At 47.5% G+C, this 57671-nt stretch carries 56 protein-coding genes and 1 riboswitch (2 of these 57 running past the window's edge); of the genes, 43 read left to right on the plus strand and 13 right to left on the minus strand.

Annotated elements, in window-relative coordinates; genetic code table 11:
* From MHI12_RS03240 to MHI12_RS03255, 4 genes are all read left to right on the plus strand, one after another.
* Nucleotides 1-205 carry the 3' portion of an NAD(P)H-dependent oxidoreductase gene (locus MHI12_RS03240; protein ID WP_405171508.1) on the plus strand. The gene continues 377 nt to the left of window position 1, outside the view, so only the last 205 of its 582 coding nucleotides appear in the window; its start codon lies off the left edge, out of view; its stop codon occupies nucleotides 203-205.
* 114 nt (nucleotides 206-319) lie between these two features.
* Complete coding sequence (locus MHI12_RS03245) at nucleotides 320-631, plus strand: ArsR/SmtB family transcription factor (protein WP_405171509.1); 312 nt, start codon at nucleotides 320-322, stop codon at nucleotides 629-631.
* 159 nt (nucleotides 632-790) lie between these two features.
* Entirely contained in the window at nucleotides 791-1825 is a 1035-nt protein-coding gene (locus MHI12_RS03250; protein WP_051449565.1) for an LLM class flavin-dependent oxidoreductase, read from the plus strand.
* Nucleotides 1826-2142: 317 nt separating this feature from the next.
* On the plus strand, nucleotides 2143-3303 hold the full coding sequence (locus MHI12_RS03255) for an AI-2E family transporter (RefSeq protein WP_036614215.1): 1161 nt from the start codon (nucleotides 2143-2145) through the stop codon (nucleotides 3301-3303).
* A gap of 150 nt (nucleotides 3304-3453) precedes the next feature.
* Here the strand turns inward: MHI12_RS03255 and MHI12_RS03260 are convergent, their stop codons facing one another.
* The gene (locus tag MHI12_RS03260; RefSeq protein ID WP_405171510.1) at nucleotides 3454-3825 is read right to left on the minus strand and encodes an ArsR/SmtB family transcription factor; all 372 of its coding nucleotides are present in this window, start codon (nucleotides 3823-3825) and stop codon (nucleotides 3454-3456) included.
* A gap of 227 nt (nucleotides 3826-4052) precedes the next feature.
* Here MHI12_RS03260 and MHI12_RS03265 point away from each other — a divergent pair, with 227 nt between their 5' ends.
* From MHI12_RS03265 to MHI12_RS03295, 7 genes are all read left to right on the plus strand, one after another.
* Complete coding sequence (locus MHI12_RS03265) at nucleotides 4053-6416, plus strand: heavy metal translocating P-type ATPase (protein ID WP_405171511.1); 2364 nt, start codon at nucleotides 4053-4055, stop codon at nucleotides 6414-6416.
* A gap of 205 nt (nucleotides 6417-6621) precedes the next feature.
* Nucleotides 6622-6984 carry an SdpI family protein gene (locus MHI12_RS03270; protein WP_405171512.1) on the plus strand — a complete coding sequence of 121 codons (363 nt, stop codon included), beginning with the start codon at nucleotides 6622-6624 and terminating at the stop codon, nucleotides 6982-6984.
* Between the two features lie 190 nt (nucleotides 6985-7174).
* On the plus strand, nucleotides 7175-7627 hold the full coding sequence (locus MHI12_RS03275) for a MerR family transcriptional regulator (RefSeq protein WP_405171513.1): 453 nt from the start codon (nucleotides 7175-7177) through the stop codon (nucleotides 7625-7627).
* A 229-nt stretch (nucleotides 7628-7856) separates the two neighbouring features.
* Nucleotides 7857-9077 (plus strand): MFS transporter, encoded by a 1221-nt coding sequence (locus MHI12_RS03280; RefSeq protein ID WP_062837652.1) that lies wholly within the window; start codon nucleotides 7857-7859, stop codon nucleotides 9075-9077.
* Between the two features lie 18 nt (nucleotides 9078-9095).
* The gene (locus tag MHI12_RS03285; RefSeq protein ID WP_405171514.1) at nucleotides 9096-9518 is read left to right on the plus strand and encodes a universal stress protein; all 423 of its coding nucleotides are present in this window, start codon (nucleotides 9096-9098) and stop codon (nucleotides 9516-9518) included.
* 243 nt (nucleotides 9519-9761) lie between these two features.
* Nucleotides 9762-11186 carry an aldehyde dehydrogenase family protein gene (locus tag MHI12_RS03290; RefSeq protein WP_405171515.1) on the plus strand — a complete coding sequence of 475 codons (1425 nt, stop codon included), beginning with the start codon at nucleotides 9762-9764 and terminating at the stop codon, nucleotides 11184-11186.
* Between the two features lie 559 nt (nucleotides 11187-11745).
* The gene (locus MHI12_RS03295; protein WP_405171516.1) at nucleotides 11746-12558 is read left to right on the plus strand and encodes a TipAS antibiotic-recognition domain-containing protein; all 813 of its coding nucleotides are present in this window, start codon (nucleotides 11746-11748) and stop codon (nucleotides 12556-12558) included.
* A gap of 151 nt (nucleotides 12559-12709) precedes the next feature.
* Here the strand turns inward: MHI12_RS03295 and MHI12_RS03300 are convergent, their stop codons facing one another.
* On the minus strand, nucleotides 12710-13207 hold the full coding sequence (locus MHI12_RS03300; RefSeq protein ID WP_036614172.1) for a GAF domain-containing protein: 498 nt from the start codon (nucleotides 13205-13207) through the stop codon (nucleotides 12710-12712).
* 185 nt (nucleotides 13208-13392) lie between these two features.
* On the opposite strand from MHI12_RS03300, the gene MHI12_RS03305 reads away from it, so the two are divergent.
* The 3 genes from MHI12_RS03305 to MHI12_RS03315 all read left to right on the plus strand — a co-directional run bounded on the left by MHI12_RS03305 (nucleotide 13393) and on the right by MHI12_RS03315 (nucleotide 16148).
* Nucleotides 13393-13689 carry a hypothetical protein gene (locus MHI12_RS03305; RefSeq protein ID WP_036614170.1) on the plus strand — a complete coding sequence of 99 codons (297 nt, stop codon included), beginning with the start codon at nucleotides 13393-13395 and terminating at the stop codon, nucleotides 13687-13689.
* A 199-nt stretch (nucleotides 13690-13888) separates the two neighbouring features.
* Complete coding sequence (locus tag MHI12_RS03310; protein WP_074093373.1) at nucleotides 13889-14461, plus strand: GNAT family N-acetyltransferase; 573 nt, start codon at nucleotides 13889-13891, stop codon at nucleotides 14459-14461.
* A 181-nt stretch (nucleotides 14462-14642) separates the two neighbouring features.
* Nucleotides 14643-16148, plus strand: a complete 1506-nt coding sequence (locus MHI12_RS03315) for an MDR family MFS transporter (protein ID WP_340032986.1) — start codon at nucleotides 14643-14645, stop codon at nucleotides 16146-16148.
* A gap of 473 nt (nucleotides 16149-16621) precedes the next feature.
* Here the strand turns inward: MHI12_RS03315 and MHI12_RS03320 are convergent, their stop codons facing one another.
* On the minus strand, nucleotides 16622-17083 hold the full coding sequence (locus MHI12_RS03320; RefSeq protein ID WP_017690799.1) for a MarR family winged helix-turn-helix transcriptional regulator: 462 nt from the start codon (nucleotides 17081-17083) through the stop codon (nucleotides 16622-16624).
* A gap of 346 nt (nucleotides 17084-17429) precedes the next feature.
* Between MHI12_RS03320 and MHI12_RS03325 the strand changes: the two genes are divergently transcribed.
* From MHI12_RS03325 to MHI12_RS03360, 8 genes are all read left to right on the plus strand, one after another.
* A complete protein-coding gene (locus MHI12_RS03325; RefSeq protein WP_405171517.1) occupies nucleotides 17430-18761 on the plus strand; it encodes an MFS transporter in 1332 nt (443 codons plus the stop codon).
* Between the two features lie 207 nt (nucleotides 18762-18968).
* On the plus strand, nucleotides 18969-20321 hold the full coding sequence (locus MHI12_RS03330) for a hypothetical protein (RefSeq protein ID WP_405171518.1): 1353 nt from the start codon (nucleotides 18969-18971) through the stop codon (nucleotides 20319-20321).
* Nucleotides 20322-20366: 45 nt separating this feature from the next.
* Entirely contained in the window at nucleotides 20367-21668 is a 1302-nt protein-coding gene (locus MHI12_RS03335) for a hypothetical protein (protein WP_405171519.1), read from the plus strand.
* A gap of 148 nt (nucleotides 21669-21816) precedes the next feature.
* Nucleotides 21817-22080 (plus strand): AbrB family transcriptional regulator, encoded by a 264-nt coding sequence (locus MHI12_RS03340; protein ID WP_405171520.1) that lies wholly within the window; start codon nucleotides 21817-21819, stop codon nucleotides 22078-22080.
* Nucleotides 22077-22484: a type II toxin-antitoxin system death-on-curing family toxin gene (locus MHI12_RS03345; protein ID WP_405171521.1), complete on the plus strand. Its 408-nt coding sequence runs from the start codon at nucleotides 22077-22079 to the stop codon at nucleotides 22482-22484. Before MHI12_RS03340 ends, MHI12_RS03345 begins: the two co-directional genes overlap by 4 nt.
* A gap of 153 nt (nucleotides 22485-22637) precedes the next feature.
* Nucleotides 22638-23369: an ABC transporter ATP-binding protein gene (locus tag MHI12_RS03350; protein WP_253505498.1), complete on the plus strand. Its 732-nt coding sequence runs from the start codon at nucleotides 22638-22640 to the stop codon at nucleotides 23367-23369.
* 21 nt (nucleotides 23370-23390) lie between these two features.
* Nucleotides 23391-24638, plus strand: a complete 1248-nt coding sequence (locus MHI12_RS03355) for an ABC transporter permease (RefSeq protein WP_405171522.1) — start codon at nucleotides 23391-23393, stop codon at nucleotides 24636-24638.
* Nucleotides 24639-24913: 275 nt separating this feature from the next.
* Nucleotides 24914-25297, plus strand: a complete 384-nt coding sequence (locus MHI12_RS03360) for a hypothetical protein (protein WP_341006028.1) — start codon at nucleotides 24914-24916, stop codon at nucleotides 25295-25297.
* Between the two features lie 142 nt (nucleotides 25298-25439).
* On the opposite strand, the gene MHI12_RS03365 is transcribed toward MHI12_RS03360, so the two are convergent.
* Nucleotides 25440-26708: an NAD(P)/FAD-dependent oxidoreductase gene (locus tag MHI12_RS03365; protein ID WP_405171523.1), complete on the minus strand. Its 1269-nt coding sequence runs from the start codon at nucleotides 26706-26708 to the stop codon at nucleotides 25440-25442.
* A 195-nt stretch (nucleotides 26709-26903) separates the two neighbouring features.
* Between MHI12_RS03365 and MHI12_RS03370 the strand changes: the two genes are divergently transcribed.
* The 3 genes from MHI12_RS03370 to nadE all read left to right on the plus strand — a co-directional run bounded on the left by MHI12_RS03370 (nucleotide 26904) and on the right by nadE (nucleotide 30204).
* Nucleotides 26904-28598, plus strand: a complete 1695-nt coding sequence (locus tag MHI12_RS03370; protein ID WP_405171524.1) for a nitrogen regulation protein NR(II) — start codon at nucleotides 26904-26906, stop codon at nucleotides 28596-28598.
* 222 nt (nucleotides 28599-28820) lie between these two features.
* Entirely contained in the window at nucleotides 28821-29255 is a 435-nt protein-coding gene (locus tag MHI12_RS03375; RefSeq protein WP_017690788.1) for a BrxA/BrxB family bacilliredoxin, read from the plus strand.
* Nucleotides 29256-29394: 139 nt separating this feature from the next.
* Nucleotides 29395-30204, plus strand: a complete 810-nt coding sequence (nadE, locus tag MHI12_RS03380) for an ammonia-dependent NAD(+) synthetase (protein ID WP_047841401.1) — start codon at nucleotides 29395-29397, stop codon at nucleotides 30202-30204.
* Nucleotides 30205-30330: 126 nt separating this feature from the next.
* Here the strand turns inward: nadE and MHI12_RS03385 are convergent, their stop codons facing one another.
* Nucleotides 30331-31146 (minus strand): alpha/beta hydrolase family protein, encoded by an 816-nt coding sequence (locus tag MHI12_RS03385; protein ID WP_405171525.1) that lies wholly within the window; start codon nucleotides 31144-31146, stop codon nucleotides 30331-30333.
* 249 nt (nucleotides 31147-31395) lie between these two features.
* On the opposite strand from MHI12_RS03385, the gene acpS reads away from it, so the two are divergent.
* Together acpS and mutY are read left to right on the plus strand one after the other, a co-directional pair.
* Nucleotides 31396-31794, plus strand: coding sequence for a holo-ACP synthase (gene acpS / locus MHI12_RS03390; RefSeq protein ID WP_405171526.1), 399 nt, complete (start codon nucleotides 31396-31398; stop codon nucleotides 31792-31794).
* A 29-nt stretch (nucleotides 31795-31823) separates the two neighbouring features.
* Nucleotides 31824-33191, plus strand: coding sequence for an A/G-specific adenine glycosylase (mutY, locus tag MHI12_RS03395; RefSeq protein WP_405171527.1), 1368 nt, complete (start codon nucleotides 31824-31826; stop codon nucleotides 33189-33191).
* Nucleotides 33192-33507: 316 nt separating this feature from the next.
* Here mutY and MHI12_RS03400 read toward each other — a convergent pair whose 3' ends face one another.
* Nucleotides 33508-34119: a superoxide dismutase gene (locus tag MHI12_RS03400; protein WP_036614138.1), complete on the minus strand. Its 612-nt coding sequence runs from the start codon at nucleotides 34117-34119 to the stop codon at nucleotides 33508-33510.
* 420 nt (nucleotides 34120-34539) lie between these two features.
* On the opposite strand from MHI12_RS03400, the gene MHI12_RS03405 reads away from it, so the two are divergent.
* From MHI12_RS03405 to MHI12_RS03440, 8 genes are all read left to right on the plus strand, one after another.
* On the plus strand, nucleotides 34540-34965 hold the full coding sequence (locus tag MHI12_RS03405; protein WP_017690782.1) for a GNAT family N-acetyltransferase: 426 nt from the start codon (nucleotides 34540-34542) through the stop codon (nucleotides 34963-34965).
* A 346-nt stretch (nucleotides 34966-35311) separates the two neighbouring features.
* Entirely contained in the window at nucleotides 35312-35896 is a 585-nt protein-coding gene (lepB, locus tag MHI12_RS03410) for a signal peptidase I (protein ID WP_211085211.1), read from the plus strand.
* Between the two features lie 171 nt (nucleotides 35897-36067).
* Entirely contained in the window at nucleotides 36068-37948 is a 1881-nt protein-coding gene (gene queG, locus MHI12_RS03415; RefSeq protein WP_405171528.1) for a tRNA epoxyqueuosine(34) reductase QueG, read from the plus strand.
* A 15-nt stretch (nucleotides 37949-37963) separates the two neighbouring features.
* The gene (locus MHI12_RS03420; protein WP_405171529.1) at nucleotides 37964-38995 is read left to right on the plus strand and encodes an HD domain-containing phosphohydrolase; all 1032 of its coding nucleotides are present in this window, start codon (nucleotides 37964-37966) and stop codon (nucleotides 38993-38995) included.
* A 165-nt stretch (nucleotides 38996-39160) separates the two neighbouring features.
* Nucleotides 39161-39424, plus strand: coding sequence for a YneF family protein (locus tag MHI12_RS03425; protein WP_017690778.1), 264 nt, complete (start codon nucleotides 39161-39163; stop codon nucleotides 39422-39424).
* A 57-nt stretch (nucleotides 39425-39481) separates the two neighbouring features.
* Nucleotides 39482-40075, plus strand: coding sequence for a GTP cyclohydrolase I FolE (folE, locus tag MHI12_RS03430; RefSeq protein WP_036668229.1), 594 nt, complete (start codon nucleotides 39482-39484; stop codon nucleotides 40073-40075).
* A gap of 189 nt (nucleotides 40076-40264) precedes the next feature.
* Nucleotides 40265-41119: a biotin/lipoate A/B protein ligase family protein gene (locus tag MHI12_RS03435; RefSeq protein ID WP_405171530.1), complete on the plus strand. Its 855-nt coding sequence runs from the start codon at nucleotides 40265-40267 to the stop codon at nucleotides 41117-41119.
* Between the two features lie 70 nt (nucleotides 41120-41189).
* Nucleotides 41190-41414 (plus strand): hypothetical protein, encoded by a 225-nt coding sequence (locus tag MHI12_RS03440; RefSeq protein ID WP_036614132.1) that lies wholly within the window; start codon nucleotides 41190-41192, stop codon nucleotides 41412-41414.
* A gap of 146 nt (nucleotides 41415-41560) precedes the next feature.
* Here MHI12_RS03440 and MHI12_RS03445 read toward each other — a convergent pair whose 3' ends face one another.
* Both MHI12_RS03445 and MHI12_RS03450 read right to left on the minus strand, forming a co-directional pair.
* The gene (locus MHI12_RS03445) at nucleotides 41561-42841 is read right to left on the minus strand and encodes a Fe-Mn family superoxide dismutase (protein WP_405171531.1); all 1281 of its coding nucleotides are present in this window, start codon (nucleotides 42839-42841) and stop codon (nucleotides 41561-41563) included.
* Between the two features lie 197 nt (nucleotides 42842-43038).
* Entirely contained in the window at nucleotides 43039-44064 is a 1026-nt protein-coding gene (locus tag MHI12_RS03450) for an alpha/beta hydrolase (protein WP_036614129.1), read from the minus strand.
* Between the two features lie 359 nt (nucleotides 44065-44423).
* Here MHI12_RS03450 and MHI12_RS03455 point away from each other — a divergent pair, with 359 nt between their 5' ends.
* Nucleotides 44424-45167 carry an IclR family transcriptional regulator gene (locus MHI12_RS03455; RefSeq protein ID WP_017690772.1) on the plus strand — a complete coding sequence of 248 codons (744 nt, stop codon included), beginning with the start codon at nucleotides 44424-44426 and terminating at the stop codon, nucleotides 45165-45167.
* 148 nt (nucleotides 45168-45315) lie between these two features.
* A riboswitch (TPP riboswitch) is annotated at nucleotides 45316-45429 on the plus strand.
* 417 nt (nucleotides 45430-45846) lie between these two features.
* Entirely contained in the window at nucleotides 45847-47631 is a 1785-nt protein-coding gene (thiC, locus tag MHI12_RS03460; RefSeq protein WP_405172925.1) for a phosphomethylpyrimidine synthase ThiC, read from the plus strand.
* 534 nt (nucleotides 47632-48165) lie between these two features.
* Here thiC and MHI12_RS03465 read toward each other — a convergent pair.
* The 4 genes from MHI12_RS03465 to MHI12_RS03480 all read right to left on the minus strand — a co-directional run bounded on the left by MHI12_RS03465 (nucleotide 48166) and on the right by MHI12_RS03480 (nucleotide 51510).
* Nucleotides 48166-48852, minus strand: coding sequence for a hypothetical protein (locus tag MHI12_RS03465; RefSeq protein WP_405171532.1), 687 nt, complete (start codon nucleotides 48850-48852; stop codon nucleotides 48166-48168).
* 182 nt (nucleotides 48853-49034) lie between these two features.
* A complete protein-coding gene (locus tag MHI12_RS03470) occupies nucleotides 49035-49202 on the minus strand; it encodes a hypothetical protein (RefSeq protein WP_017690769.1) in 168 nt (55 codons plus the stop codon).
* 465 nt (nucleotides 49203-49667) lie between these two features.
* Entirely contained in the window at nucleotides 49668-50486 is an 819-nt protein-coding gene (locus tag MHI12_RS03475; RefSeq protein WP_405171533.1) for a zinc ribbon domain-containing protein, read from the minus strand.
* 73 nt (nucleotides 50487-50559) lie between these two features.
* Nucleotides 50560-51510, minus strand: coding sequence for a helix-turn-helix transcriptional regulator (locus tag MHI12_RS03480; protein WP_405171534.1), 951 nt, complete (start codon nucleotides 51508-51510; stop codon nucleotides 50560-50562).
* An 84-nt stretch (nucleotides 51511-51594) separates the two neighbouring features.
* Between MHI12_RS03480 and MHI12_RS03485 the strand changes: the two genes are divergently transcribed.
* The 6 genes from MHI12_RS03485 to MHI12_RS03510 all read left to right on the plus strand — a co-directional run bounded on the left by MHI12_RS03485 (nucleotide 51595) and on the right by MHI12_RS03510 (nucleotide 55758).
* On the plus strand, nucleotides 51595-52290 hold the full coding sequence (locus tag MHI12_RS03485) for a response regulator transcription factor (RefSeq protein ID WP_211085189.1): 696 nt from the start codon (nucleotides 51595-51597) through the stop codon (nucleotides 52288-52290).
* Entirely contained in the window at nucleotides 52283-53371 is a 1089-nt protein-coding gene (locus tag MHI12_RS03490; RefSeq protein WP_307540032.1) for a HAMP domain-containing sensor histidine kinase, read from the plus strand. The genes MHI12_RS03485 and MHI12_RS03490 overlap by 8 nt, the downstream gene beginning before the upstream one ends.
* Before the next feature lie 99 nt (nucleotides 53372-53470).
* Nucleotides 53471-54334: a D-alanyl-D-alanine carboxypeptidase family protein gene (locus MHI12_RS03495; protein ID WP_405171535.1), complete on the plus strand. Its 864-nt coding sequence runs from the start codon at nucleotides 53471-53473 to the stop codon at nucleotides 54332-54334.
* A 28-nt stretch (nucleotides 54335-54362) separates the two neighbouring features.
* Complete coding sequence (locus tag MHI12_RS03500; protein ID WP_405171536.1) at nucleotides 54363-54923, plus strand: VanZ family protein; 561 nt, start codon at nucleotides 54363-54365, stop codon at nucleotides 54921-54923.
* Nucleotides 54924-54936: 13 nt separating this feature from the next.
* The gene (locus MHI12_RS03505; RefSeq protein WP_405171537.1) at nucleotides 54937-55146 is read left to right on the plus strand and encodes a hypothetical protein; all 210 of its coding nucleotides are present in this window, start codon (nucleotides 54937-54939) and stop codon (nucleotides 55144-55146) included.
* A gap of 213 nt (nucleotides 55147-55359) precedes the next feature.
* Nucleotides 55360-55758: a hypothetical protein gene (locus tag MHI12_RS03510; RefSeq protein WP_405171538.1), complete on the plus strand. Its 399-nt coding sequence runs from the start codon at nucleotides 55360-55362 to the stop codon at nucleotides 55756-55758.
* Nucleotides 55759-56237: 479 nt separating this feature from the next.
* On the opposite strand, the gene acnA is transcribed toward MHI12_RS03510, so the two are convergent.
* A protein-coding gene (acnA, locus tag MHI12_RS03515) for an aconitate hydratase AcnA (protein ID WP_036614112.1) crosses the window boundary here: on the minus strand, nucleotides 56238-57671 show its 3' portion. 1281 nt of this gene lie beyond the right edge of the window; only the last 1434 of its 2715 coding nucleotides appear in the window; its start codon lies beyond the right edge, outside the window; its stop codon occupies nucleotides 56238-56240.

Raw genomic sequence — 57671 nt, forward strand, 5'->3', positions numbered from 1 at the left:
CAATACACATGGTACACCAAGTGAAATTTATGATCAGATTGGTATGACAGCTGGACTGAAATTAACTTCAGACGTAGGTATCTTCGATTTTGTAGGCATTGAAGCCGTAGATCATCTGCTTTTTGGAAGTATTGGATACCTGGATGCACCCGCATATCAAGCCATGTTGGATCAGGTTAAACAGACGATTACAACCAATTTCTAATATGGATGTTGAATCCAGATACGGATTCCATATGATACCAGACCGACTCGATCATGAGTCGGTTTGTTTGTTCATGTGTTTGCAAAATGGATGAAAGGGGGTATAATCGTACCCATGGAACCTATACTTATATTCAAAGCATTATCGAACGAGACACGTAGACAAATCTTGTTGTGGCTCAAAAACCCGGAGCAACACTTTTCACCGCTGGAACTATCTCAGCATCCGGATGGTGGCAAGAACGGAATCTGTGTTGGCACGATTCAACTGAAGGCTGGACTGGCTCAGTCGGTTATATCAAGTTATCTGCTGACCATGCTCAAGGCAGGGTTGCTGCTCTCCGAGCGCAGAGGACAATGGACGTATTATCGGCGCAACGAGGAGACGATCCGTCAGTTTGCCGAGTACGTACAGAACGAGTTATAAGCCGGATGCCGGAACGGAAGCTAGGATGCATATGCAGGCAGGGATTCCGTCCGGATGTAAACGGCTAGTTTATCATCACATTACCATATCCAGTTGCGATATAATTAATCTATATATCTGGATATACAAAAATATAATCATCGAGGAGATTAAACGATAATGACTACTGAAAATACGGCTTCATCCCATAAAGAACATATTAATGACGTTAAGCTTTCCATCCTGGATCTGGCTCCCGTCGTTGTAGGTGCAACACCCGCTGATGCACTGCGCAACAGTCTCGATCTGGCACAGCATGCAGAGCGTTGGGGATATCACCGTTACTGGGTAGCTGAACATCACAACATGCCGGGTATTGCTTCATCCGCAACTTCGGTTGTTATTGGATATCTGGCTGGTGGAACCAAAACGATTCGTCTAGGTTCAGGAGGCATCATGTTGCCTAACCATGCACCGCTTGTCATCGCTGAGCAGTTCGGCACACTGGAATCCTTGTATCCTGGCAGAATTGACCTGGGACTGGGTCGCGCACCAGGTAGTGACCGCCGTACATCGCTTGCACTACGCAAAGATCTGAACAGTGGGGAAGATTTCCCTGAGCTTTTGGCAGAACTTAGAGCATACTTTGATGCTTCGGCGACATCTTATCATGCGCCTGTTCGCGCAGTTCCTGGAGAAGGATTGAATATTCCAATTTACCTCTTGGGGTCCAGTGATTTCAGTGCACGTCTGGCAGGTCAGCTGGGATTACCGTTTGCTTTTGCCAGCCACTTCTCGCCCGATTACACCCGGATTGCACTGGAAACGTATCGAAACAACTTCCAACCATCTGATAGCTTGAAGGAGCCACATGTGATTGTTGGTGTTAACGCAGTTGTTGCGGATACAGACGAGGAAGCCGCATGGCTGGGTACAACGATGCAACAGCAGTTCCTGAACATTATTCGCGGCACAACGGGATTGGTACAGCCTCCGGCAGAGATGGAAGGCAAATGGACGGATCGTGAGAAAGCTGGTGTGGAGCAGACGCTGAAGGCAGCTGTTAATGGTTCACCAGAAACCGTACGTGGACAGTTGGAGTCTTTCATTCGGCAGACGCAGGCAGATGAGCTGATTATTACGTCGATGATCTATGATCATAAGGCACGTCTGCATTCCTATGAGTTAATCGCACAATTGGCGGGAAAAGCTTAATCTTCATTTTTCAGCGTTAAAGCTGGCTTGATGGTAGGGTATAGCTATAAATTTACGGTTCGTCTCTCAGTGAGGCGAGCCGTTTTTGAATAGGGAGAATTTGCAAATGATTGGTGTGGGGCAGAAGACTCATTTTGGGGTAAAATGACTTTACCGGTTTAATTTGAAACGGTTAATCAGCACCATACGTATAAATCCAGAGTGTTATACATATGTTGGCTTGTACAAGGTATTTTATTTTTTTCAGATGCAAGGGGCATTTATCTAGCTTAATAGTTTAGTTTTGATTAAGGGTCATAAGAGAGGACGACACGCCTATGGAGCAACCTGAGCAACCCCGCGTTTGGCCGGAGCGGTTCAAGCGATTTTTTCTTAACAACAAGTTTGTGCTATTTCTGCTAATTTTGCTGTTGGTGGGACTGAACGTGATGGTTCTGACCAAAGTATCCTTTGTTCTTCATCCGCTCGCAGTACTCATCAAAACCATTGTGCTACCTATTATTCTGTCAGGCATACTCTATTATCTGCTAAATCCGATTGTGGATGTGATGGAAAGGTGGAAAATCAAGCGTGGCTGGTCCATTCTGATCCTGTATCTTGCAATTGGAGGCATTCTGACAGTCGTAGTATTGGCGGTCATTCCGGTTGTGCGTAACCAGATTGTAGGACTAATTGAAAACTTTCCAACGTACAGTGAGACGGTAAAACAGCAGTTTGAGGAGCTTACGGGCAGTAAATTGTTCGGTCAGTTCCAGGAGACGGTGAATCTGAATTCGCAGGACTGGTGGGGAACAATTTCCCAAAAGGCTACTGAAATTCTGAACTCGACCTGGACCAAATTGGGCGGATTCCTCGGAGCTTTCACTGAGACCGTGCTATCCATCGTAACGGTTCCGTTCATTCTGTTCTATCTGCTGAAAGACGGCAAGAAGCTGCCAGCGAAAATTTTGTCTTTCCTGCCGATCAAGAGCCGTACAGGTGCAATGCATGTGCTGGAAGACATCAATCACCAGATCAGTTCATTCATTCGTGGACAGATTATCGTCAGCTTCTGCATCGGTATTCTGCTCTACATCGGTTATATGGTCATTGGCCTGGATTATGCACTGATTCTTGCAATTATCGCATCGTTCACGAGTGTTGTTCCGTATCTGGGACCAGCAATTGCGATTACACCTGCGTTGATCGTGGCCCTGGTTACTTCGCCGGTGATGCTGCTGAAGATGGTTGCCGTATGGACAATCGTGCAGTTAATCGAGGGTAAATTCATCTCGCCACAGATCATGGGCAAAACGCTGAAGATTCATCCCATCACGATTATCTTTGTCATTCTGACTTCGGGTAATCTGTTTGGAGTCGTGGGCATTCTGCTCGCTGTTCCAGGGTACGCGGTGCTGAAAGTATGTGTATCACATATCTTCAACTGGTTTAAGGACAGATCGGGCCTGTACGACCCAAACAAGAACAATCTTTTATAACCGAAGTGGCAAGCTCCAAGAAATAGTTAATCAGAAGATTTAGTCACTTTGTATCCTGTATAAAACGGTACCCTTCCTAGAAGAACCCCCGTCCATCGGCATACAGCCGAGAGGCGGGGGTTCTTCTTCATGAACAAGCTTGGCTGCTGCCTAGCTGTGTTTAATATGTTGGAGCGTTTGCAGGAAAATCTGCTCAATATGAACATCATCCAGAGAGTAGTACACGGTCTTGCCTTCCTTGCGCCGCTTGACAATCCGCATGTTGCGGAGTGAACGCAACTGGTGTGAAATGGCCGACTGTCCCATGTCGAGCAGAACCGTCAGGTCATGAACACATAATTCCTTCTGTAACAGCGCATCAATAATACGTAGACGTGTGGGGTCGCTGAATGCCTTGAACCAATCTGCCATCTCGGAAGACGTCTCCCGATCTATGAGTGAAGTACGAATCGTCTGCACGTCGGCTTCAGTACCTGAGCAGGCTGCATCACATTCGCTTGGTGCTTTAACCGGTTGTTCCATTTCCTATCACCGCCTATGTTAACAACTATAGCTCTATTATATCCAAAACCCGCCTAAAGCGAAATGATTACTATTAGCATAATCTGTATGAAAAATCAACAACGATTGTTGACACTCATGTTTAGGCGTGCATATAATAGGGGTAACCAAACATATGAATGAGTGCTCATATATTGAATACAATTGAAATATAACATCGGTTTTGTACTGCAAAGGGGAGAATTCACATGGGAACCGGACAGGAACAGGTGAGAAGGGAACTGCTGCTTGATGGACTGGATTGTGCGAACTGCGCATTAAAGATTGAGAATGGCGTCAAAAAAATTAAGGGCATTAACGAATGCTCTGTCAATTTTGTTACCAAAACATTATCGCTACACACCACTTCCGACATGGATGAACAGGTAGTGGAAGAAGCAAAGCGCAAAGTGCTTCGGCTGGAGCCTCATATTCGCATTTCGGAAAAAGGAAAACACGTGAACGGACATGTGCACACCCATACAGGGAGTGCAGCTGGTGCGCATAACCACAGTCATGACCATGCCGGACATAATCATGGACATTCACATTCACATGGCAAACACTCGCATACTCATGATCATGGACATTCGCAGGGCCACGCACATGATCATACACATGAGCACGGGAGTCATGCTGGACATGATCACAGCCATACCGATCACAGCCATACCCATGATGATGCCCATGCAGGCCACTCGCATGAACATGGTGCAGGACAGACAAAAGTGTTGCTTGCTCGTCTTGCTGCAGGTTCTGTGTTGCTCGCAGCTGCAATCTGGTCGCCGCTGGAGGGCTGGGCACAGTTTACTCTCTATGCGCTCGCATATCTGATTGCCGGGGGAGATATCGTGCTCCAGGCGTCCAAAAACATCATCCGCGGTCAGGTATTCGATGAATACTTCCTGATGTCCGTCGCTACCTTGGGTGCTTTTGCCATTGGAGAGTATCCGGAAGGGGTAGCGGTCATGCTCTTTTATCAGCTCGGGGAGCTGTTTCAGGGCATGGCGGTTAATCGGTCACGCAAGTCGATTCAGTCACTGATGGACATTCGCCCGGACTACGCGAATATCCTGACGGGTTCGGGTGACGAGACCCGACGTGTATCTCCGGAAGATGTACGGATTGGTGATCGTATTGTCGTGAAAGCAGGAGAGAGAGTACCGCTGGATGGTATCGTTAGAGCTGGGCGTTCCATGGTGGACACTTCTGCTCTGACAGGTGAATCGGTACCTCGTGAGCTGGAGCCCGGAAGTGATGTACTGAGTGGATTTGTGAACAAAAATGGTATGTTGACGATTGAAGTGACTAAAACGTTTGGTGAATCAACGGTATCCAAAATTTTGGACCTGGTGCAGAACGCGAGCAGCCGAAAAGCGAAAACAGAGCATTTTATTAGTAAATTTGCTCGTTATTACACCCCGGTTGTTGTTATCCTTGCAGCCGTGATTGCATTTGTTCCGCCGTTGATACTTAGTGGTGCAACATTTGCCGATTGGATCTATCGTGCATTGGTCTTTCTGGTTATCTCATGTCCTTGTGCGCTGGTGGTCTCTATTCCACTTGGATTCTTTGGTGGTATCGGAGCGGCTTCACGTAACGGGATTCTCGTTAAAGGCAGTAACTACCTTGAAGCGTTGAACGATGTGAAAGTCGTTGTTTTTGATAAAACGGGTACACTAACCAAAGGTGTATTCAAAGTAACAGCCATTCGTCCCGAAGTTGGACGTACGGAAGATGAACTGATGAAGCTGGCAGCCATTGCGGAAGCCAATTCCAATCATCCGATTGCCGAATCCATTCGCGCAGCTTGGGCCAAAACCATTCCTACGCAAGGTGTGGAAGGTTATGATGAAGTTGCCGGACATGGGATCAAGGTGAGTGTAGATGGTCGGGAAGTGCTGGCAGGCAACGCCAAATTAATGGAGCAGGCAGGTATTTCGTATAGCACACCAGAGACGGTAGGAACGATAGTCCACGTTGCTGAGGCTGGGGGATATGTTGGTCATCTAATTATTGCTGATGAAGTGAAGGATGATGCAGCCGCGGCCATTCAGGCGCTGAAGAAGCTAGGCATCCGCAAAACGGTCATGCTGACAGGTGATGCCAAAGCCGTAGGTGATGCGGTGGGACGTGAGCTGGGTGTGGATGAGGTCTATGCTGAATTGCTGCCACAGGATAAAGTCGAACGACTGGAGCAACTGGAAGCTGGCAAATCTCCGAAGGAGAAAATGGTGTTTGTCGGTGACGGTATTAACGATACACCTGTGCTGGCACGCGCCGATGTGGGCGTGGCGATGGGTGGACTCGGTTCAGATGCCGCGATTGAAGCGGCAGATGTGGTCATCATGACAGATGAACCGTCAAAACTTGCGAGCGCAATCCGCATTGCAAAGCGCACTCGAATGATCGTGTGGCAAAATATCGCGTTTGCTTTGGGGGTTAAAGCGATCTTCCTGCTACTCGGTGTGTTCGGCATAGCTACCATGTGGGAAGCGGTATTCTCGGATGTCGGTGTCACGGTGCTGGCTGTCTTGAACGCCATGCGTGTACTTCGTGTGAAGAATATCTAAGTTTACGAAACGATCCAGGCGGCTCTTCGTATATACGTAGAGCCGTTTTTATATTTTTATGTAGATAAGTCTAACTAGACATTTACACGAGAACGGAGAGCACAGAGATAACCTGAAGAAGCGAAGCTACCATCGCAGGTTATTTTGTCACCGTAGTCTCAGTGTAAGCAGGTCTATGGAAGACAACAGTGAAGGAGAGAACGTTTTGGCAGGAGCAGTAGTTGGGATCATTATTGGAGTGTGTTATTTCATTCTGGGGTTCATGGTGTTCAAAAAACCACCGAAAATGATCAACGGAATATATGGGTATCGGACCCCGCGTGCAATGAGTAATCCCGAGTTGTGGGACGAAGCGCAAAGTTATAGTGCCAATCTGATGATGCAATTTGGTGTGATTATCACGATATTCGGCATTATCGGTTTCTGGCTTACAGATGTACGAGCTTTGGTGCTGAGTCTGGTTGCTACAGGGTTCTATACGTTTAGACTGTTTACCAGAGTGGAAGGCCGTCTGAAGCAAATGCAACGTGCTCAACAGCAACAGCAACAGAATGAGCAGAATGTTTAAGGTAAAATGATAAACAGTTTAGAGAGGAAGACTCGCGTGTGAAGCGGGTCTTTTTTTGTTGAAGATAGAGAATGGAAGTCGATGTTCAACTCGCTAAGACTTTATATATAAAATCTAACGTTGACGTTAACGTTAATATTATATATAATTATGTACATAACATTATAGACATATGGAAGAGGTGAGGGAAATGAGTTTATATAAAATCGACGACGTAGCCAAGGAATGTGGTTTGACCAAGCGAACCATTCGGTATTATGAAGAGATCGGTGTCATGCCTTCACCTCAGCGGACAGATGGCGGGACGCGGTTGTACACTCGGGAGGATATCGATTATCTGAAGAAGGTGGTTCGCGCCAAAGAGGTACTTGGATTCTCCCTTCAGGAGTTACATACCTATGTGGCAACGGCAGATGCCTTGAACGAACAACGTTTTGACTACCAGCAGACGACCGAAGTGAGAGAACGGATCGAGAAGCTTACCACGATGGAAACAACGCTGTATGGTCAGCTGCAACTGATTGAGCAGAAACTTCAGAGCATACATGCCGTACAGGCTGAACTGGAAGAGCTGCGTGAACGCGTTCGGAGTGGTATTCAGAAGTTACAGGCACATGATCCGCAGGGTGATGAAGACGGCTAACCCAATTAGCATCTAATATTTAATAAACAAAACTGTATACACATATCGCTACATGGAGTGAGCACGATAGTACCTGTGGCGATCCTGTACAAACACCGGATGTTCCGGTGTCATTTGTGCCGTTTTGTTACCTCTATTCATGAAAATGAACGCATTTTTTTCATCGTTTTCACGGTCGTTTTCAAATGTAAAGTTTCACCACATAAATTATTCACAGGAGGAATTACGTATGAAAAGAGAGCCATCATTACCGGACGAATTGCCGTCATCACGTGGGGGCTTACTGTCTCAACCCAGAGCGGTATGGGCGGTCGCCTTTGCATGTATCATATCCTTTATGGGTCTGGGTCTGGTTGACCCAATTCTGCCCGCGATTGCAGATCAGCTGCATGCTTCGAAAAGCCAAGTGTCACTGTTATTTACGAGTTATAACGCTGTAACCGGGGTAGCGATGCTGATTACAGGGGTCGTATCCAGCCGCATTGGTGTGAAGTGGACGTTGCTCAGCGGTATATTGCTGATTATTATCTTCTCATTCCTCGGCGGTACTTCAGACACGGTAGGTGCACTGGTTGGTTACCGTGGCGGTTGGGGGCTTGGTAATGCCTTGTTCATCGCAACGGCATTATCTGCCATTGTGGGACTGTCCACGTCAGGGACAGCCAAAGCGATTATTTTGTACGAAGCAGCGCTTGGTCTCGGGATTGCGGTTGGTCCGCTGCTTGGTGGTGAGCTAGGTTCCATCTCTTGGCGTGGCCCGTTCTATGGGGTGGCTGTTCTGATGGCGATTGCCTTTATCAGCATTACATTTATGCTGCCCAAAATGGCCAAACCGAAAACACGCAGTTCTTTGTCTGATCCGTTCAAAGCATTAAGTTATCCTTCATTGAAAACATTAGCGATTACCGCTTTCCTGTATAACTTTGGTTTCTTTACCTTGATGGCTTATTCACCATATGTCATGAATCTGGATGAGCACGGCCTGGGTTACGTATTCTTTGGCTGGGGACTGATGCTGGCGATTACGTCTGTATTCGTCGCACCAAGATTGCAACGCCGATTCGGATCGGTTCCGTCCATGAGTGTCATGCTTACATTGTTCGCGATTGATCTAGTTGTTATGGCAGTAGGTACGGTGATGGGTTCACCAACTACCGTTATTGTGGCGGTCATTGTAGCCGGGATTTTCCTTGGAATTAACAACACATTGATTACAACGGCTGTTATGGAAGCTGCACCTGTGGAGCGTTCTGTTGCTTCTGCTGCATACAGCTTCGTTCGTTTCCTAGGTGGTGCACTTGCTCCATGGCTTGCGGGTAAATTGTCCGAGTGGTTCCTGCCAGAAACACCGTTTTATTTTGGCGCATTAATGGTTCTGATTGGTGTCGTGGTACTGCTGGTACGCCGTCATCATCTGCGGGATATCGATTCCGCTATTACATCTCATTAATTCACAGGAGGAATTGCAATGCTGAAACATATACTGGTTGCTGTTGATGGTTCGGAACATGCGCATAAAGCTTTGGAGCAAGCACTGATCCTGGCTGAAGATATGAAACAACCCGCAAGTCTGTTGATCGTGCATGTTAATCCTGCCATCTCCATTAATGAACCTGCATTGGGTGTTGATCTGGAAGCTCGGATTGCCGAAGAAGGGCAACATATTATAGAACCAGTGACTAATCAGTTGTCCGGGCGTGACGTTGCATATGAAACGCTGTTGATTGCAGGTGATCCCGTTAATGAGATCTGCCGTGTGGTGCGTGAACGAGATTGTGGAATGATCGTGATGGGCGCGGCTGGGAAAGGTATGCTCGCAGAGATGATCGTGGGCAGCGTCAGTCATGGTGTGTTAAAACATGCAGAATGCCCCGTCCTGACGGTTAAATAGGTTGTGATGTCCTTTATAATGCAATAGCTCAAGATCGCCACTATGGCTTATCAGGTGCGTTACAAGCTATGATTGCCGAACACCGTAGTGGGTTGATGGCACGGAAATAGTGTATAAATAGATTATATAAATTGAACTGAACTTTTACATGAGACAGCGATTGGAAGATTATTCTGTCATTGAAAAGTGGCAGTGTAACATTCTTAAGTTCAATAGGCTCTAAAAGGATGGAGGATGCAGCATATGAAAAAACAACATCTGTTTATCGGTGGCAAACCGACCGAATCCGTAGATTATAAAACACTTCAAGCACCATACTCCGGGGAAATGCTGGCAGAAGTCTCTTCGGCTTCAGCCGAGGAAGCGGAGGCTGCTGTTGCAGCTGCGGTTCAAGCTGGGAAGGCAATGCGCCAGATGCCTGCACATCAGCGTGCAGATATTCTGTACAAGTTGTCCTCCATGCTCGAAGAACGCAAGGAAGAAGCAGCGCGAATCATAGCGCTTGAAGCGGCGAAGCCGATTACCGCAGCACTGGCCGAGGTCTACCGGACGGTGGAAACGTATCGTTTTGCCGCTGAAGAAGCCAAGCGACTGACCGGAGAGACGGTTCCGATGGATGCAGCCAAAGGTGGGGAAGGGCGTATCGGTTATACGATGCGGCAACCTCTAGGCGTCATTGGAGCCATAACGCCGTTTAATTTTCCAATGAATCTGGTAGCCCACAAGGTAGGTCCAGCGCTGGCAGCGGGCAATACGATTGTTCTCAAACCTGCGGAGCAGACGCCTCTGTCTTCCTATTACATTGCTAATCTGCTTCAGGAAGCCGGATTGCCGGATGGTGCACTGAATGTGGTGAGCGGTGATGGTAAAACGATTGGTGATGTGCTTGTGGAGCACCCTCATGTTGCTCATATTACGTTTACAGGCAGTCCAGCGGTAGGAACGAGCATTCGTAGCAAAGCAGGACTCAAACGCGTGACACTGGAGCTTGGGTCGAATGCAGCGGTAATCGTGGATAAGGACGCAGATCTGGACAAAGTGGTTCCTCGATGTGTGACGGGAGCTTTCACGTATCAGGGACAGGTATGTATCTCGCTACAGCGAATCTACGTACATCGTGACATCTCGGAAGAATTCATCCAGCGTTTCGCAGAAGCGGCTAAACAAGTAGTGGTCGGAGACCCGCTGAGCCCGGATACGGTGGTCTCTGCGCTAATTACCTCCAAGGATGTACAGCGTACACTCGACTGGATTGAAGAAGCCAAACAGGCCGGGGCTGAAGTAGCAGCAGGTGGTCAAGCTGAAGGAGGCGTTCTGCGTCCAACGGTACTGATTAACGTTCCGCGTGATGCCAAGGTATCCTGTCAGGAAGTGTTTGCACCCATCGTTGTGATCAATACGGTAGATTCCGTTGAAGAGGGTATTGAACATGTTAACGATTCGATATACGGGCTTCAGGCAGGCGTATTTACAAACGATATCCATACCGCCCTCCATGCTGTCGATCAGATCGAAGCAGGCGGAGTTATGATTAATGATATTCCGACGTTCCGAGTGGATCACATGCCCTATGGTGGGGTGAAACAGAGTGGTATCGGACGTGAAGGTGTAAAATATGCTGTAGAGGAAATGACGGAATTAAAGTTTGTCATGTTTAATAAAGGGTGATTCTCTTCCATTCTTTTACTCAATATACCGTATGCCAATGAAAACATAACCACACACGCCTGTGCCAGAATAATGGCACAGGTTTTTTTTATAGGAGATCATAGAAATTATATAAGTTCAACAAAATATTTACACTGATAAAGGAGAGGACAGAAATAACCAGAAGAAACGAAGTGTTCGCCTTTATCACCGGATTTTTCCCTTTAAAAAGGGAATCAAAAAAAACTGGGGATAACAGTGATCGGAAGGTTATTCTGTCATCGAGTGTCCAGTGTTAATATTATTTGGTTGAACTTATATATCAAAAAAATACATGCGAATTCTTCACTGACTGCGGGTTCACATCTGATGAGACGGGTATAACATAGTTAACATACCGCAACATAACTGACCAAATGCCGCTCATATCACCGAAGCATGATGTACCCATCCAGAGCACGAGCGGAATGAAGCGGTACAACATTGCCGAAAGTCTTATATTCTCTCATTATTCAAATACAATGCAGTATGAATTAAGCCTGAACTCTGGAGTTGCAGGACAGGCAGGAGGTGTATTCAAATGGCATATTCCATGGTTGACGTATCGGGAATGTCAGGCGTAAGTCTGAACGAACTGAGCCAGTATGCGGAGACAGGTCTTCTGAATCCGGCTTTTGGGGATATAGATGAGGACATCTATTATGAAAAGCAGGAATTGTTGAGACTCCAGCAAATCCTTTTCTGTAAGGAAGTAGGTATGAAGGAGAATGAGATTGCCCCGATGCTCCGGGATAATCCTCAGGATGTCATACGCATCATGAAGCAACATCGCATTGATATTCTGGAGAAGGCAATCCGTCTGCATGGATTGATTCAGACACTGGACAAAACGATCTCTCATTTGCAAGGTGAACAGGAAATTGATGAACATGATCTTTATATCGGTTTTGTAAATAAGGGGCGTCACCAGTTGCTGAATGAATCGGGTTCTGAAGCTGTAGTCACTAGTGATATGAACCATGTGCAGACAGACGATGCTCAGAGGTCCGACATCCAATCTTCCAATTCATCCAGATTACCTGAAAAGCAGGAGTTGAAGTCAAAAGAAGATTATCTGGATTCCCAGGCGAAAATTGATCAAGTTCATCTGGACTTGCAACAGGCCATTGAGGATGGATTGGAGCCCGGTAGTGCGAAAGTACAACAGATTATTGGCAGGCATCTTGAATGGATCAAAGGTTATTATACACCCACAGCTGAGATCTATCGGGATTTGGCCAATCTGTATGTAGAGCATAAAAATTTCCGTCAGATGTATGATGGTTACCACCCGAGGCTGGCTGAATTCCTGCGGGATGGGATGATGATTAAAGCGGAACATGATTTATCCTAGATGCATAAAGTAACATGGGCGAGCAAGAACATGGGTGTGAATCATAATGGATAACAAAGAGCGCAGACCTCTGAGAGGACTGCGCTCTTTGTTATTACGGGTTCTTCATCATCGTGTGTGATGAGACTCCGATCACCTTATTCGTCATTTCTTAAAGGGGTATGGTCGCTTCCAACTGCTCTGTGAGCAGGCTTACGGCTTTCTCCAGGAAGACGCGGTCTTCGTCGTCAAAACGGTTTTTGATCGGGCTGTCGATATCCAGCACCCCGTACAGTTCGCCGTTTTTGATAATAGGTACGACGATCTCGCTGTTCGATGCTGCATCACAGGCAATGTGGCCTGGGAAGGCATGAACATCGTCAACGACCAGGGTACGTTTTTCCGCAGCAGATGTGCCGCATACACCACGTCCCAGTGGAATTCGGATACAAGCAGGCAGTCCTTGGAATGGACCGAGGACCAGTTCTTTTCCATCATACAGATAGAAGCCGACCCAATTGGTGTCGGTCATAAATACATTGAGCAGCGCAGCAGCGTTCGCCAGATTGGCAATCGCACTAGGTTCATCGCGGATCAGAGCACTTAACTGTCCCAGGACGGCGGTGTGCTGCTCACTTCGTGTTCCTTCATAGGAAACAGCTTGAAACATGGTAAATCACCCTCCCGAGCAAAATGGTACTTATTTTCAAGATAGTGCAGAGGATGCGGTTAGTCAAGCGGAGGATTTCGGAAAGGGAAGGGAATACCTGAAGAATCCTCCTGTTTCTCAGCTTCTTGCGTGGGGTAATTACTTAGCAACCACGGAGGGCTACAACCCGGGAAGGAGCTTGGCTTATGCATGCAGAGGTACAGAATCTTTTTGTACGGATTCATCTACTATATTTCGCGCAAAATCAGGATTTGAACGTTAGCGAGGCACTGCCCCTATTGGAAGAACGGGGATATCGCGTTGGAGAGCGGGAGATCAAGCAGGAGCTTGAACACCTGACACAGGAGAACTTCCTGACCGCCCACGGGGACCAATGGAGCCTAACCGGGACTGGCATCGAAGAATTCAAGGAAATCACGGCTGTGTTTGGCCGGGTTAGCGATGAATTACTGGGGAAGGGCAAGAAAACGTCCAAAGCTTAAAATTCATTTGGACAAGCCATGATTCCGTAATTCACTCAAACTTGAATGGATCCATACGTACAACAAGACCGGGAGCGAAATTGGCCCGGTTTTTTGACGTGTGTGCATGACTGAATAGTTGCCATTCGGCGCAGGTTATGATTAGATGACTAGTGAATATTATGGTCTGCGGAGATAGATCGGATCGGAGTGTCTTTATATGTATAAATGCAAAGGAAGAATTCCCGAAATGGAGACTGCGCGGCTTCGTCTGCGTAAAATGCGTCGCCGGGATGCGGCTCAGATGTTCGCATGCTGGTCAGATCGCGAGGTGACCCGTTACATGAATCTTGCACCCATGATTGGGACAAGCGAAGCGGCGGACATGATTGGACTGCTCAACCAAATGGCAGGAGAAGAGGATGCGATCCGGTGGGGGATTGAACTCAAAGAGACAGGTAAGCTCATCGGCAGCTGTGGCTTTAACACATGGCAGCTTGAAGGCGCATTCCGGGGTGAGATCGGTTATGAGCTGGGACGTGATTATTGGCGCCACGGTTATATGACGGAGGCTTTCTCCGCATTGCTGCCCTTTGGATATGAGACCATGGGTCTTAATCGAATTGAAGCGCTGGTTGATCCGCGTAATCTGGCTTCCGGCGAGTTCCTGACAAACCGGGGCTTCACGCGGGAAGGGCTGCTGCGACAGGTGCAACATACGTCCACCGGTTATAAAGATATGGTGATGTATTCGATGTTGTATGATGAGTTCCTTCGCAAGAAAGCTAAATAAAAGAGACAAAGAAGCGAAGCGTTCGCCTTTATCACCGGATTTCTCGTTTAGAGAGGAGAAGAAAAAATCTGGGGATAACAGCGATTGGAAGCTTGTTCTGGTTCGTAGTAGATGTGTAAATTAACGTACCAATTATATAGAGAACAAAGAGAGAAGGGTTTGTGTGAATGCAACTGGAGGTTTGAAGCGCAGTTTCATTTTGACGGGGCTGTTGCTCGCGACATTTCTATCAGCGATTGAGGGCACCGTAATTGGTCCGGCAGGGCCGACCATTGTCAGTGAGCTGGGAAGTGTACAGCTGCTGAGCTGGATTTTCACCGCATACCTGTTGACGATGGCTGTGAGTACGCCCATTTTCGGTAAAATCAGTGACTTGTATGGACGAAAGCCTGTGTTTCTGATTGGCTGTGCCTTATTTTTACTGGGTTCACTCTTGTGCTGTCTGTCGCAGAATATGGAGCAGTTGATTATTTTCCGTGCTATACAGGGGATTGGTGCGGGTGCGGTAGTTCCTGTTACATTTACGATTATTGGGGACATCTACGCCATTGAAGAACGTGGCAAAATTCAGGGCTGGATCAGCTCCGTGTGGGGCATTTCCTCTCTGGCAGGACCGCTGCTTGGGGGTTATTTTGTAGATAATCTGGGCTGGCAGTGGATCTTTGGTTTTAATGTGCCGTTTGGTCTGCTTGCGATGTGGTTTGTATTTCGTTATCTGAAGGAAGATATCTCTCCACGTACGGCCAAAATTGACTATGTCGGTGCGTTGACCTTCACGGTGGGCATTACTGCATTGTTATTTGTCCTGTCGGCGGGTGGGCAGTATTATGCCTGGAGTTCTCCGTTAATTGTTGTGCTGAGTGTGGTCGCCGCTCTGTTTATTATTTTATTTTTCGTGGTGGAGAAAAGAGCTCAGGCCCCTATGGTTCCACTACATCTGTTCCGAATTCGGGACATCCGTGTAGCGAATATCGCAGGACTGCTGACCAGTACCCTGATGATCGGCCTAACCAGTTATTTGCCGCTCTGGGTGCAGGGGGTTCGGGGAGGTAATGCGACGGAATCCGGGCTGCTGCTCGCGCCGATGTCGGTGGGTTGGCTCATTGGTAGTGTGATGGCAGGCCGCCTGTTGATGAAAATTGGATCACGTATGACCGCATTGATTGGGTTAACCGGTATTGCGATTGGATCGGGTGGACTCTTTCTGGTGGGCGGGACATCCCCGCAGGCTGTGCTCTTTATATTGACCTTTATTTATGGTCTTGGTTTCGGTTTTGCTTTTACGATCTTCACCATTATTGCGCAGTCGTCTGTAGGGTATAAGGAACGTGGTTCCTCTACGGCACTGCATACGTTCATGCGTACGTTGGGACAGACGATTGGTGCAGCGGCTTTTGGTACCTGGTTGAACTATCGGATCTCCACGTTATCCAGTGAGCAGAATCTGGCGGAAGCCGGAATTTCGGAAAATGATCTGAATGAACTGCTCGCACCACATACGGATGCAGCGTTATCTGATGATAAATGGGCGCTGCTGCGTAACGTGCTGGAAGGAAGCTTGCATTCCTTGTTTGTCATTATGTTTGTCATTGCACTGGTCTCGTGGGTAACGACGCTGGCTCTACGCAAACGTTTAATTGTACCCGAAGATGCAGATGCTCCACCGCAGCCACAAGGCTCAAAGTAAAAAGAAGATATATATACGAAAAACATATGAAAAACCGGATTCGCCGATGTCAGGCAAATCCGGTTATTTTTGTTGATGGCACATGTGCAGTGGACTAGAGTGTATCTTCAAACTTAGGCAAGTGATGCGTTGGGGGATGTCCGGGCCTAAAGCATTTTGAATTACAGGCTGGCTGATCCTGGTGAATCGTCCAGACGAATTTCTAAGGAACGGAGGACGTCTTATTTGACCTTCTGCTCCTCTTTCTAAATTGTAAGGAACATGAGACACCTTATATCCCGAAATCACCTGAAAAACACGTTGTAAACGGCTGTTTCTTCAAAGATAGCGTGTGTCAGATTCCTTAAAATGCTGCGAGCGCTTCAAACCCCTGAATAAGACGTCACAGGTTCGTTAGCGTTAGCGCTCCCGCTCCATATCTGCTCCAGTACATTCTGTTACGCTCCGGCTTCCGACAGGTTTGAAAAGACGCTCTAGCTGCTTGCTGATAAACGGTCTGCGGAATGTGCAAGCCTTCCCAAAAGTTCGGACAGCAATTCCTTGTCTTCCTCACTTAGTCCACTTACCGCCCGATCAATCTTCAACGCATAGCCTGGATAGATGTCATCCATGGTGCGCTGTCCTTCTTCGGTCAGTTCCACAAAGATGATACGTCTGTCTTGCGGACAATGTTTGCGGTGTAACAATCCTTTTTGCTCCAGCTTATCGATCACATAGGTCACATTACCACTTTGTAGCAGAAGTTGTGCGCCAACCTGTTGAATCGGCTGAGCTCCTTTCATATATAACACTTCGAGCACCCCGTATGCGGTGGGGTTGAAGCCATGCACTTTGCTTCCGGATACAGCGTGTTCATTCACGCTCTTGAATGTCTGGGCCAAGGTGCGGTACAGATGAAGTGAACGTTCGGTTCCGATTTCTTGTAATTCCAGCATGCTGATCCCGCCTTTTCAGATTAGTTTATAAGTTGAAATGATGAAGAGGGGTCCTCTCCGTTATGCTGTTCATGTAAAAGAGTATTTCAACTTATATGAGTTGGTTAGTTATGTTTGACGATTCAGGTTGTCGCCATGGTTTAATTGTAAACTTCTATTTCTACGAAAAACATGCGATATGTCACAAGATTTGCATTTTTAGCATTTAAAATTTGATCATTCATCATGCTGAAAAATCATCCTTCAGATGTCGCTTTTTCTCCGCCTCTGGCAGGAGGTCGAGTCAAGGGCTGCTCTATATAATGAGTTCATACTGTGAATTGGAAGATAATGGGGGAGAAGAAGGATGACAAGTGATTTAACGTTTGAAGGACAACGACCGCTGAAGAATAACCGATCTTTTGTAACATTGATGGTGGCACAGGCCATTTCCAATCTGGGTGATTGGCTGCATCTGCTCGCAATCCTGACCCTCGTGGGTATCCGCTGGAATGCAACGCCATGGGAGATTACATTTGTCACACTTTCCGCAGCACTACCCATTCTGTTGACAGGGCCATTCGCAGGCACACTTGCAGATCGCCTGAACCGAAAATGGCTGATGATTGTAGCTGATGGTGCACGGATCATCATTGTGGGTGCGTTAATTTTTGCTGACCAGATCTGGCACGTTTACATACTGCTTATCCTCAAATCCCTGTTCGATGTAATCTTCTCTCCGGCCAAAAACGGAAAGCTGAAGGAAATTGTACCTCGCGAACAGCTTGCGCAAGCTGTATCCATCAGCTCGGTGATCGAACAGATGTCCAAAATTATCGGTCCAGCGCTTGGTGGACTGCTGGTAGCCGCTTTTGGCATTACCTGGTGTTTTGTTCTCGATTCAGCTTCTTTTCTGATCTCCGGCATCATTTTATTGTGGATTCCTGGAACTCGGGTGATCCAAACCGCAATTCATAACGTAACAGAAGTAGAGGAAGAGACAGCTGGGGATGTTCGCAACCGCTCAAAAGGCTCTTTTTGGAAAGAAACACTGGAGGGTATCCGCATGCTCGCATCTCTCCCTCATGTAGGAACGTCTCTGATTTTGCTTGCTTCAGCCATACTTTTTCTGCAATTTGCCGATTCACAGACTGTGGTGTTATTCAGACAACTTCCCGGAATTTCAAGTGATCTGCTGGGATGGTGCGTGGCAGCCAGTGGCGTAGGCACATTAATTGCAGCGATGAGTGTACGGAAGTGGAAGCATGCAGGGCATGTTTTGAAAATGGGTCTGGGTACCATACTCATGGGTCTGGTTATCGGCGGAGCCGGAGTTATTGTTGGGATTTGGCCGCACGCCGGGCTAGGTGCCAATCTGTTGTTAGTATCCCTTTTTGCCCTGGCAGGTGTCGGAATTGGGTTTGCGATTGTCCCCTTTCAGATCCTGTTGCAGGAACAGACACCTGAAGCGATGACAGGCAGGGTATTTGGAACGGTAGGCAGCGTGATGACAGCCAGTAATATTATGGGCCCGGTGGTAGGCGGATTTATGGTCACCTCATTTGGTGTAGTGCCGGCTTTTGTCTGTTCAGGCATCTTGCTGACCTTGCTTGGTTTGATTTATTTGATGAAACGTAGCGGGGAAAAAGCCGATCTGAATGGCTCCATTGAAGCCAAGACCATGATTGCAGGCGACTGAAAACAGGCCGGATCTGCTCAGGTTAGAACAGTTAAAATGAAGGTTTGAATTTACTTCAAATTTTAAGTTTATGATTAAAAAGCGTTTGAGTAAACGCCTTCACGTTTAATGAGGAACAGGCAGAAATCCCTGTATTCTAATTATTCCTAGGGGAAAACTCATATGCCTTGTCCCACCAACGCATTAGCGGAAAGGGGGTGAAGCAACTTGAATGTAAAGTTACCAAAATCCATAGTACGTCTTGGAAGCATACCACTGGCTATACTCGCCGGGACTTTGATGCTGGGGTTTGAATCGTCACATGTATACGCAGACGAGGTTCAGGTATCTTCTGAAAAACCTTCCAGCGGATTGTCGCTAAATTTGTTTTCACGTGATTCGGATGGCGGGTTGGACCTGACTCCGTCGGTATCGGTATCCACACCACTGCTAGATGTTGAAGTTCCGTCGATCAAAGCGAATGAATCCACAGGTAAGTTGAGTGTATCTGAGCTGAAAGTAGATACACCGCTTGGATCGGCCGGAACATCAGAGATTGGGATTGATGCGAAGAAGGGAACCGTTGAACTGCCGTCTGTACAGGCGGATACACCGGTGATCAAAGCCGATGTATCAAGCAGTCAGGTGAACCTGAACGAAGGGACAGCTTCCTTGCCTGGCGTTACCGCAGAGGTACCGCAGGTCATCAAGGCAGAGACGTCTGCTGTGAAAACAGACCTTCGGCAGGGCAAGGTTGAATTACCTTCCGTTAAGGTGGATGTGCCTGAGGTTACTTCCGTCAATATCTCTTCATCCCGTGTGGATCTGAGTAAGGGAAATGTCCAGCTTCCTTCTGTGAGAGCAGAGGTTCCAGTTGTAGACGTATCCGCTGAACTCAATCCTAATCAGGAAAAGGTGGAGATTCCCAGTGTGAAGCCGGAACCGCCTGTAGTCACTCCGGAAAAGCCGACGGTTGTCAAAACACCGAATGTTGAAACTTCCAATACGAGTGCGCTCGCAAATCCTGTCTCATCTCAGAACAACGAGGAAGGACAAGACGCAGTACAGGTTACGGGCAAAGTGATTGAAGTCACCCCGGAACCAGAAGTACGTCCAGAACAACCTTTTGTCCCGCAGGCATTGCCTGCGGAAGGGATCGATCTGACGCAGGACTCCGATGTTAGTGCAGGTTTGCCCAATAACGAGTTATTCCTCGTAGATCAGACAGCTGCTAAACCAGCTGTCACTGAACAAGTGCAGAGTAACCAGGAAGCCGATCTGAAACAAGATGATGTCGATGCAACATCTCCATTGCAAGCTCGCACAGAACGACCAACCAGTTGGTCTGTTGCGGTAACTTCTCCCGGAGCAGCTAATGCTTCCGCCGGGACAAGCTCCGGTTCGTCCGGTGTAACTGGAGGTGGAGCAACCGCTCCAGCCGCTGCACTTCCGGGAGCAACAACGGGTCTGGTTACGCCAGATTACGATTTTGCTTTCCGAATGGAACGGCTCGATGGATTCAGTCAATGGTCACAGGCACCGCCTGGGCGGCCGCCGCAATATACCTCTTTCTCTCAATAACAATGGCGTTAATTCAACCAAAATTGAGAAGGAGTGTATATAATCATGAAAAAAGTGAATCGTTGGGTAAAATTGTCGGTATTGTCGGGTACGTTGGTGGCTGGATTGCTGGGAGCTTCGCAGGCAACTTACGCAGATAGCTATAGCAATAACAGCAGTGGCAATCTGGATCTAAATGCAGGTTTGCGCCTGGAACTGGGATCTTTTCTGTCTGGACACCGTGACACGGGTTACGGTAACCATGGTAGCTACGGAGGTTCATCCAGTGCAACTGGAGCATTGAATCTGGATCTTGGCCTTAACGCCGGCTTATCTTCCGAGAGTATGAACCGTTACAATGATCGTTCTTCCGACCACACAGTTGAGCGTAGCAGTTCTGGCAAGCTGGGCTTTGGCCTGAATGCCAATGTGTCGGGAGAAGGTACAACGATGAGCGACTATTCACGAGGCGGCGATGATCGGAACGTAAACAGTAGCACTACGAGCGAAAGTCGTGGAGCGCTGGATCTCGGTCTGAACGTGAATGCCGAAGGAGAGAGTGCAGCGATGACTCAATCCGAACGCAACAATAGCGTGAATGACCGTGAGCGTAACGTAAACAGTAGCACTGCGAGCGAAAGCCGTGGAGCGCTAAATCTGGGTTTGAACGCGAAAGCAGAAGGAGAGAGTGCGACATGGACTCAATCCGAACGCAATAACAGCGTGAAAGACACCGAGCGTATCACGAACAGTAGCACTGCGAGCGAAAGCGGCGGAGCACTGGATCTGGGTCTGAACGCGAAAGCGGAAGGTGAGAGTGCTACAGTAGCTCAAACTGAACGCAACAACAGCGTGAAAGACACCGAGCGTACCGTGAGCAGTAACTATGCAAACGAAAGCCGCGGAGCACTGGATCTGGGTCTGAACGCGAAAGCGGAAGGTGAGAGTGCAACGATGGCTCAATCTGAACGCAACAACAGCGTGAAAGACAATGAGCGTAACGTAAACAGCAGCTACGCGAGCGAAAGCCGCGGAGCCTTGGATCTGGGTCTGAACGCGAAAGCAGAAGGAGAGAGTGCAACGTGGACTCAATCTGAACGCAGCAACAGCGTGAATGACCGTGAGCGTAACGTAAACAGCAACTACGCGAGCGAAAGCCGTGGAGCACTGGATCTGGGTCTGAACGCGAAAGCAGAAGGAGAGAGTACGACGTGGACTCAATCTGAACGCAACAGTAGCGTGAAAGACAGTGAGCGTAACGTGAACAGCAGCTATGCGAGCGAAAGCCGCGGCGCACTGGATCTGAGTCTGAACGTGGATGCGGATGCAGAGAGCGAAACTACATCTGTGGTGGAGACAAATCGGTAATATGAGATTTTCACTGTAATATGAAGAAGCAGGGGATCCGGAACCCCTGCTTCTTTTTTATTTCGAACTCAAAATAATATACAAACTGATAAAAGTTTCAGTATAATTGTTATAACAGTTGAATAGTATAATTAAGGAGGATAAATGAATGAATAGGGTGAGTGAGATGGAACGAAAAGTAACGAAATTCGGAAATAGTCTTGGATTAACAATGACAGATGCCTTCAAACAAATTGGTCTTGAGCAAGGCGATATGGTTCAAATCGAGGTAAATCAGTCTAACGGGGAGATTATTATTAAGAAGTCTACAAAAGTTATTTTGCCTAACGGAATCAGTAGTGATTTTATGGATACATTGGCTGATGTGATGGGTGAATATGATCAAACCTTGAAAGGTCTCAAGGATAGATGAGCATGACCCGGTATTTGAGTATTCAAGAGGTTATTGCGATCAACGTCGCTATGATTAAGCGTTACAGTCCTGGAGAGCAGATTGGAGTTAAAGATTCTGGTCTGCTTGAATCTGCTGTTTTAAGAGCACAATCATCAGTTTTTGGCAACGAAGCCTACCCATCTATATATGAAAAATCTGTCGCGATCTTTCAATCTTTGGGCCAAAATCATCCTTTTCATAATGCTAATAAAAGAACGGCGTTTACCGCATTAGTAATCTTTCTGCGTTATAACAATGTGTATCTTAAAATGGATCAAACTTTTGCTGAGGACTTTACTGTTGATATGGTGAACCATAAGTATACATTTGAACAATTAGTCTCAATTATTCGTACATACTGTGTTACTGAAAATGAAATATAATACTAAGCAATAAGTCATACATTACTATGATTTATTGCTTTATTTTTTTGCCGAAATAAGAATGCTCAAAATGATCAAACAAACAACACAAAACTCTTATACAATAAAATGAGATGATCTAACAAGCCCCGAATCAGAACAGGAGTGTTCGATATGAAGATAGAGCATGAAGGTACAACCATACAGGAGTCCATATTGGACGTACATATTACAGAGGCAGGATACGAGCCAGGACAATCAACCATACGCAATATTCGAATGAATGTGGCGCGAGGAGAGCTAGTGGGTATTATCGGACCCAATGGTGCGGGCAAAAGTACCACAATAAAAACGCTTCTTGGTCTGCTGGAACATGCGAACTATGAAGTGACGATTGGGGGAGATGGTCGTTATGCCTATATCCCGGAGCAACCGGTTTTTTATGAATATATGACTTTATGGGAACATCTTGATCTGGCCGCAGCGGCGTATGAAATGGAGGAAGAAGCTTTTGTTGCCCGAGCGGAGGAACTGTTGGTTCGTTTCGGTATGGACCACGTTCGGAATGATCTTCCAGCCAGTTTCTCAAAGGGCATGCGGCAGAAAATGATGCTGATGATCGGATTTCTGTCTTCACCGGATATCTATATTGTGGACGAGCCGTTCATCGGACTGGACCCTCGTGCAACCAAGGATTTTCTAAAATTACTTGATGATGAACGTCGCCGCGGCGCGGGTGTGCTTATGTCTACGCATGTACTGGATACCGCTGAACGAATCTGCGACCGGTTTATTCTGATTGCTTCGGGCAGATCTGCTGCCGAGGGAACATTGGATGAGATCCGTGAAGCGGCAGGATTACCGGAAGCCTCTTTGTTTGACTGTTTCGATGTACTGACGTCTTAGATAGAGAGAGGGTGAGAGAGAATGGAAACTTCCCAGCGTTATACCCCACTTCGTTTATACAGACGAAGACGCAAAGAACATTTCAAGGAACAGATGAAAAATCTCAGACTCGTCGTGGATTGGACAGTGTGGGTATACCTGCTTGTTCCGGGTCTGCTCTATCTGATTGGATGGTACACGAGTCTGTGGACCAAACCACTGCCTGCATGGGCGACAGGATTACCGCTCCCCGTACTGACTGGGCTGATCGACGTCGTTATGCTTACCGGTGGTGTGTTGATATTTGTGGAGGAAGCGGATGTATTGTTTTTGAAATCAAGGCCGTTGTGGATGCGCACGTTAATGAGGCAAGGGCTCTACCGGTCCTGTCTGCAACATCTGGGCAAAATGATCCTGATTACAGCGCTGACCGCACCCCTGTGGTCCCGTGTCTATGAGATGTCGAATCTCCAGATTGCACTTATGACTGTCTGGTTTGGTGCAGTAGCTTCATTCCAAGCCATAACACTACATATGACGAAGGTTCGACATACAGGATGGCGGCGCTGGATTCAGATGATCCCTCTCGTCATTGGCATAGGTTATATGACCATTCATGCGACATCATGGATGCATGGACAGACGTGGAAAATCATATTTGGAATCGTAATTATCATGCTTCTTCTAATTACAGTTGGACAGATGAGGCTATTGATGAAGGGAACGTTTGAAGGGGATGTGCGGGAGGATCTGCGGAGCAGGCTGCAGCTTACAGCTCTAATGTTAAGCCGGGCGGTGAGCAAGCCGAAAGCCCCACGAACACGTTCTATCATCTTCCGCAAACCACGTAAACTGTTACGCAATCGTTCCATCGCGAATCGGACAGCGGAGATTGCATTCAAGTCATTTTTCCGGAACTCGGCCACGATGAAATTGTATCTGCAGCTTGGCGGACTATCCATCGCAGCAGTTGCCTTACCACCTTTTTCGGTCAATGTTATCGTGTGTGCGTTATTAATCATCATGTTGACGGTGATGTTTTATCGTTCCTGGGATGTTTTTGCCACGTCCGACTATGTTCAGCTTATAACGTATGACTCGGAGGCGCTGCATCTTGCAGGTTCAATGATGGTTCGGATGTTGTTCATCCCGATTGGTATTCTTATGGGATTCACGCTGGGATTGGCCTGGCTCGGCTGGATCGTCGGTATTCTGACAGCTGCAGGTGCGGTGGCTTTTGGACTCTGCGTCTTATCTATTGCCGGATGGGTTCGGCTGACCCGGGCCTAGGACGTGTCTCAAAAACTCGCTGAAGTTCATCTTTTACCGCCTTTTCGCCCCATGCTGTGTCACTTTCCCTTGACGTGCCCCGGCACGCCTGCGGAAAACTTCCTTGCTTGGAACGAAAATTCGGCAAAATCTGCTTCCTTCGGAGTTTTCAGACACGCCCTAAAGGAATTCCTTTCTAAATCAGAGCATATCGTGCGCTATATCTGCCCATGCTATAGAAGAAGAATCTCATCTATGGGTGATGAGAGATTAGCTGTAGCAAGGAGGAAGAGACGATGATGGATAATAGCGAACTACAGGTGCACTTTTCAGACGATTCAGCATTGAATGCCGCAAGGGCAACCTTGGAGGAATTGGGATATAAGCCGTATCAGTCCGGCCCGCTGGAATTGTACATCCCTACAGATCGCCAAGATCCTCAGTCTGCCGTAGAGATTGTACAATCTCATGGAGGTAGTGCCGTATTTGCCTCGCAAACGGAAGAACTGGATCAATTTCAGAATATATCAATTCCGGCTCATCTCGTGAATGAGGACTGGAATGAGGGTTATGCGAGTGGAAACCAGGGAAGTCAGACCGAGCAAGGCAGACATAACTATAGTGATGACCCGGCATACGATGATTCGGCTGATGGATTCTCAGGCAGTGTGAAAGCATAGAAGCATCACAAGCTAAGAGCAATTCGAGCCAATTTTTCTAAAATGGAACAATGCCCAAAAACCCCGATCGTCCACAATAGTGGATATCGGGGTTTTTGGCATCTGAGCTAATTCATCATGCGCTTAAAGTGTGTAATACCTATTATAGTTTAGCGTGTTTATATTCTGCGGCATGCATGCCAGCCGTATATCCTGTGGAGAATGCAGCGGTGATATTATACCCTCCGGTGTAGCCGTTAATATCCAAAACTTCACCGCAAAAGAATAGTCCAGGCAGCAGCTTGGATTCCATTGTTTTTGGGTATATCTCCTTTAAGTGGATTCCTCCCCCAGTAACAAAGGCTTCTTTGAGCGATCTTGTTCCGTCTGCACGGAAGGTAAAAGCTTTCATTAGCCCACACAAGTTGCTTAACATACCTTTGGGGAAATGGTGGAACGTGAGGTCATCGCTGATCTCTGCCCGTTTCATCATTAAGGGAATCATACGTTCAGGAACCCATGTTTTTAAAATGTTTTTGACAGCCTTGCGGGATTCTTGTTCCAATACCTGTTGCACCTGTGCTTCCAATGCACCTAGGGACAGCTCCGGGAACAGATCAATGCTCATAATGACCTGTGGGTTTCCAGACTTCATCTGAACCTTGCGGATAAATTGGCTGCAACGCAGTGCGACGGGCCCGGACACTCCAAAATGCGTGAAGATCATATCCCCGCGATGGGAGATGACTGTTTTTCCTTTGGCATCCACTACGGATAGAGCGATATCCCTCAAAGACAAACCTTGCAGTTCTTTGGACTGAATCCAACTCTCTCCAGACACAATGGGCACTTCGGTTGGATATAACTCTGTAATTGTGTGACCCGCAGCCTCAGCCCAAGGATAACCGTCTCCGGTTGATCCGGTTTGGGGTACGGATTTGCCACCGGTAGCGATGATGACAGATCGCCCAAGAATGGTTTTACCGGATATCAATTTAACACCCTGTACCTGTTGACCGTTCTGAATAATTTCCTTGACCGGTTCTTTGGTGCGAATCTCAACGCCGAGGGAGACAATTTTGCCTACCAGCGCATCTACGACTGTTTTCGCTTTATCGGTTACAGGGAACATTCTGCCGTTGTCTTCTTCTTTCAGGGCAATTCCGAGATTCTCGAAGAAACGCATGATTCCCTGGTTGTCCAAATTTTGAAACGAACTATATAAAAAGCGTCCATTACCCGGAATATGCCGGATGAGTTCATCCGTTTCCTTGGCATTGGTTACATTGCATCGACCTCCGCCAGAGATACCGAGTTTACGACCCAGTTGATCTCCTTTATCCAGCAGAAGCACGGAGGCTCCATGCTCGGCAGCAGCAACGCAAGCCATCAGGCCCGCAGATCCACCACCAATTACAATGACATCATACATATGTTATTACCCTCTTTTTTCATTGATTTTGTCTGTTTTACGAAAAATGTGTCTACTCCTGGCTTTTTCTGAAATATAATGGAGTTATGAGCAGTTCTATTGTGCAGTCTTAAGGGATATATTGTAATATACTGTCGCCTATGTTTTAATCAGAAATACATGAGGGAATGTGCAGGCAGAGGAGGAGATGGCATTGTGGTTGCGTTAAAGGACATGCTTTTACAAGTACTGCTGGCAGGGTCGGCGGTATTTCTGATTCCCTTATTCCGTCTGGTACTCTCCAAGCGAGCTATTGCCAGAATGGAACATGCCGGAACCGTTCATACCAGTTTTGCTGTGACAAGTGTCGCGAGCATGTTATTGTGTCTGCTGTTTGCGCTCTATGCAAGCCCGATGGCCGTACCCATATCATTAAGCATCGTACCTGTGATACTTGTTATTTTGTATTGTAAGTCCGCTATAGGCGTAACGCTGTCCATTCTACATATTCTCTTCTATTTTCTTTTTGCGCATCCCTATGATCTGTACGGATTTCTCCTTCATACGGGCATTCTTCTCTATCCTATTGTATGGTTGTCTGCCAAACGATTCAAGCATAATACACCTTCGCGCAAAATGGCGATCCTCATCATCCTGATTACAATGGAACTGGTTGTAACGAGTCTGTTATGGATCGCATCCCTCCAGAATGAATCCACTTACTCTGTGACCTACATGATACTTACAGCACTTGGATATACCACTGGAGCCATTGTTGCGGGCAGTCTGAGTCTTCTATGGCTGGAACGGATGAAGCACTATCGCGGGCTGGAGCAGCATCTCTCGGAAGTCCATCACCGATACATAGCCGAAACGGAGAAACTTCATCAGATTCTGAACGCAGTGCCTCTCTCCATTGCTACCGTAGATAAACAAGGCACAGTGATGTTTGTCAATGAGATGATGGAGCAAACCGCAAGGGAGCAACTACCTTGTACCTCCACACCTGATCTCATCGGACAGCCTGCCAGTCAATTTGTTGAACAAGGTCAGGCGGATAAGATGGATAAAAGTATTCGCAGAGCCATCGTTCATGGTGAGATTAGTGGGTTGACCGTTCGTTACGGTGCATACGTATTTCAGTCCCGAACCGTACCAATTTATTCCTTTTCAACAGAGTCTGCGAGAGAAGTTACAGGAGCCATGCTGATCATCCAGGATATCACGGAGCTTGAGATGTTGCGAAGTGAACTGGATAATGTGGATCGTCTCAGTCTGGTGGGGCAGATGGCTGCAAGCATTACGCATGAGGTGCGTAATCCAATGGCGGTTGTGAGGGGCTTTCTTCAACTTATGCAGGAAAAGAGTCCTGACTCCCTCGATCACTATTACCGGATCGTTCTGGAAGAACTGGACCGGGCCAACAGTATCATTAATGATTTCTTGTCTTTGGCTCAGAATCGTATTGCCGAGAAAGAAGAATCCCAGTTACACGATATCATCCATGAACTCAGTCCATTGTTATGGGCGGATGCGAACCTGCGTGGTCAGAGTATAGAACTCATGTTGGCCCATAATGTGCCAAAGCTGAATCTCAATTCTAAGGAAATCAAACAGGTGGTGTTGAACCTGGCCCGTAACGGGATGGAAGCCATGAATGAGAAGGGTGTGCTTACGTTGGAGACACGGATAGTGGATGATAAGGTGGAACTGTGTGTACGTGACACAGGACCTGGTCTACCCAGAGTGAAGAAGGAAAAGCTGTTTGAACCTTTCTATACGACAAAAGCCAAGGGAACCGGACTTGGATTGTCCATGTGCCTGAGTATTGTGGAACGACATAATGGAACCATTACTGTGGAATCGGAGGAAGGCCAGGGCACGACCTTCAAAGTGGCATTTGAACGTTAGTCATTCAGCATATATTGCCAGACATTGAGACATAATATTATGGAAGAAGCCTTTCCGCAGGCGGTTTCTGAATCTTGCTTTCATTGCTTATGGATGTATAATAGGAATAGCACATCATTACATCCATAATGTTCGATATGAATGTAACGTTGTTTTGGAGAGTTTATTGGCCTTTAATTCTATCGAGATCATAGAACAACCATTTATAAGGAGTGAAACCGAATGTCGATGTCATTTGATCAATACATGAAAGATATGGTTCAACCGATGCGGGATGATTTAACTCGTCTAGGAATCCAGGAGTTGCGTACTCCTGAAGAAGTGGAAGCAAGTCTTCCGGATGCAAAAGGAACAGCGCTGGTTGTTATTAACTCTGTCTGCGGATGTGCCGCGGGTCAATGTCGCCCAGGTGTGTCCCAAGCACTGCAGCACGATATTACACCGGATCACCTGTACACTGTATTTGCTGGCCAGGACAAAGAAGCAACTGCAAAAGCACGTGAATTCTTTGCACCGTATCCTCCATCTTCACCGTCCATCGCTCTGATGAAAGACGGAGAACTCGTTCACTTTATCGAGCGTCATCAAGTGGAAGACCGTTCTGCAGAGGATATTGCGGCTGATCTCAAAAGTGCATTTGACCGTTACTGCCGTTAATTCGCTCCAATAGAACGCCCCGCCCTTCGGATCACCGATGCCGGGGCGTTTCATTTTGGATAGATAAGGTTATTGAACCATTCGGACCTTTCAAGCTGGACATCAAATTTCATTCATTTAGAAACGGGGTGTGTGAACGATGAGTTTGCAACAACAGATCATCGCTGAATTGAAGGTTAAACCAAGCATTAATGAAGAAGAGGAAGTACGCAAGCGTGTTGATTTTCTGAAGACGTATGTGAAAAATGCGGGTGCCAAGGGTTTGCTGATTGCGATCAGCGGCGGTATTGACAGTGCAGTGGCTACGGCGCTTTGCAAAAAAGCGACGGACGAGCTTACGCAAGAGAACAACCAAGAGTACAAAACGCTTGGTGTGTTCCAACCTTATGGTGAACAATCCGATATCGACCACAGCTACGCTGTAGCCAAAGCATACGATCTGAAGCATGTCGTGGAAACCAATATCGAAGATGCAGTGAATGAGATTGCACTCGAAGTGGAGCAAGGCTTCAAATCATTGGGCAGCCCACGTCATATGACTCACCAAGGCAAAGGTAATGTGAAGGCGAGAACTCGTATGGTTATGCAATATGCGCTTTCGTTTGAAGAGAACCTGCTCGTTGTAGGTACGGATCACGCTTCTGAAGCCATTACAGGCTTCTATACCAAATGGGGCGACGGTGCTGTGGATATCACACCACTGAGCACGCTGAACAAACGTCAGGTACGCCAGTTGGCAGCATATCTGAACGTTCCACAGGCTATTTTGGACAAAGCACCATCGGCAGGGCTATGGGAAGGTCAGACGGACGAAGATGAGCTGGGAATTTCGTATGAAGCGAACAGCGACTATCTCGAAGGCAAACAGATCGATCCGGCTGCACAAGAGCGCCTTGAAGCGTTCTATACGCGCACACATCACAAACGCAATGCCATTCCTGGTATCTAATACGGGTGGATGAGCATGATCGATATATAGGGAATGCAAAAAGAGTCACTGCTCACGCAGTGACTCTTTTTGTTATGTGGAACGAGAAACCGCAAAAATCCAGGTGACTACTATATTAAAGATGAGTTACTTACTCCAGTCTTGGATCTGTTGCAGGGTTTGGGTGATGGCTTGCTCCAGTTGCGGAGTGGTTTCTTTGAATGGATGTACGGTATTAAAGGTGTGGTTCCCTTCAGGAATCTGGTGCCATGGGATATCAGGGCGGGCTTGAACCAGTGCGGCAGAACCGTCCCGCAGACGCTGTGGATCTTCTGTTCCCTGAATGAGTGCGACTCGCACAGGTGAAGAAGCCAAGCGATCAATGATAGCGTAACGTTCGCTATGCTTGTCCAGGTCTTCCAGAATAACCACGTCCAGTGGCATCTGCTGGCCTGTTCGTCCGTTAACGACATGGCTGCGGCCATGCGTACGCATTTCTTCTTTTTGCTCCGCTGTGAAGAGATCCAGATTGGTTACGCCATTCCAGGAGATGACACCTGCCACCTGCTCGGGATGATCCAGTGCATAGACGAGACTTACGCCCGCACCGCGGCTATGACCAACCAGGTATACAGGAAGTCCAGTGAGTTCAGGTTGTGTAGCCACATGTTCCAGTACCAGGGCCAGATCGGCAAGCTCCCGGCTGTAGGTATTCACTGCGAACTTTTCAAGTTCAGAGAATTGCTCCAGATATTCGCCGATACCGTTGTGAGAGAAATTAAAGGTCAGCACATGATGCGTCTGGCTTAGCTGTGCAGCTGCATAGGGGAACATGCCCCAGTCTTTGAAGCCTTTGTATCCGTGAGACAGAACGATAACACCTTGAGCGGGTTGTTGTGCAGGGAAAAAGTCCCCGCGAATGATCGCATCTACGTCAGTGGGCAATTCAAAAGTTATGGGCATTATTCAGACCTCCTAAGAATTTCAGACGATTCCTGATTCATATTTTAGCATATATGGTAATGCGGATAGGTACTCGCTTCTGATCGCCCCTCCTGCTACAATAGAATACGTGTTCGGAGAGTTACGGATCATGTGATCGAATGGAGATCTTTTACAATGCATGTTCAAAAAGAGCGGTTTTCAGCACCGAGAAGATGGAACTTTTGAACAACCTCTTACAGTATAAAAGATTAAGCGGGTGAAGCGTTGATGATATATGGCATAGGTAATGATGTGCTGGAGATTGGACGTATGCGGAAGTTACTGTCCGGTCGCCATGCGGAAGCTTTCATAAAACGAATTTTAACGCCAGCAGAGCGGGAGATCGCAGTTCGTCGAGGGAAGCGGATGACGGAGTTTGTTTCCGGTCGATTTGCAGCGAAAGAAGCGGTGTCTAAGGCATTTGGCTGCGGTATTGGTGGTGTCATGGGCTTCACTGACATTGAGGTGCTGCCTGATGGGACAGGACGTCCAGTGGCCTCGCTGTCCAGTCAAGCCTGGGAACGTCTGCAGCTGCCATATGATAAGCAATATGACATTCATTTGAGTATTACGCATCAGACGGAATTGGCAGCGGCCTTTGCGATCGTGGAGCAGATAGAAAAGTAGTTAGCTTGGCAATAGGAGAGGACGGAAATATGGGTTTACAGGAACAGAAACAACATTTCAGCGTGAATTTGCTGGACTGGTATATGGTCAACCGACGGGATTTGCCGTGGCGTCGCCACAACAATCCGTATTTCACATGGGTATCGGAGATTATGCTTCAGCAGACTCGGGTCGATACGGTAATTCCGTATTTCAATCGTTTTATCGGAAATTTCCCGACAGTGCAGGCGTTGGCGGAGGCACCTGAAGAGGACGTCTTGAAAAATTGGGAGGGACTCGGTTATTACTCCCGTGCACGTAATCTTCAGGCAGCCGCGAGACAAGTCATGGAGCTGCACGGAGGCGAGATGCCGCAGGACAAGCCGGCCGTCTTTGCATTAAAAGGGGTTGGCCCGTATACTGCCGGGGCCATTCTCAGCATTGCCTTCAACCAGCCGCAACCTGCGGTAGATGGCAATGTCATGCGGGTACTGTCCCGATACTTCCTCATCGATGAGGACATTATGAAGGGCAGCACCCGGGTGTTGATGGAAGAGCTCGCAGGAGAGCTCATTCCGGAAGGGCGTGCGCGTGATTTCAATCAGGCGCTGATGGAGCTTGGCGCGCTGGTGTGTACACCCAAAGCACCGCACTGCCTGACTTGCCCGGTCATGGAGCAATGTTCCGGCCGCATCGCCGGAAGAGAGCTTACACTGCCGGTCAAGACGAAGGCGAAGCCGCCGCGCCCTGAGCAGCGGCTGGTCGCGATTGTGGAGGGCCGCGGTGCTCATCGCGGCCAAGTGCTTGTGCGCCAGCGCCCAGACACGGGCCTATTGGCCCGCATGTGGGAGCTGCCGCATGTGCTCGCGGCGCCCGCCGCAGCCAGCAAGAAGGCGGCGCCGCTGGCGGATGAGCCGGCCATGGCATTGCTGGCCGGCAGTTTATGGGCGGAAGGCTTCGCTGCCCGCCCGGAAGGGCTGGCTACCCATGCGGAGCATGTGTTCAGCCACATTGTCTGGAGCCTGCAGGTGTACAAGTGTACCGAGCAGGACCAGAGCAGTGAGCTTCCGCTAATCGCAGCGGAAGCCAGAGCCGCCTACGATGCACAGGCGGCAACAAGGGAGGGCACAGCCTCATTATCAGCTGTGTCACCTGAGTCAGACACAATGCATTCATCGGAGCCAGGCACGCCTAACGCACAGAACATCTCAACATCGCTTAACGATGGAGAGATGTTGATGTCATCATCTGACGTTAGTGACCTAGCGCTGAGCACTCCGACACTGACAGGTAAAGGCGATGGCTTGACCTACCGCTGGATCGGTCCGGAAGATATGGACAAGATGGCATTCCCCAACATATTTCTGAAGCTGATCAGCAGTTATTTTGCTGGTGCGTATGATCAAGTGAATGATTAAATGGGGGAGCTAACGAACTCCAGAGGTCTTATCATGTGGATATACCACAATTATAAATTCTAACGAACCTGTGTGACGTTATCATAGACAAATCAATCCAAAAGTGCGTACTAAAGCCCGTATCTGGGGAAATAGCTACTCTGAGATTCGTTAGGTTTGTGATACGATGAAATATGGAGCAATAACGTGTCCTGGGTTCGTTAGAGACAAAACACCCATTAACTATAACTATAGCGATAGCAAAAAGAGAGCCTGATCACAGTCATGATGACCGAATCAGGCTCTCTTTTATGTTAACTATTGCATGCTAACAGTCTTATTTTGCAGAAGCGTAACGTTTGTTCACTTCATCCCAGTTGATTACATTCCAGAAAGCGGCGATGTAGTCAGGACGTTTGTTTTGGTAGTTCAGGTAGTAAGCGTGCTCCCACACATCCAGACCCAGAACCGGAGTCAGACCTTCGAAGAGAGGGCTGTCTTGGTTAGGTGTGCTAGTGATGGACAACTTGCCATCTTTACCAACTACGAGCCAAGCCCAGCCGGAACCGAAACGAGTTGTAGCTGCTTTAGCGAAATCTTCTTTGAATTTGTCAAAGCCACCCAGTTCGCTATCGATAGCTGCTGCGATATCGCCTGTAGGAGCGCCGCCGCCGTTAGGTCCGATGATTTCCCAGAACAGGCTGTGGTTAGCATGTCCACCACCATTGTTGCGAACCGCTGTGCGGATGCCTTCAGGTACGCTGTCAAGGTTAGCAATCAGATCTTCCAAGCTTTTTTCTTGCAGTTCAGGAGCGCTTTCCAGAGCTGCGTTCAAGTTGGTTACATAAGTATTGTGATGGCGATCGTGGTGGATTTCCATCGTTTTTGCATCGATATGTGGTTCCAGTGCGTCGTTAGCGTAAGGAAGTGCTGGTAATTGAAAAGTCATAATGAAATACCTCCTGAGATTTTAGGTTTTTTTGAAAACAGGTACATATGTAATAATACCCTTGCCACTAATATTAAACCGCATTCGAGCTAATTAAGCAACATTTTTGTTTATTAAGTCCCCCGAGGCGTTGATCTAATGATGGGCCAGAGATAACAAACATATTTTACCCTTTATTCAACTATTTATGTGTTTTCAGGCGTTTAAATGGAGGAAAAGTTTAATATTCGTATGTAAACGGTTACAATTAAGCGCTTTCAAAAGAAAATGCGTGTTTTATGGAGAAAAGTATGGTTTAATTGACGAAGAAGCGGTATTTTCTCGTTTTTTGTCATTATATGAACATTGGGTTTTTGGTAAAAAGGGATTCCCTTTTTGTAAAAAACCTCATCTAAGCTAACGAAAAGGGAGATTTAAGACATGCACGTTCGTTCCTTTCAGTTGAGTGATGCAAGCCAGATGACGGAGCTTCTCCAGGTTGCACTATCGGAAGAGTGTTATGAGAACACGATGGGCCCGTTTGCCCGTCAATTGTCATGGGATTCTGACCTGATCATGGTTGCGGAAGAAGAGGGAGACCTCGTAGGCGCTTTGATCGGTACGATTGATCACAACCAGGGTTGTATCTACCGTATTGCGGTACATCCAGACTATCGTCGCCGTGGAGTCGGCAAAACTCTTGTCGAGGCTATGGAACAGCGGTTCCAGCAGCGTAAAGTCAGCCAAGTATGGGTGGCGGGTGATGAGCACAACAAAGTAGCCATGCCTCTATATGAAGCAATGGGTTACGGTGCCAATCAGATTATGAGCGCTTTCCAGACTCTTAGTATTTTGTCCAAAGCTTAGTTTGCATGTTTAAAAAGAAATAAAAAAAAGATTTTCATTTCATATTAGGCATATCTCTTTAACGTGTAAGAACGTGAGGGATGTGCCTTTCTATTTATATGAGTGTTCTTCACGTCATATTCCTCTGGTTTCCTCATTTTCTAACATACTTCGGAGTCTCCGAATTCTATTAAAATTAACGCGATTATCCCGGCTGTATTCACGATAACGAAGGTATTGGTGCTCATAACCAATTGTTTCACTCTCCCAAATGAAGTAGACTGAAAGGGAGTATGGTTACCATGTTACAAGTTTAATTCAACTATTTAATAAATGAGGTGTCCCTTTGAATTCCAATAATCATTCAATGGAACATGTGACTTCCGAGCAACGTAATGAACCGTCAAAGCCTGAACAACCGGGGAAATCATGGGTTGTCGAGCTGTGGGACTGGGTCAAAACGATTGTTGTTGCTTTTGTAATCATGATGCTGCTGAACCTGTTTGTGTTTAATCTGTCAATGGTCAAGGGACAGTCCATGCAGCCGACACTGGTTGAGCGAGATCGTCTTTTCGTCAACAAAATCGTATACCATCTGGGTACTCCTTCCCGATCAGATGTGATCGTACTTCGTGATCCAAGCGAAGGCGTGGAGAAGAAGGATTTTCTGGTGAAACGGATCGTTGGACTTCCGGGAGATACAATTGAAGTTAGGGATCACCATCTATATGTGAACGGCGAGCAACAAGCGGAAACGTACACCGATATCGAGGTGCAGGACCCTGATTTTGGCCCAATCACACTTGCGCCGGATCATTTCTTCGTGATGGGGGATAATCGTCATGAAGGCAAAAGTAAGGATAGCCGAGTGTTTGGCAGTATTACATCCGACCAGATTGTAGGCAAGGCTGAATTTATTTTCTGGCCGTTTTCTGAATTGAAGAAATTGTAAAATGCTTACAGGACAACAACTTCAGACTGCATTTTGCGTTAAACCATATAGACTCGTTCCGTTTGAATTCAAGTATGTAAGGCATATATAGAAATTAACGCCTGTCCTCATACCGTGAGGCGGGCGTTCACTATTTACGGAATAAGTGTCGGAAGAAGAGAGGGAAGAGAAATGACGAGCGTACAGACCGGGGCAGCACAGGATGCCTCCGTATGGGAGAAGTTAAAACAGGAGATCAAGGCAGCTGGCCCCGGACTGGGCATTGATGATATCGGTTTTGCTTCGGCTGATCCCTTTGTTTCCCTGAAGTCGCTGCTGGAGCAGTCGCGGGATAAAGGGTATGCTTCAGGTTTTGAAGAGCCGGATATTGAAAAAAGAGTGCACCCCGCCTTAAAAGATGGCGAGCCCGCTTCACTTATTGCAATAGCCGTGGCATACCCATCCAAAATGGTGAATCCGCCGAAATCGGAGCCTGGTGCGTATCGAGGCATTTTTGCCCGTTCGGCTTGGGGTCAGGATTATCATCAGGTCCTGCGTGCAGCGATGGACAAGTTGGTCAATTTTATAAAGGAACGCGTACCTGAAGCCATGATTGAAAGCATGGTAGACACAGGAGCATTGGTGGATCGTGCGGTGTCTCAGCGTGCAGGGATTGGTTTTAGTGCCAAAAACTGTGCCATTATATCACCCAAATTTGGTTCATGGATTTTTCTCGGAGAACTGGTAACGAATATTCCTTTTCAACCAGACACACCTGTGACCGAAGACTGCGGTGAATGTACAAAATGTATCGATGCCTGTCCTACAGGAGCATTGGTAGGGCCGGGGCAGTTGAATTCACAGCGTTGTATTTCTTTTGTAACCCAGACGAAAGGGTTCGTGGATGAAGAATTTATGCTGAAAATAGGCAACCGTCTGTACGGTTGTGATACGTGTCAGATTGTCTGTCCGAAGAACCGGGGCAAGAACTGGGATCACCATCCCGAGTTTCATCCCGATCCGGAGATTGTGAAGCCACTCCTGCTACCGCTACTGGATATTGGTAACCGGGAATTCAAGGAACGTTTCGGTCAGAGTTCCGCCGCTTGGCGGGGCAAGAAGCCGATTCAACGCAACGCCGTTATTGCCCTGGGCAATTTCAAAGACAAAAGTGCTGTACCCAAACTTACAGAAGTACTAAAACGTGATCCGCGCCCCGAGTTGCGGGGAACCGCAGCCTGGGCGTTAAGCAGAATTGGAGGAAAAGACGCCATGAGAGCAATTGGGGAAGCTGCCGCTAACGAACAAGATGGGAACGTACTAAGCATGCTGCAGAAGGCCGAGGAGCGACTGAGTTCGTCCGAGACCTTACCCAAACAGCCACAGGCTGGGCAAGTGAGTGAGAAGCAGCCAGAGGAACAGAACAACGAGAACAATGCCTTACGTGCGTTACAACAGGATTTAAAAATGGAAGCTGGGATTGAACCGGGTAGTGAGCAGTCTGCACAGCCTGCCAAACCGGAAGCCGCAGCGTGGAAACCTTCAGCCGTTACGGGTCTTCATGGCAAGCCCGTATACTACGATGAGGTACTGACACCGATTGGTACTCTTACGTTATGCGCGACGGATGAAGGGCTGTGTCATATTGATTTTGGCGCCTTTCACGTACGCGAAGCTCATCTGCAACAATGGGCCCGCATCTGGATTGGCGAGTATCGATATGAGAAGAATGAAGAGAAGCTCAGCGAAGCTGCAAAGCAGTTAAAGGAGTATTTTGCAGGGGAGAGAAAAACGTTCGACTTGCAGCTTGATCGGCTTGGAACACCATTCCAGCTACAAGTATGGCAAGTTCTGTCCGATATATCTTATGGAGAGGCCTCATCACACCAACAGGTTGCGGAAATCATCGGCAGACCCAAGGCTGTTCGTGCAGTTCTGGACGCCATTAGCAAGAATCCGATTCCGATTATTATTCCCTGTCACCGTATCAGTGGTAAAGACGGTACCCTGGTGGGTTATGTAGGCGGTCTGCAAACCAAGGAGCAATTGCTCGCATTGGAGCAGCTATCGTAAGAGCGGGGGACGTTCATGAAGTATGTAAACGTGGAGAGCGTGGAAGCGGGGGAGCTTCTGGGCAAGACGGTATATTCCAGTAATGGTACGGTACTGCTGTCTGCCGGAGTCCAGCTCACCGTATACATGGTCAATACGCTGAAGCGTATTGGCGTGACCATGTTATACATCCAGGATGAAGCGTATAAAGATGTGGATGCAGAAGACATTCTGGATGAAACCACGAAACGGGCAATAATTAACGAAATGAGTGTCACACTCGAATCCATTCGATCCGGGAAAGACTGGAGTCCGAGAAAAGTTGCCCTCAGTATAGAGAAGTTGCTGAATGATGTACTGAACGGGCGTGAAATGCTTGTGCAGCTCACCGATATTCGTACCAAAGACAATGCACAGTATGTTCATGCGATGAATGTATGTTTGTTGTCTTCGGTCATCGGACTGAATATGGGACTCAATTATAATCAACTGAGGGACCTTGCTGTGGGGGCATTATTGCATGATATAGGTAAAGTGGGGGAACCTCCTGGCAGTGGCTCTGCTGCAAATTCTTCGCTGCACCATACATGGCGTGGATTCGAAGTGATTAAGAACAAACGGGAGTTCAGTCTGTTGGTCGCCCATACAGCCCTGCAACATCATGAGCATGTAGATGGTACAGGCATGCCGAGAGGGATCAAGGGGAGTGACATTCATCTGTTTGCGAGAATCGTTAGTGTGGCTAATATCTATGATAATCTCATTAATGGTTTATCCAAGGACAGTTTGATGCCACATGAGGCCTGTGAAGAGATGATGGCGTTGTCTGGTACAAAGCTGGATCGGGACATTCTGATTGAGTTCAATAAGAGTGTATCCGTGTATCCCAATGGTACAGCGGTACGACTGTCCACCAAAGAGACTGGAGTCATTGTGCGTCAACATCGGGGATTGCCCGGCAGACCTGTAATCAGGGTGGCTCGCGGAAGTACGCGTTATTCTCTGGATGTGGTTGAAATCGATCTGGCTCAGCATACAACCGTTTTCATTGAAGCTGTCATGACGTAACTTGTGTGCGGTTCAACTGGAAAATCCGTTTGCTCAAGGCGTGCGGAAATGCTATGATACTTTCAGGAAATCCGCTCTGTGTCAGGTTTGCAACATGTGTGTTGAACATCATGAAGTGACACGGATTATCAGGCTTTTTAGAATGCATACAGAGGTGTCTAAGAGATGGATATTGTTATACCGATTATTACATTGATTGTTGGTCTGGTCGGGGGATTTTTCATCGGGGTGTTCTACTTGCGTAAACAACTTGAGAAAATGCAAAGCAATCCGGACATGCTTCAGAAAATGGCGAAGCAAATGGGCTACAACCTGAATGGCAAGCAAATGCAGCGTGCCCAGCAGATGATGAAGAATCAGCAGCCAGGAGCGAAAATGCCTCAGCCGCAACAGCATCCTGCGCGTAAAAGTTCGGGCCGCCGAAAATAATAGCAGTGAAGTGAATAACTGCTTACCTTATTGTGGTTCGAAAGGAGGTGTTTGGCAGTGGCTGGCGTTAAAGATTATTTGAATTCAAAAGTATCCGACAATCGGGAGAAGATCGAGTACCATGTAGAGCAAATCCTGAAATTGATCGGAGAAGATAGTACACGTGAAGGGCTGCTTGAAACGCCTGCACGTGTGACTCGAATGTATGAAGAAATTTTTGGCGGATATGAAGTAGACCCGCGCGATGTGCTCGGTGTCACGTTTGACGAGAATCATGAAGAACTGGTTATCGTCAAGGATATTGTCTACTACAGTCAGTGTGAACACCACATGGCGCCGTTCTTCGGTAAGGTACACATTGGGTATGTACCAAGTGGCAAGATCGTTGGTCTGAGCAAAATGGCTCGTTTGGTCGAAGCAGTAACACGTCGCCTGCAAGTTCAGGAACGTATTACTTCGCAGATCGCTGACATTCTGACAGAGGCCGTTGAACCTCATGGAGTTATGGTCGTTGTGGAAGGCGAGCACTTGTGCATGTGTTCCCGCGGCGTGAAGAAACCGGGAAGCAAGACGGTAACGTCTGCTGTACGTGGTTCTTTCCGTGAGAATCCGGCACAACGTGCGGAGTTCTTGTCTTTGGTAAAGGATTAAGATCAGGTATGTCCACTCGCTGGACAAGCCGGATGAGTAAGTTCCTTTGGTTTTGGAAGCAGCAGCTTCTAAGCCATAGGATGTGATATAAATAAGCCGTGTTCCCTGGGAACCGGCTTATTTATATATGCGTTGTCATTCCTATATACTGGATGCATATGAATTCGTTAAGCCGGAGGTAATGGAACGATGAGTGTACCTTCCCATTCAGATCAACCGGTTCAACCGGAAAAGGGAATACAGGCAGATCAACAGGCTTCATTGCGTCTGCAAATCTGGGAGACACCACTCATGCGACAAGGTAGTAGTGTACTCGAAGCTTTTGCTTGGGAAGAAGTTATGTGCAGGCGGGTTGGGGCAGGGCATCTACCTGTTGCACATATATGGAGACACCCAGATGCCTTTGTAGCGGGCCTGCGTGACCGCAGGTTGCCACAGGCTGTAGAAGCGATGGAACAGATTAGAAGCCAAGGGACAGCGGTCTGTGTTCGGCCTTCCGGTGGAGCGGCAGTACCCTTGAATCCAGGGGTAGTCAACGTGTCACTGATTCTGCCTAATCCCGGACATGCCATCAATATTCATGATGATTTCCGGGAGATGGCTTCGATTATTGCCGAGTCGCTAACGCCGTGGTCGAATCAGGCGCAAACTGGTGAGGTTCAGGGTGCTTTTTGCCCGGGAGATTATGATGTCAGTGTAGGTGGGCTGAAATTCTGTGGTATTGCCCAGCGCAGGCAGGCAAAGGCGTATATTATTACTGCTTTTATCATCGTGGAAGGTCAGGGAGATCAACTGGCAGCGGACGTGCGTCAATTTTATCAGCATGCAGCAGGTGGGGCGAGTGAAGGATATCCTGATGTTCAGCCTGGCACGATGGCAAGTCTGAAAGAATTGGCAGGTGTACCTTCAGCTGCGGCATATACTGCCGCTTTGGTTCGAACACTGCGCGATCGCTATCCACAGGCGGAGACCAGCAGGGTGCTTAGCGTTGGCACTGAAGAAGTACGCCTGACAGCTGAGCAGATGAAGCTGCGCTACGATTAACACTTTTTACTAGGGCTTGGAATTGGTTAATAGAGATGATATGATGTGATTTCGGAAGGAGAGTGTTAGGATGGACACATTGAGATATACGTATTTATATGAGGTTGTATCAACAGGCGAAAAATCCGAGTTCAGCCAAATGGCAACAAGCAAGGAAGAGGCCGCTGCACTGATCGTTGCACGTATAGCCGATCTGGAGTTTACAGATGAGTCTGATATCAAGCTGGGCGATCTGATCTCCATTAGCAAACAAGTTGGCGACAACTATGTGGCGTGCGAGGGCTGTGCTTCTTAAGTGAACATTTAGAAATAGGAAGTCTCTCAAAATACAAGCAAGTCTCTTTTACAGGAGGCTTGCTTTTTTGTATACACCAAAAGAGATATCTTTCAGTCATTCGGCTGGAGATATCTCTTTTTTCTCTAATCCATCTAACCCAAAGCTTAATAAGGCGGCCACAACAACTTGCGTGCTGTTTCGTAACGCTCGGCAACAGCGGGCCAGTAGACCACATTCCACCAGTCTTCAATATACTTTTTGCGTTCATTCTGATGTTTCAGATAGTAGGCATGTTCCCACACATCCAGTGGCAGGAGCGGTACGATATCGGACTGGGACAGGTTCTGGTGTTTTTCCGCCTGCAGAATCTCCAAACGATGTGCTCTCGGGCTCCAGACAAGCATCGCCCACCCACTGCCTTCCACTTTATTCGCAGCTTCTGTGAATTGATTCTTAAACGCTTCATAACTTCCGAAATCCCGCTTGATCTGTTCTGCCAGCATACCGGAAGGTTTGCCGCCGCCAGCAGGATTCATAATTGTCCAGAAGATCGTATGCAGGTAGTGACCTGCCCCGTTGAAAGCGAGTTCACGTTCCCAATGTTTGATGAGTTCAAAGTTATTCTTTTTTCGCGATTCCGCCAGCTTCTTCTCTGCTACATTTAGTCCGTCCACATAAGATTGATGGTGTTTGTCATGATGGATACGCATCGTCAGCTCATCAATATGTGGCTCCAGCGCATTGTACGCATAGGGGAGAGGCGGCAGTGTGTGTCCTCCGATGGGAACCGGCTTCTCTTTTACAGGAGGTGCTGTAGAACTGGGTGTGGCTTGTGTTGTTCCGGTAGAAGGCGGTTGAATGGTTGCAGATTGGATCTGAGCTGAAGCGGCAGGCGCATTTACATTTCCCTCTGGAGAAGTTGGAGCTTCTGAAGCTTGGCGATGGATGCTTCCTGACTCTGACGTATGCAACGCATTTTCCAGAAAAAGTGATGGCTCCGAATCCGTTTCGCGCAAGATGCCAGGTTGGCCAAGCGTATCCAATACGCCCAGAAAATACTCCGACTCGCGGATAAAATGCAGAATGAGTACTTTGGCAAGCGGAACAGCTTGCACAGCAGCACTTTGTTCCAGAACAACATACAGCTGTTTGATGAACTCTCTCGATTGCTGCCGAGCTGCCAACACAAGTTGATCGATACAACGAACCATGTAGGGAGCAGGTGGATGGGTTGCGGGCAATAGTTGTTTTAAAAGCTGATTGGCTACTCGCTCACTGTTTGCAAAGGTAACCTCCCATTCCTCCAGTAGCTTGACGTATGGGGGCTCCAGATCAGGAACCAGGGCACGAATGACGAGTGTATGTTCTTTCTCCTGCTCTTTCCAGAAACGGATTTCCTCCAATGTCCGCAGAGGCAGCAGGTGACCATATCCATACCAGTTCATATACGCGAGACCTCCTTTAGATGAAATTAAAAAATGCAAAAATAGTTCATACAGGTAACCTAATCCGACAAATGATCTATGCGTTCAGACCGTCTGTTCATGCGTCCCAAGAGTATATTCCACGAGCTTGTTGTCCTATGAGTGCAAAAAAAAGAGCCCCTGAGGGCTCTGGAATAAATTCAATGATTGAAATTTGGTTATTCTCCATTATTCGTGTTCTGTACATCGTCACTGCTTGTTTTCGTTACATGACTGAGGAAAGTTGAGACACGGCGCAGATATTCTTTCGGATGCTCCCGGAAGATCAACTCATGATGCGCATCCTGGACAATCCATACATCGGAGTACGGATTGGTCTGGTTGGCGGCGAGTTGCTCCGCAATTGGATAAGGCGCCTTCTCGTCCTCTGTACCATGGATGAAGAAAATCGGGAACGGATAATCTTCCTTTTTCACTTCCTGGTATGGAATCTGTTGTAATCCGGTACCATTCAGAACAGGGAACAACAGTTTCATGATCTCCAGTGTAGGCTGACGTGGCAAATCGATCTGGTTGTGAATGTTGTGGTACAGCGTATCTGGCTCCAGCAGGAACGCACTGTCCAGAATCATTGCATCCACTTCCTTCGTAATCAGTCCGGTTTGTAACGCTGTACCGGCACCCATCGAGAAGCCCCAGACAACCAGTTCCTGCGCACCGCGCTGCTTGGCGAACTGGATGGCACCCAGCAATTGCTGTGACTCAGCTTTGCCACCTGTGGCTACAGCTTTGTTCACTTGAGAAGCGAAGCCGTAATCGAACATCACCACGTTGAAACCGAGTTGATGGGCATAGTGTGCCAGGTCATACATGGGTACCCATGTTTCTTCACGATTGGCACCATAGCCGTGACTGAAAATAATCGTTTTGCTTGCAGCATTGTCAGCAGGTATATACCATCCCTGCATCGTGCGGCTGCCATCTGCTGCCGGGAACGTGATGTCTTCGTACTTCATGTTCTTGGCCTGCATCGGATTGGAGAAGACCGGCGCTACAGTAGGATTGGATAATACCCATGCGATATAACCATGCAGTGCAATAAAACAAAACAGTAGAAAAAATACAACGGAGAGCAGCAACGCTACGATAATATGTTTGAACCGAATCAGCCTCGGTGATAGGGAAGAGGGCAGATCGGACACTTTTGTTTGCAGCGGGGCTTCGCTCTGGGATGATTGATACATGAATGCCCCTCCTTTGAAGTTCAGTTGAAGATAACAACGACATGAAAAGAGAATTGCGTCGATTTCAGAGCCTGCTTCAGAGCGATATCTTAATGTAATATATCTTTATCGTATGTTCCAATATAGTCAAAGTCAATTGATTGAGGGCATTTGTTACGCAATTGTTATATAGTTCTTAAGATATATGGGTAACATTACCTTAGTGTGTAAATTACAGGGGATTAAGTCTTATAAAAAGGAAAAATTTACACGTTGGCCTATTTTGATTTTGGCTCTTTTTGGTTTACAGATGAGACCGTTTCTCATATAATTTATGTAACCAAGTTTCATGTGATGAAACATGAGGAGGGCATTATGCCATGGAAGATCGCAAGTTAACCGTCCGGGCTGTGGAACGGGCGCTGGATATATTATTATGTTTTACCACACGCAGTGATCTGGGACTCACCGAAATTGCCAGCCAGATCGGCCTGCACAAAAGTACAGTCCACCGTTTGATGGCTACGCTGGAGGATCGAGGGTTCGTGATCCGCGATGCAGCAACAGAGAAGTACCGACTTGGCATCCGAATCTGGGAGCTGTCAGCTCACATGTCCCGCAGTGATGATCCCGCTATTCTGCTGCTGCCTGCGATGGAGCGACTGAGAGATCGATTGGGGGAGACCGTGAGTCTGTACCTGCGTGATGGGAGTGAACGGATACGGATTCAGGCTGTGCAAAGTGATCAGGCGATCCGCCGAGTCGCTCCAGTGGGTGTTAGACTCCCGCTGTCTGTGGGGGCTTCCAGCAAAGTCCTGATGGCGTTTGCCACGGACGAGGATCGTGAAGAACTGATGAACGGGCCGGAATGGCCGGTGTTTATTGATCCCGCGGTGTATTTGGCGCAAATGGGAGATATCCGGGATAACGGATATGCGACGAGTTATGAGGAACGTGAGCCGGGAGCTGCCGCGGTATCTGTACCGATTATGGATCGCAGAGGCAATATTGCAGCTGCCCTCTCGGTCTCAGGGCCTGTCAGCCGACTCTCGCAGGAGACATTACATGAATACGCACCTGTGTTGAAGGATGCAGCTACGCAAATGGGGCTCATGTTATCCTGATGTTGAGGTGAGGTTTTTCTCCAATTGAGTTGGTGTTCTGGAATATAAAGGTTGTTTTTATGTTCCGGTTGCGCTACTCTGTAATGGACGGCCCAACGGGGCCAGCTTTATTGAATATGAACGGCGGCTTATGTAAGCCGCAACTTATTAACGTTACTGGGGGAGTCCGAATTGTCCGGACTGAGACGGAATCGCATGAGATTCCGGACCCTTTGCACCTGATCTGGATCATACCAGCGTAGGGAAGTAATCGGCGAAATGACCACAACCACCACATGATGTGACCCTTGTTGGGCTCCGTTAAGGAGCTGATTGAAGGTGCATTATTGGTGATGGACATAAAAGTCGGTTCCTTCGGGGGACCGGCTTTTTTATATACAGGGAACAGGCGATATAGCGCGTATTCTATGGGCTTCTTTTTCACTAACCTACAAAAGTGGGCTTGGATGAGGAGGGAAGTCTCATAGATCGATGATCTGTGGCAGCCTCCGTCTGTTGTTAACTGTACATGAAAAGTGTCTCCCCTGGTCTGATGTAGGATCGCTCTTTCTTCTCTGCATTGCGCATGATTGGGACAGGTACGAAATTGAGCTAATGACGAAACCAACCAAACAAGCGACGAACACTGAGGAGGAGACAAGCGAACATGAGTACAGGAAATCAAACGGGACAACAAGCGATGGAACAGCAACATAACGATCAGCGGGTGGAAAAGGAAACAGGAGCGGCCGGACGGGTTCAGCCCTTTCCCGGTAGCCGCAAAGTATACATTCAGGGCTCACGGCCGGATATTGCTGTACCGGAGCGTGAGATAGCCCTTCATGACACAAATACTCCCCAAGGGGTGGAGCATAACGAACCGCTGCGTGTCTACGATACGAGCGGCCCCATGACAGATCCCGAATTTCATGCGGATATCCGTGCAGGTCTACCAGCTCTGCGCACTCGCTGGATCACAGAGCGTGGCGATGTCGAAGCTTATCAAGGCCGTACGGTTAAACCGGAGGATAACGGACTGAAGCCCGGAGGGAAGAGAGCCGGCGCCGAAGAGTATCCCGGATTACGTGGCAAACCCTTGCGGGCACAGCCGGGACGCTGTGTAACCCAGATGCACTACGCGAGGCAGGGAGTCATTACGGCAGAGATGGAATTCGCCGCCATTCGTGAAGGCGTGGAACCGGAATTTGTGCGGCAGGAGCTGGCGAGTGGACGGGCCATTCTGCCATCCAACATCAATCACCCGGAGAGTGAGCCGATGTTGATCGGTCGTCATTTTCACGTGAAGATCAATGCCAACATCGGCAACTCTGCCGTATCTTCCTCCATTGAGGAAGAGGTGGAGAAGATGACTTGGGCGGTACGCTGGGGATCGGATACGGTGATGGATCTGTCCACAGGCAAAAACATTCATACCACCCGGGAATGGATTATCCGCAATTCACCTGTGCCAATTGGTACGGTGCCGCTGTATCAGGCGCTGGAGAAGGTGAATGGCGAAGCGGAAGCGCTGACCTGGGAGTTGTACCGTGACACACTCATTGAGCAGGCAGAGCAGGGCGTGGACTACTTTACGATTCACGCAGGTGTACTGCTGCGTTATATCCCCATGACCGCCAAGCGAATGACAGGTATTGTGTCTCGGGGCGGTTCCATTATGGCAGCATGGTGTCTGGCGCATCATCAGGAGAATTTTTTGTACACCCATTTTGAAGAAATCTGCGAGATTATGAAAAGGTATGATGTGGCGTTTTCGCTGGGAGATGGACTTCGTCCAGGCAGTATCTACGATGCCAATGACGAAGCTCAGATGGCGGAACTGGCTACGCTCGGGGAACTGACGCAGATCGCATGGAAGCATGATGTGCAGGTGATGATCGAAGGTCCGGGGCATGTACCGATGCATAAGATCAAGGAGAATGTGGACTTGCAGATGGAGATCTGTAAAGAAGCACCGTTCTATACGCTGGGGCCGCTGACGACCGACATTGCCCCGGGTTACGATCACATCACGTCCGCCATTGGGGCGGCCATGATTGGCTGGTTCGGCACGTCGATGCTCTGTTATGTTACGCCAAAAGAACATTTGGGCCTGCCCAACAAGGATGATGTGCGGGAAGGGGTCATCGCCTACAAGATCGCAGCTCATGCCGCCGATCTGGCAAAAGGCCATCCGCGTGCTCAACGCCGCGATGACGCGTTGTCCAAGGCACGGTTCGAGTTCCGCTGGCGTGACCAGTTCAACCTTTCGCTGGACCCGGAACGGGCGCTGTCCTACCATGATGAGACGCTGCCGGCAGAAGGGGCCAAAGAAGCTCATTTCTGCTCCATGTGTGGACCAAAGTTCTGTAGCATGCGCATTACGCAGGACATTCGTGCCTTTGCGGCGGACAAAGGATTGTCCGAGAATGAGGCTGTAGCAGCGGGCATGCAGGAAAAGGCCGAGGAATATCGGACACGTTCCTAGGCGCCGGTACAGCGCAAGCTGGGCAGTCTGACATCGTTTGAAGGTGAGAATACTGCTATCATGTCTTCATCATCATCATATTGATCAGCTTCCTGATACTTTTTATCAGCATTATGGTTGATTGTCTAGCAGATGTTTAATAAAATGAATGTAAGTAAACACCAATAAGAGTAGCCAGGCCAATGGCTACTCCTGCACAGCATTTGCGGTGGGTATTCCTCCGAGTGCAGCAAGTTCAGATGAAGTGACCCGTCAGGCCGTCAACCTGTGGCGGGTCACTTCTTTTTACGATCGATGTATGTCAGGAGCGCAATAATTAACATCGCGAACACGATTACGTCGTTAAAAGAGAAGTTCATAGGATCACCTCCCACTGGAGGCAAGCCTATTTCCCACCACAAATTGGCTGTACAAAGTGATTATACCATTTGAAATGCTCTTGTTCGAGAGCATTTTTATTTTGCAAAAGGAGTCAATATAGTAGTTTTCACATGTTTTTAGTGATTGTAATGTTTCACTCCAAATCAGCCACTACTATCGAGCCAGGCCCAAATTCTTCTCCAAATACGCCGCAAGCAATGCCAGCGGGCTATGGATTGGAATACCGCGATCTATTGTAACCTGTGCAGCTGCGGGAGCCATAGACAGTTGGGCTGCCACTACCGTTTTACCCGGATACTGCTCAGCAATCTGCTGTAAGCCTTCTCGTACCGCTTCGAGATACCCTTGCTGATCTCCACGCATAATCAACTCAAATGTCCCAGGGATGCACACCGCATCCGTCTGAGATGTCTTGGCAACGTGTAGTTGCCCATTCTCATCCTCTTGCTGTAATGCCTGATTCACCCGTGCCATCGTTCCTTCAATAGTTGCCGGGTTGGTGAATGCTATTATGTAATCTCCTGGTACTCGCCGCATCTCCTGCAATAACGGATCATCTATGCCGATCACAGGCACAGGGACCTGTATGGCTTCCTGCTCCAATACTGTTGCAAACAGGGTACACGTAACCAGAATGGCATCGGCATGACACTCAGCGATCCATTGGAGCGTCTGGGCTACCTTCTCGTGAATAACGACCTCGGAAAAGTCAGAGTCATGTTTAAGACGGTCCAGACCTGGATCGACGTAATGGACCAATTCAACTTCATAAGGAGCAAGCGTCTCTTCAATTAAGGCGATGTTGGAATAATGAGCGTGAAAACAACCAATGGTGATCATGTGCTAAGTCCCCTTTTACAGTTCGTATATGTCATGGATCTCTTAGATATTTAAACCATTATAGAAACATGACTGAGAACTGTACAGTCGTTTATTGTCCAACGCCAATAACCGCCCTTCCGCCAAGCTGCGGAAAGACGGTTGATAACCTGACTCGACTAGGGTCGGTCCGGTGTCCATTTTTATCTAAGGGAAGGAGAAGCGTTTTTCTTCGCCATTTTTTGCTGTAAAATTTCATGAAAGGATAGACCTTGAGTGTTCTCATTCTCCTTTTTAGGAGCAGTGGTCGCCGTGTTGCGCGGATATTGGTGATGGTACGGGATCATTTGCTGAATAGGCATGCGGATCATCTTGGTTCCTCCTTTGATGCGTTTTTTTGAATTATGTATTTCGACTGGTTACCATGCCAGGTGCGCATATAGGTACATGTGACTTGTTAGACGAAATAGAAGAGTTTAAAGCGTAATTCCAATTGGATTGTAGTGATTTTACCCGGTTTTAAGGAGATGTAAACGGTTTTAGGGAAATTCAGGAGTAAAGGACCTGATATGAATGGTTTGATATGGGAGGATCGAATCGGTTGTTATGTGAATAGTCCTAATTTTAAGGAAGTCAATGGTACCCGCATATGAGGCATATTGTCTGGTTAAATGATGCAAAGCATGCTAACTAACTTGGTACCATGGTCGGGTTGTTTAGGGGGTAATGTAGTTCCGGATATAACAAAAAACTGCCGAGTGTACTCGGCAGCTTGCTTGATATGAAGATGGATGCGATGAAACTTGGATTCTGTCTGAGGTGGTATCGTGTTGGTTTTATCTACTTTGGCGAACAGCGATGTATATATCCACTTGTACACTCTCGGGATTTAGGCTGCGTTCATCATATAATTCAAAATCCCCGGTGAACGTACGATCGCTTTGTTTATCCCATGCCCACACGGCTCCCCAGGCTTCGCCAACAACCTCTGCCATCGGTCCTTTTCTGGAAGTGAATACGGCGTAAGTTGCAGGAGGGAGTAGAATGTCATCCAATCCTTCAGGCAATGATTCGTTCGGACTGACCTCATGCCCTACCAGTATGGTGTATTCTCCGGTTATCCCATCGGTGTAATCCGTGTAACAACCATAACGAACAACTTCAGGTGCAGGGAGGTGCTCTGAGGCAAAATAATTGTTCCAGAGTCCCTGAATACAACCTTTGCCACTGATCTCAATGGCGTTGGTTGTGCGGGCGGATACGCCGGCAAGACGTTTGCCAGGGAGCGTGACATAACGAACGGGCTGGGCAGAGAACGAATGCTCTGTTGTTACCTGACCAGGATTAGCGGAAAAAGTAGGGTTTTCAGCGAGAGATTCTGCATGTTGATCTGTTGTATTTGTGCGCCAACGCTTCAAAAAAGGAAGCTGGTTGCGCAGCATCGAACGAGCGGATTCCTCATCCATGCCTTCGTCCTTCAGAATGGCAGTGCACATCTCCGTCATGCCTTCAAGTGACATACCGGGCTGCTCAAACTTGCCCTCTTTGTAACAATAGATACAGTACTCACGGGTTGTGCTTCCATCTGCTTCCGTTCCGAATTGGGCAGGGGTTGTGAGTGGCATACCGCAGCTTTGACATACAGTGACGTTCATAATTAGTTCCTCCTCATATATGTAGAGATTGAATATATCTGAAGTATACGAGGAGGAACTGGACAGCTGTCTGTCAGGTTTGAGTCGGGGAGATATAATTTTGTACAATTTGCTCCGCGATACGGCATATTTCATCCCGAATATGCTGAGGTTCCAATACTTCAACGTCCGCGCCGAAGCCCAGAATGAATCCATATAACCAGCCATCCTCGGGAAAAGCAACCTGGCTGATGTAATACCCAGTCCCATCAGGCATGACGTTCTCGATCCCAAACCATTCTTCCGCAATATGACGGACGCGAGCATGGAATTTCAAGGTTAACCTAGCTTGATTGTCCGGACGGCTCCATTCCTGTTGCCAGGGTCTGTCCTGTGGGTTGATGACTTTACGCTCGAAGTGCTCATTAGCAAGTGTGACATCTTGCATGCGCACAAGCTTGAACATGCGAAATTGATTCCGCTCGTGACAAAAAGCATACAGATACCAGGAATTCTTCTTGAGTACGATGGTATGAGGGTCAGCAGTTCGGTGAGTATGGATACCTTCCGCACTGCAGTAGGTAAAGGTTACGGGGCGTAATTGATCCATACCCTGTTCGATAAGTTCAAGCTTGATTTTCAGCGCTTCGGGATGTGTCCAGGTTGAATAATCAACGATGAATCGATTGGTATTGGCCTGAAAATCGTCATTTTTGGATTCAGGTACGATACTGCTGAGTTTTTCGACCAGAAGCTCACGCGCCGCATTAGCATGGGAAGTGGATACACTGCGCAGTGCAGTGACGATTGAAGCGAGGTCCTTGTCTGTTAATACGTTTCGATCCAGACGGTAGCCCTCTGCCAGACCAATCCCGCCGCTTGCCCCCTGATACGTCACCACCGGAATGCCAGCTTGGCCCAATGTGTCGATGTCCCGATAGATGGTCCGAATGGATACTTCAAACGTATCTGCCAAGTCTTTGGCTTGTACTCGTCCACGATTGATCAGCAGCACTACAATGGCTAACAAACGTTCCAGTTTCATATCTATGGATTCCTCTCATTGGTTTATCTGTTGGATTCAAATATGTTATATTGTTGAGCATCACACATAGGAGTGGAATAAGCAATGAAGCGAATTACGATTCTGATCGCAGACGATGAAGTTGAGATCGCTGATCTGGTTGCTTTACATTTACAAAAAGAAGGATATCACACCATCAAGGCCTTTGACGGGAAGGCGGCGGTTCAAGCTGTTCAGACCCAAGCGATAGATTTGGCGATTCTGGACATCATGATGCCTGGCATGGATGGGTATGAGGTGACCCGTAAAATTCGGGAGCAGCATCATTTACCGATCATTTTTCTGAGTGCCAAAACGTCAGATATGGACAAAATTACGGGACTTGTGATGGGCGCGGACGATTATATGACCAAACCGTTTAATCCGATGGAACTTGTTGCCCGGGTCAACTCTCAGTTGCGTCGTTCTCTGCAATTCAGCCAGTCTGTGCCTGTTCAGAGGTCCATTCTGGAGAAGGGTGGGCTCATTATCACGCCAGATCAACATCGCGTTACACTCTACGGCAAACCAGTGGAACTAACACCGAAGGAGTTCGACATCTTGTATCTGCTCGCGAGTCACCCCAAGCAGGTGTTCAGTGCAGAAAACATTTTTGAACAGGTGTGGGGAGAAGCCTATTACGAGAGCGGGAATACCGTGATGGTCCATATTCGGACCCTGCGTAAAAAGCTGGGAGAAGATGTGAACAAGAATAAGTTTATCAAAACGATCTGGGGTGTGGGGTACACGTTTAATGACTAAACGAAGAAGTTTTCGTACAACCATGATTATGTTGTTAGGGTTGAGCATGCTTGCTTCTGGCGCAATTACCTATGGGATTTACAAGCTTTTACAAGCTTATTATTCGGGTGTCCGTGCAGAAGATCAGCTCGCTGAATATCGTCATTTTATGAAAAGTATCGGGGATATCTATTTCTTCCTGATTTTATTTATTCCACTGGCCATTCTATTTTTCTTCTGGTTTACCAAGCCCTACGCGACGTATTTCAAGGACATTTCCACAGGGATCAGGCATTTGGCCAATGGAGACTTTCAGCATCGTGTGCAGATCTCCTCGAAGGACGAGTTAGGTACGATTGCGGAGGATGTGAACCTGGCAAGTGAGAAGTTAAGGGAAGCGGTAGAACGAGGGGATTTTGCTGAAAATAGTAAGGACCAGCTTGTCGTCAATCTGGCGCATGACCTGCGAACCCCGCTGACGTCTGTGCTTGGATATTTGGATCTGCTCATGAAGGATGATCAGTTAACGGAGGAGCAGGTGCGGCACTTTACATCGATTGCATTCACCAAATCACAGCGTCTGGAGAAGCTGATTGATGATTTGTTCGAAATTACCCGTATGAATTATGGCATGCTGCCTATAAACAAGACACAGCTGGATCTTAGCGAACTGTTGAAGCAGATGAACGAAGAACTTTATCCTGTATTTGAAAAGAACCAACTAGTCGCCCGACTAAAAATAGACACTGACCTTACGGTCTCGGGTGATGGCGAGCTGCTGGCTCGAGTGTTCGAGAATCTGCTAATTAACGCTGCACGGCATGGCAAGGATGGCATGTACGTAGATATTAACGGATATCGGGATGCAGAACAGGTCATCATTCAGGTAATTAACTATGGTGGACATATTCGTCCGGAGGAATTGCCGCATATCTTCGATATGTATTATACCGGAGATCGTGCCCGGACCCCTCAGGAGGGTGGGACAGGCCTAGGCCTTTTTATTGCACGCAATATAGTGGAACAGCATGACGGGACGATTTCGGCCCAGAGTGATGTGGTACGGACGCAATTCGAAGTTCGTTTGCCCGTATTTCAATGAGGTCTAACGTCAAATTTAAGAAAAACTTTAAAATTGCCCTGCTTTTTCTTTAACTTGTGTTGTCTATCCTTGATGTATGAGGTAAAAGGAGGAACAAGTATGAAAAAGTGGGGCTTTTTAATATGTATCGTTTTGATCGGATATGTCGTTACGCAATCACCGGGATGGATTCAGCAGAAGGATGAATTGCCCATCGAGATCCAGAATACGCGTGAAAATCCCGCAGGTTATACGGTATCCGTCACGGGAAATATTCAGGATCAGGTACATAAGGGGAACTTGTTACTGGTTAATAAGCATTACCCCGTTGGCGCGGAAGGAGTTAAATCCGATATTGTATATATAGCGGATGAGGATGAGCTGCTTCGTGGATATGGAATCATGGATCGGAAAATCATGTTATCCCGGCAGGTGGCGCAGGAGTTTCAGAGGATGGTGGAAGCAGCAGGTGAAGAGGGAGTCAGATATTTTCTCGTCAGCAGCGGGTACAGGGATTTTGAAAAGCAGGACGAGCTATATCAGGAAAAGGGTTCAGACTATGCACTTCCTGCGGGTCACAGTGAGCATAATCTCGGATTATCCCTGGATGTCGGTTCAAGCTTGGCTGCCATGAATGAAGCACCAGAGGGTGCCTGGCTGGAGAAGAATGCATGGAAATACGGATTTATTTTACGTTACCCGAAGGATAAAGTGCGCATCACCGGTATTCAGTATGAACCATGGCACTTTCGATATGTAGGGCTGCCGCACAGTGCTGTCATGCATAAGAATAATTTGGTGCTGGAAGAGTATCTTGATTTGTTAAAAGAAAAAGAGAACATTACTGTTGAAGTAGAGGGTGAGGAGTATCATATCCGTTATTACCAGGCCACCCAAGATACGACCGTTTACATACCTGAGCACGGCCAAACTGAAATATCGGGTGATAACATGGATGGTGTCATCGTCACCGTAAAGAAATAACAGGGCAACACCAGGGAGGCGAAACAACATGAAGAACAACAACCAGAAGAAAAGCAAACATTACATCCTTTGGACTGCCGTGTTCATTATCTATTTATATCTGCTGACGAAGCTGATCCTGTTCAAAGGAAGCCCGGTCGATTTTGGCATCGTGAAGGATCGACTGATGGCGTTCTTGCAACAACCGGATCTGGTCCATACCCGAACCGTCAACCTGACACCATTTCAGGAAATCTCACGAGACTGGAACAGTCTATCGTTACATCGTCCGGGTACAGCAATCCATCTGGTAGGCAATATACTGGCTTTTATCCCGCTGGGCATCTTCATTCCCGTGTTGACGGGTAACAAGTTATTCTCCGGAGTAAAAGTGCTACTGCTGTCTGTGCTGCTCAGTTTGGGTTATGAAGTGACACAGCTGTTGACGGGCATGGGGATATTCGATGTGGATGATCTGATGCTCAATACGCTTGGCGGCTTCATTGGATATATCATTTATACCATGGCTATGGGTCTGAAAAAGGTGTTGTCGGTAGGGGAATCCCGCGTGACGACGAAAAAGTTAAATTCTAAGGAAAGTCACGTGTAAGGAGGGGAACAACTTGATTATAATGGCTGTACTGTTCATTAGCGCAGGGCTAATGTTTCTCGTGTATCCACACAAGGTAACGGATGCTTCGGAAAAACAGATTGCGGAGCGAGTGATCATGTCTAGATGGGTTGGAGGCTCGTTAATTGCTCTGTCGTGTTTGTTTCTGATCATGGGCACGATTCAACTGTTAGATCAAGCCACACATCACATTGGGCATTAAAAGGCAGTTGACCTTGAAGCAACGGAGAATACACACATACTGAAACCATAGCTCCCCGTAACGTGCAGAGTGCACTTTACGAGGAGTTTTTTAGTGTTTCATAAGGTATCGAATTTAGCATAGGACCAGTTAACTTTGCGAGTAACATCGCAAATGAGGTAGAGTAGAGATGATGCGTTAGTACCTATCCCTTATAAAAAAGGAGGACATACATTGTATTCATTAGCTAAAGAACTAGCAGGAACCATGAGAGCCATGATGCAATTTGAAACTGAAATTGCTGAAGCTACGAATAATCACTACGATGAAGAAGTAGTGCGTGATTTAGAACAGAAAAGAACTGATCTGATAAGAGCTTGTACACGTGATGAGTTGCTGGTGATAAAAACAGTCATGAAAGTGGGACAATCGGAGAGAGGATATCGTCATTATTTCAATTCGAATGATGCTGAGATTATTTATCTCCCTGTTGAGTTAAACGAGCATGAGTTGATGCAGAAATATTCCTATTATCTTATACATAAGACTGAACGCGAACTTGCGGATAGCATTGAGTACTATACCTCTGTGTCGGAACAACTGAGAGAAGGTATGGAGATCTTAAAACTCTAAACTGTGATCTGTAAGTTCTAGGAGGCTTGTAAATGTTAATGAAAATTGTTGTATATCACTTTGATGTGTTCTACTATTACGTTCCCAATCAATATGCAGGAAAAATTGGCGAGTGGAGAGGAGAATTTATCGATTTTTTGTAGAGCCTAGAGTATAAGCACCCATTCACCCTGTATATCGAGTCTATTGATCATGAGGGAAATACGGAATATGCTCACTTTATTCGTAGTTACGGGGCGGATGATTTTGTGGACTGGATCAACGTGGAGAAATTAAATTGCAGAGGTGTATATCGTATTCCTGAACCACCTGATGATTCAGAAGTTGGATTAAATTTTGAGTTTTAAGTGATAAGAACCTACTCATAATTAAATTGATGATGCATATCGACAGTTAAATAAAAAGCTCCCCACCACGTGCTGATTGCACGTAATGGGGAGCTTCTTTGTATAACTTCATCACATTAATGATTCATGTAATTAAGCTTTTTTCATCATTTGACGCAATACAGTTTGCAGGATACCGCCGTTATGGTAGTAATCCACGTCAACCATGCTGTCCAGACGAGCGATGACAGGGAATTCGAACTGTGTACCGTCTTCACGAGTTACGGTAACTTTCAACTCTTGTCCTGGCTTCACATCATTGCTGAGGCCAGTGATGTCATACGTTTCACGTCCGTTCAGACCAAGGCTGGACCAGCCGTGACCTTCCTGGAATTGCAATGGCATTACGCCCATGCCGACCAGGTTACTACGGTGAATACGCTCGAAGCTTTCTGCGATAACGGCTTTGACGCCGAGCAGGAATGTTCCTTTTGCCGCCCAGTCACGGGAGCTTCCTGTACCATACTCTTTACCTGCGATAACGATCAGGTTCTGTCCTTCATCCTGATACTTCATGGAAGCATCGTAGATGGACATTTCTTCGTCCGTTGGCAGGTACTTCGTGATACCACCCTCGGTGCCCGGAGCCACCTGGTTACGAATACGAATGTTGGCGAACGTACCACGCATCATGACTTCATGGTTACCACGGCGTGAACCGTAGGAGTTGAAGTCTTTGCGCTCTACGCCATGCTCTTTTAGGTACAGTCCAGCCGGGCTGGATGGTGCAATATTACCTGCTGGCGAGATGTGATCCGTTGTTACAGAATCCGCAAGCAATGCCATAACACGTGCAGAACGGATATCTGCGATATCGTTCAACTTGTCGCCAAGCTCCTGGAAGAACGGAGGGTTCTGAATGTACGTGGAGTTCGGGTCCCACTCGTACAATTCACCTTCCGGTACAGAAATTGAATTCCAACGCTCATTGGCTGTAAATACGTTCTCGTACTTGTTGCGGAACATCTGAGCGTTCAGAGAACTTGCGATGGTATCCTTGATTTCCTCGGAGGTAGGCCAGAGGTCTTTCAGGAATACAGGCTCATTGTTCGTATCATAACCGATTGGATCGGTTTCAAAGTCAATATTCACTGTACCCGCAAGTGCATATGCCACAACGAGTGGTGGAGATGCCAGGTAGTTGGCTTTAACCTGTGCATGCACACGGCCTTCGAAGTTACGGTTACCGGACAATACAGCCGCTACGGTCATATCGTTCTCAGCAATAGCTTCGCTCACTTCGTCCGGCAGTGGACCGGAGTTACCGATACATGTTGCACAACCGTAGCCCGCAACGTTGAATCCGAGTTTGTCGAGATACGTGATCAGACCTGCTTTTTCCAGGTACTCGGTAACCACAAGGGAACCTGGTGTCAGACTGCTTTTCACATATCCTGGTTTGGTCAGGCCGCGTTCAACTGCTTTTTTCGCCAGCAGTCCCGCTCCAACCATAACACTTGGATTCGAAGTGTTCGTACAACTTGTGATCGCCGCGATCACAACAGCGCCTGCTTTCAGTTCACTGTT

The sequence above is a fragment of the Paenibacillus sp. FSL H8-0280 genome, from assembly GCF_045040665.1.
Classification (GTDB): Bacteria; Bacillota; Bacilli; order Paenibacillales; family Paenibacillaceae; genus Paenibacillus; species Paenibacillus xylanexedens_A.

What these genes read in the sequence shown, in the direction of transcription:
- MHI12_RS03245 (WP_405171509.1), top strand. Translation starts at nt 320, where the DNA reads ATGGAACCTATACTTATATTCAAAGCATTATCGAACGAGACACGTAGA.
- MHI12_RS03250 (WP_051449565.1), top strand. Translation starts at nt 791, where the DNA reads ATGACTACTGAAAATACGGCTTCATCCCATAAAGAACATATTAATGAC.
- MHI12_RS03255 (WP_036614215.1), top strand. Translation starts at nt 2,143, where the DNA reads ATGGAGCAACCTGAGCAACCCCGCGTTTGGCCGGAGCGGTTCAAGCGA.
- MHI12_RS03260 (WP_405171510.1), bottom strand. Translation starts at nt 3,825, where the DNA reads ATGGAACAACCGGTTAAAGCACCAAGCGAATGTGATGCAGCCTGCTCA.
- MHI12_RS03265 (WP_405171511.1), top strand. Translation starts at nt 4,053, where the DNA reads ATGGGAACCGGACAGGAACAGGTGAGAAGGGAACTGCTGCTTGATGGA.
- MHI12_RS03275 (WP_405171513.1), top strand. Translation starts at nt 7,175, where the DNA reads ATGAGTTTATATAAAATCGACGACGTAGCCAAGGAATGTGGTTTGACC.
- MHI12_RS03280 (WP_062837652.1), top strand. Translation starts at nt 7,857, where the DNA reads ATGAAAAGAGAGCCATCATTACCGGACGAATTGCCGTCATCACGTGGG.
- MHI12_RS03285 (WP_405171514.1), top strand. Translation starts at nt 9,096, where the DNA reads ATGCTGAAACATATACTGGTTGCTGTTGATGGTTCGGAACATGCGCAT.
- MHI12_RS03290 (WP_405171515.1), top strand. Translation starts at nt 9,762, where the DNA reads ATGAAAAAACAACATCTGTTTATCGGTGGCAAACCGACCGAATCCGTA.
- MHI12_RS03295 (WP_405171516.1), top strand. Translation starts at nt 11,746, where the DNA reads ATGGCATATTCCATGGTTGACGTATCGGGAATGTCAGGCGTAAGTCTG.
- MHI12_RS03300 (WP_036614172.1), bottom strand. Translation starts at nt 13,207, where the DNA reads ATGTTTCAAGCTGTTTCCTATGAAGGAACACGAAGTGAGCAGCACACC.
- MHI12_RS03305 (WP_036614170.1), top strand. Translation starts at nt 13,393, where the DNA reads ATGCATGCAGAGGTACAGAATCTTTTTGTACGGATTCATCTACTATAT.
- MHI12_RS03310 (WP_074093373.1), top strand. Translation starts at nt 13,889, where the DNA reads ATGTATAAATGCAAAGGAAGAATTCCCGAAATGGAGACTGCGCGGCTT.
- MHI12_RS03320 (WP_017690799.1), bottom strand. Translation starts at nt 17,083, where the DNA reads ATGCTGGAATTACAAGAAATCGGAACCGAACGTTCACTTCATCTGTAC.
- MHI12_RS03325 (WP_405171517.1), top strand. Translation starts at nt 17,430, where the DNA reads ATGACAAGTGATTTAACGTTTGAAGGACAACGACCGCTGAAGAATAAC.
- MHI12_RS03335 (WP_405171519.1), top strand. Translation starts at nt 20,367, where the DNA reads ATGAAAAAAGTGAATCGTTGGGTAAAATTGTCGGTATTGTCGGGTACG.
- MHI12_RS03340 (WP_405171520.1), top strand. Translation starts at nt 21,817, where the DNA reads ATGAATAGGGTGAGTGAGATGGAACGAAAAGTAACGAAATTCGGAAAT.
- MHI12_RS03345 (WP_405171521.1), top strand. Translation starts at nt 22,077, where the DNA reads ATGAGCATGACCCGGTATTTGAGTATTCAAGAGGTTATTGCGATCAAC.
- MHI12_RS03350 (WP_253505498.1), top strand. Translation starts at nt 22,638, where the DNA reads ATGAAGATAGAGCATGAAGGTACAACCATACAGGAGTCCATATTGGAC.
- MHI12_RS03355 (WP_405171522.1), top strand. Translation starts at nt 23,391, where the DNA reads ATGGAAACTTCCCAGCGTTATACCCCACTTCGTTTATACAGACGAAGA.
- MHI12_RS03360 (WP_341006028.1), top strand. Translation starts at nt 24,914, where the DNA reads ATGATGGATAATAGCGAACTACAGGTGCACTTTTCAGACGATTCAGCA.
- MHI12_RS03365 (WP_405171523.1), bottom strand. Translation starts at nt 26,708, where the DNA reads ATGTATGATGTCATTGTAATTGGTGGTGGATCTGCGGGCCTGATGGCT.
- MHI12_RS03375 (WP_017690788.1), top strand. Translation starts at nt 28,821, where the DNA reads ATGTCGATGTCATTTGATCAATACATGAAAGATATGGTTCAACCGATG.
- nadE (WP_047841401.1), top strand. Translation starts at nt 29,395, where the DNA reads ATGAGTTTGCAACAACAGATCATCGCTGAATTGAAGGTTAAACCAAGC.
- MHI12_RS03385 (WP_405171525.1), bottom strand. Translation starts at nt 31,146, where the DNA reads ATGCCCATAACTTTTGAATTGCCCACTGACGTAGATGCGATCATTCGC.
- acpS (WP_405171526.1), top strand. Translation starts at nt 31,396, where the DNA reads ATGATATATGGCATAGGTAATGATGTGCTGGAGATTGGACGTATGCGG.
- mutY (WP_405171527.1), top strand. Translation starts at nt 31,824, where the DNA reads ATGGGTTTACAGGAACAGAAACAACATTTCAGCGTGAATTTGCTGGAC.
- MHI12_RS03400 (WP_036614138.1), bottom strand. Translation starts at nt 34,119, where the DNA reads ATGACTTTTCAATTACCAGCACTTCCTTACGCTAACGACGCACTGGAA.
- MHI12_RS03405 (WP_017690782.1), top strand. Translation starts at nt 34,540, where the DNA reads ATGCACGTTCGTTCCTTTCAGTTGAGTGATGCAAGCCAGATGACGGAG.
- lepB (WP_211085211.1), top strand. Translation starts at nt 35,312, where the DNA reads ATGGAACATGTGACTTCCGAGCAACGTAATGAACCGTCAAAGCCTGAA.
- queG (WP_405171528.1), top strand. Translation starts at nt 36,068, where the DNA reads ATGACGAGCGTACAGACCGGGGCAGCACAGGATGCCTCCGTATGGGAG.
- MHI12_RS03420 (WP_405171529.1), top strand. Translation starts at nt 37,964, where the DNA reads ATGAAGTATGTAAACGTGGAGAGCGTGGAAGCGGGGGAGCTTCTGGGC.
- MHI12_RS03425 (WP_017690778.1), top strand. Translation starts at nt 39,161, where the DNA reads ATGGATATTGTTATACCGATTATTACATTGATTGTTGGTCTGGTCGGG.
- MHI12_RS03435 (WP_405171530.1), top strand. Translation starts at nt 40,265, where the DNA reads ATGAGTGTACCTTCCCATTCAGATCAACCGGTTCAACCGGAAAAGGGA.
- MHI12_RS03440 (WP_036614132.1), top strand. Translation starts at nt 41,190, where the DNA reads ATGGACACATTGAGATATACGTATTTATATGAGGTTGTATCAACAGGC.
- MHI12_RS03445 (WP_405171531.1), bottom strand. Translation starts at nt 42,841, where the DNA reads ATGAACTGGTATGGATATGGTCACCTGCTGCCTCTGCGGACATTGGAG.
- MHI12_RS03450 (WP_036614129.1), bottom strand. Translation starts at nt 44,064, where the DNA reads ATGTATCAATCATCCCAGAGCGAAGCCCCGCTGCAAACAAAAGTGTCC.
- MHI12_RS03455 (WP_017690772.1), top strand. Translation starts at nt 44,424, where the DNA reads ATGGAAGATCGCAAGTTAACCGTCCGGGCTGTGGAACGGGCGCTGGAT.
- thiC (WP_405172925.1), top strand. Translation starts at nt 45,847, where the DNA reads ATGGAACAGCAACATAACGATCAGCGGGTGGAAAAGGAAACAGGAGCG.
- MHI12_RS03465 (WP_405171532.1), bottom strand. Translation starts at nt 48,852, where the DNA reads ATGATCACCATTGGTTGTTTTCACGCTCATTATTCCAACATCGCCTTA.
- MHI12_RS03470 (WP_017690769.1), bottom strand. Translation starts at nt 49,202, where the DNA reads ATGATCCGCATGCCTATTCAGCAAATGATCCCGTACCATCACCAATAT.
- MHI12_RS03475 (WP_405171533.1), bottom strand. Translation starts at nt 50,486, where the DNA reads ATGAACGTCACTGTATGTCAAAGCTGCGGTATGCCACTCACAACCCCT.
- MHI12_RS03480 (WP_405171534.1), bottom strand. Translation starts at nt 51,510, where the DNA reads ATGAAACTGGAACGTTTGTTAGCCATTGTAGTGCTGCTGATCAATCGT.
- MHI12_RS03485 (WP_211085189.1), top strand. Translation starts at nt 51,595, where the DNA reads ATGAAGCGAATTACGATTCTGATCGCAGACGATGAAGTTGAGATCGCT.
- MHI12_RS03490 (WP_307540032.1), top strand. Translation starts at nt 52,283, where the DNA reads ATGACTAAACGAAGAAGTTTTCGTACAACCATGATTATGTTGTTAGGG.
- MHI12_RS03495 (WP_405171535.1), top strand. Translation starts at nt 53,471, where the DNA reads ATGAAAAAGTGGGGCTTTTTAATATGTATCGTTTTGATCGGATATGTC.
- MHI12_RS03500 (WP_405171536.1), top strand. Translation starts at nt 54,363, where the DNA reads ATGAAGAACAACAACCAGAAGAAAAGCAAACATTACATCCTTTGGACT.